The organism is Rhodoferax sp. GT1R46 (genome assembly GCF_056521285.1).
On the sequence record NZ_JBWMBC010000013.1, the window covers coordinates 1 to 56,998 of the forward strand.

55 protein-coding genes and 1 tRNA gene (1 of these 56 cut by a window edge) are annotated in these 56,998 nt (G+C 61.7%); 26 read left to right on the forward strand and 30 right to left on the reverse strand.

What is annotated here, in order from left to right; genetic code table 11:
* A partial coding sequence (locus AC097W_RS19840) for a hypothetical protein (RefSeq protein WP_479603430.1) occupies window positions 1–181 on the forward strand: 181 nt, incomplete at its 5' end.
* A gap of 93 nt (window positions 182–274) precedes the next feature.
* Here the strand turns inward: AC097W_RS19840 and AC097W_RS19845 are convergent.
* The 11 genes from AC097W_RS19845 to AC097W_RS19895 form a co-directional block, all read right to left on the reverse strand.
* The gene (locus AC097W_RS19845) at window positions 275–1,180 is read right to left on the reverse strand and encodes a YihY/virulence factor BrkB family protein (protein WP_479604368.1); all 906 of its coding nucleotides are present in this window, start codon (window positions 1,178–1,180) and stop codon (window positions 275–277) included.
* On the reverse strand, window positions 1,167–1,973 hold the full coding sequence (locus AC097W_RS19850) for a S1 family peptidase (protein WP_479604369.1): 807 nt from the start codon (window positions 1,971–1,973) through the stop codon (window positions 1,167–1,169). Before AC097W_RS19850 ends, AC097W_RS19845 begins: the two co-directional genes overlap by 14 nt.
* Before the next feature lie 69 nt (window positions 1,974–2,042).
* Window positions 2,043–3,995, reverse strand: coding sequence for a sensor histidine kinase (locus tag AC097W_RS19855; protein ID WP_479604370.1), 1,953 nt, complete (start codon window positions 3,993–3,995; stop codon window positions 2,043–2,045).
* 47 nt (window positions 3,996–4,042) lie between these two features.
* Window positions 4,043–5,974: a YhgE/Pip family protein gene (locus AC097W_RS19860; RefSeq protein ID WP_479604371.1), complete on the reverse strand. Its 1,932-nt coding sequence runs from the start codon at window positions 5,972–5,974 to the stop codon at window positions 4,043–4,045.
* A 26-nt stretch (window positions 5,975–6,000) separates the two neighbouring features.
* Window positions 6,001–6,486 (reverse strand): Mpo1 family 2-hydroxy fatty acid dioxygenase, encoded by a 486-nt coding sequence (locus AC097W_RS19865; RefSeq protein WP_479604372.1) that lies wholly within the window; start codon window positions 6,484–6,486, stop codon window positions 6,001–6,003.
* Window positions 6,487–6,526: 40 nt separating this feature from the next.
* Window positions 6,527–7,657: an FAD-dependent oxidoreductase gene (locus AC097W_RS19870; RefSeq protein ID WP_479604373.1), complete on the reverse strand. Its 1,131-nt coding sequence runs from the start codon at window positions 7,655–7,657 to the stop codon at window positions 6,527–6,529.
* 5 nt (window positions 7,658–7,662) lie between these two features.
* Complete coding sequence (locus AC097W_RS19875; protein ID WP_479604374.1) at window positions 7,663–8,358, reverse strand: DUF3047 domain-containing protein; 696 nt, start codon at window positions 8,356–8,358, stop codon at window positions 7,663–7,665.
* Window positions 8,359–8,444: 86 nt separating this feature from the next.
* Complete coding sequence (locus tag AC097W_RS19880; protein ID WP_479604375.1) at window positions 8,445–10,607, reverse strand: FAD-dependent oxidoreductase; 2,163 nt, start codon at window positions 10,605–10,607, stop codon at window positions 8,445–8,447.
* The gene (locus AC097W_RS19885; protein ID WP_479604376.1) at window positions 10,604–11,209 is read right to left on the reverse strand and encodes a CDP-alcohol phosphatidyltransferase family protein; all 606 of its coding nucleotides are present in this window, start codon (window positions 11,207–11,209) and stop codon (window positions 10,604–10,606) included. The genes AC097W_RS19880 and AC097W_RS19885 overlap by 4 nt, the downstream gene beginning before the upstream one ends.
* Before the next feature lie 6 nt (window positions 11,210–11,215).
* The gene (locus tag AC097W_RS19890; RefSeq protein WP_479604377.1) at window positions 11,216–11,737 is read right to left on the reverse strand and encodes a TlpA family protein disulfide reductase; all 522 of its coding nucleotides are present in this window, start codon (window positions 11,735–11,737) and stop codon (window positions 11,216–11,218) included.
* A 66-nt stretch (window positions 11,738–11,803) separates the two neighbouring features.
* Complete coding sequence (locus tag AC097W_RS19895; RefSeq protein ID WP_479604378.1) at window positions 11,804–12,445, reverse strand: ATP-binding cassette domain-containing protein; 642 nt, start codon at window positions 12,443–12,445, stop codon at window positions 11,804–11,806.
* A gap of 179 nt (window positions 12,446–12,624) precedes the next feature.
* Between AC097W_RS19895 and AC097W_RS19900 the strand changes: the two genes are divergently transcribed.
* The 15 genes from AC097W_RS19900 to paaZ all read left to right on the forward strand — a co-directional run bounded on the left by AC097W_RS19900 (window position 12,625) and on the right by paaZ (window position 27,910).
* The gene (locus AC097W_RS19900) at window positions 12,625–13,428 is read left to right on the forward strand and encodes an enoyl-CoA hydratase-related protein (RefSeq protein ID WP_479604379.1); all 804 of its coding nucleotides are present in this window, start codon (window positions 12,625–12,627) and stop codon (window positions 13,426–13,428) included.
* Between the two features lie 8 nt (window positions 13,429–13,436).
* A complete protein-coding gene (gene paaI, locus AC097W_RS19905; RefSeq protein WP_479604380.1) occupies window positions 13,437–13,922 on the forward strand; it encodes a hydroxyphenylacetyl-CoA thioesterase PaaI in 486 nt (161 codons plus the stop codon).
* Window positions 13,919–15,241 (forward strand): phenylacetate--CoA ligase PaaK, encoded by a 1,323-nt coding sequence (gene paaK / locus AC097W_RS19910; RefSeq protein WP_479604381.1) that lies wholly within the window; start codon window positions 13,919–13,921, stop codon window positions 15,239–15,241. The genes paaI and paaK overlap by 4 nt, the downstream gene beginning before the upstream one ends.
* Before the next feature lie 21 nt (window positions 15,242–15,262).
* On the forward strand, window positions 15,263–16,270 hold the full coding sequence (gene paaA / locus AC097W_RS19915) for a 1,2-phenylacetyl-CoA epoxidase subunit PaaA (RefSeq protein WP_479604382.1): 1,008 nt from the start codon (window positions 15,263–15,265) through the stop codon (window positions 16,268–16,270).
* Window positions 16,271–16,301: 31 nt separating this feature from the next.
* Window positions 16,302–16,592: a 1,2-phenylacetyl-CoA epoxidase subunit PaaB gene (paaB, locus tag AC097W_RS19920; protein WP_479604383.1), complete on the forward strand. Its 291-nt coding sequence runs from the start codon at window positions 16,302–16,304 to the stop codon at window positions 16,590–16,592.
* A gap of 29 nt (window positions 16,593–16,621) precedes the next feature.
* Window positions 16,622–17,407, forward strand: a complete 786-nt coding sequence (paaC, locus tag AC097W_RS19925; RefSeq protein ID WP_479604434.1) for a 1,2-phenylacetyl-CoA epoxidase subunit PaaC — start codon at window positions 16,622–16,624, stop codon at window positions 17,405–17,407.
* Complete coding sequence (paaD, locus tag AC097W_RS19930) at window positions 17,401–17,949, forward strand: 1,2-phenylacetyl-CoA epoxidase subunit PaaD (protein WP_479604435.1); 549 nt, start codon at window positions 17,401–17,403, stop codon at window positions 17,947–17,949. Before paaC ends, paaD begins: the two co-directional genes overlap by 7 nt.
* An 11-nt stretch (window positions 17,950–17,960) precedes the next feature.
* Window positions 17,961–19,055 (forward strand): 1,2-phenylacetyl-CoA epoxidase subunit PaaE, encoded by a 1,095-nt coding sequence (gene paaE, locus AC097W_RS19935; protein WP_479604384.1) that lies wholly within the window; start codon window positions 17,961–17,963, stop codon window positions 19,053–19,055.
* Between the two features lie 30 nt (window positions 19,056–19,085).
* A complete protein-coding gene (locus tag AC097W_RS19940) occupies window positions 19,086–19,721 on the forward strand; it encodes a TetR/AcrR family transcriptional regulator (protein WP_479604385.1) in 636 nt (211 codons plus the stop codon).
* Window positions 19,722–19,723: 2 nt separating this feature from the next.
* A complete protein-coding gene (gene pcaF, locus AC097W_RS19945) occupies window positions 19,724–20,938 on the forward strand; it encodes a 3-oxoadipyl-CoA thiolase (RefSeq protein ID WP_479604386.1) in 1,215 nt (404 codons plus the stop codon).
* A gap of 72 nt (window positions 20,939–21,010) precedes the next feature.
* Window positions 21,011–22,156: an ABC transporter substrate-binding protein gene (locus AC097W_RS19950; RefSeq protein WP_479604387.1), complete on the forward strand. Its 1,146-nt coding sequence runs from the start codon at window positions 21,011–21,013 to the stop codon at window positions 22,154–22,156.
* A gap of 32 nt (window positions 22,157–22,188) precedes the next feature.
* Window positions 22,189–23,214, forward strand: coding sequence for a branched-chain amino acid ABC transporter permease (locus AC097W_RS19955; protein WP_479604388.1), 1,026 nt, complete (start codon window positions 22,189–22,191; stop codon window positions 23,212–23,214).
* Window positions 23,211–25,046, forward strand: a complete 1,836-nt coding sequence (locus AC097W_RS19960) for a branched-chain amino acid ABC transporter ATP-binding protein/permease (protein WP_479604389.1) — start codon at window positions 23,211–23,213, stop codon at window positions 25,044–25,046. The genes AC097W_RS19955 and AC097W_RS19960 overlap by 4 nt, the downstream gene beginning before the upstream one ends.
* Entirely contained in the window at window positions 25,043–25,795 is a 753-nt protein-coding gene (locus AC097W_RS19965; RefSeq protein ID WP_479604390.1) for an ABC transporter ATP-binding protein, read from the forward strand. Before AC097W_RS19960 ends, AC097W_RS19965 begins: the two co-directional genes overlap by 4 nt.
* Window positions 25,796–25,864: 69 nt before the next feature.
* Complete coding sequence (paaZ, locus tag AC097W_RS19970; RefSeq protein ID WP_479604391.1) at window positions 25,865–27,910, forward strand: phenylacetic acid degradation bifunctional protein PaaZ; 2,046 nt, start codon at window positions 25,865–25,867, stop codon at window positions 27,908–27,910.
* Here the strand turns inward: paaZ and AC097W_RS19975 are convergent.
* The 8 genes from AC097W_RS19975 to ftsY all read right to left on the reverse strand — a co-directional run bounded on the left by AC097W_RS19975 (window position 27,907) and on the right by ftsY (window position 35,882).
* Complete coding sequence (locus AC097W_RS19975; RefSeq protein WP_479604392.1) at window positions 27,907–29,550, reverse strand: ABC transporter permease; 1,644 nt, start codon at window positions 29,548–29,550, stop codon at window positions 27,907–27,909. The genes paaZ and AC097W_RS19975 overlap by 4 nt on opposite strands.
* A gap of 69 nt (window positions 29,551–29,619) precedes the next feature.
* Window positions 29,620–29,955, reverse strand: coding sequence for a hypothetical protein (locus tag AC097W_RS19980; protein WP_479604393.1), 336 nt, complete (start codon window positions 29,953–29,955; stop codon window positions 29,620–29,622).
* Between the two features lie 32 nt (window positions 29,956–29,987).
* On the reverse strand, window positions 29,988–30,488 hold the full coding sequence (locus AC097W_RS19985; RefSeq protein ID WP_479604436.1) for a C40 family peptidase: 501 nt from the start codon (window positions 30,486–30,488) through the stop codon (window positions 29,988–29,990).
* A 14-nt stretch (window positions 30,489–30,502) separates the two neighbouring features.
* Window positions 30,503–31,780, reverse strand: coding sequence for an Hsp70 family protein (locus AC097W_RS19990; RefSeq protein ID WP_479604394.1), 1,278 nt, complete (start codon window positions 31,778–31,780; stop codon window positions 30,503–30,505).
* Window positions 31,770–32,456 (reverse strand): alpha/beta hydrolase, encoded by a 687-nt coding sequence (locus AC097W_RS19995; protein WP_479604395.1) that lies wholly within the window; start codon window positions 32,454–32,456, stop codon window positions 31,770–31,772. Before AC097W_RS19995 ends, AC097W_RS19990 begins: the two co-directional genes overlap by 11 nt.
* 15 nt (window positions 32,457–32,471) lie before the next feature.
* Entirely contained in the window at window positions 32,472–33,569 is a 1,098-nt protein-coding gene (locus AC097W_RS20000) for an SMP-30/gluconolactonase/LRE family protein (RefSeq protein WP_479604396.1), read from the reverse strand.
* Window positions 33,570–34,802, reverse strand: a complete 1,233-nt coding sequence (locus tag AC097W_RS20005; protein WP_479604397.1) for an ABC transporter substrate-binding protein — start codon at window positions 34,800–34,802, stop codon at window positions 33,570–33,572.
* 27 nt (window positions 34,803–34,829) lie between these two features.
* Window positions 34,830–35,882, reverse strand: a complete 1,053-nt coding sequence (ftsY, locus tag AC097W_RS20010) for a signal recognition particle-docking protein FtsY (RefSeq protein WP_479604398.1) — start codon at window positions 35,880–35,882, stop codon at window positions 34,830–34,832.
* A gap of 133 nt (window positions 35,883–36,015) precedes the next feature.
* Here ftsY and AC097W_RS20015 point away from each other — a divergent pair, with 133 nt between their 5' ends.
* From AC097W_RS20015 to AC097W_RS20040, 6 genes are all read left to right on the forward strand, one after another.
* The gene (locus AC097W_RS20015; RefSeq protein WP_479604437.1) at window positions 36,016–37,410 is read left to right on the forward strand and encodes a M16 family metallopeptidase; all 1,395 of its coding nucleotides are present in this window, start codon (window positions 36,016–36,018) and stop codon (window positions 37,408–37,410) included.
* Between the two features lie 7 nt (window positions 37,411–37,417).
* Window positions 37,418–38,770, forward strand: a complete 1,353-nt coding sequence (locus AC097W_RS20020; RefSeq protein ID WP_479604399.1) for a M16 family metallopeptidase — start codon at window positions 37,418–37,420, stop codon at window positions 38,768–38,770.
* Between the two features lie 162 nt (window positions 38,771–38,932).
* A complete protein-coding gene (locus AC097W_RS20025; RefSeq protein WP_479604400.1) occupies window positions 38,933–40,996 on the forward strand; it encodes a GumC family protein in 2,064 nt (687 codons plus the stop codon).
* A 50-nt stretch (window positions 40,997–41,046) separates the two neighbouring features.
* Window positions 41,047–41,742, forward strand: a complete 696-nt coding sequence (rsmD, locus tag AC097W_RS20030) for a 16S rRNA (guanine(966)-N(2))-methyltransferase RsmD (RefSeq protein WP_479604401.1) — start codon at window positions 41,047–41,049, stop codon at window positions 41,740–41,742.
* A gap of 39 nt (window positions 41,743–41,781) precedes the next feature.
* Window positions 41,782–42,279: a pantetheine-phosphate adenylyltransferase gene (gene coaD, locus AC097W_RS20035; RefSeq protein ID WP_479604402.1), complete on the forward strand. Its 498-nt coding sequence runs from the start codon at window positions 41,782–41,784 to the stop codon at window positions 42,277–42,279.
* 44 nt (window positions 42,280–42,323) lie between these two features.
* A complete protein-coding gene (locus AC097W_RS20040; RefSeq protein WP_479604403.1) occupies window positions 42,324–42,779 on the forward strand; it encodes a universal stress protein in 456 nt (151 codons plus the stop codon).
* A gap of 27 nt (window positions 42,780–42,806) precedes the next feature.
* Here AC097W_RS20040 and AC097W_RS20045 read toward each other — a convergent pair whose 3' ends face one another.
* Window positions 42,807–44,240: an amidase gene (locus tag AC097W_RS20045; RefSeq protein WP_479604404.1), complete on the reverse strand. Its 1,434-nt coding sequence runs from the start codon at window positions 44,238–44,240 to the stop codon at window positions 42,807–42,809.
* 110 nt (window positions 44,241–44,350) lie between these two features.
* Between AC097W_RS20045 and AC097W_RS20050 the strand changes: the two genes are divergently transcribed.
* Window positions 44,351–44,608: a YfhL family 4Fe-4S dicluster ferredoxin gene (locus tag AC097W_RS20050; RefSeq protein ID WP_479604405.1), complete on the forward strand. Its 258-nt coding sequence runs from the start codon at window positions 44,351–44,353 to the stop codon at window positions 44,606–44,608.
* Between the two features lie 8 nt (window positions 44,609–44,616).
* On the opposite strand, the gene AC097W_RS20055 is transcribed toward AC097W_RS20050, so the two are convergent.
* The 8 genes from AC097W_RS20055 to AC097W_RS20090 form a co-directional block, all read right to left on the reverse strand.
* The gene (locus tag AC097W_RS20055; protein ID WP_479604406.1) at window positions 44,617–44,850 is read right to left on the reverse strand and encodes a hypothetical protein; all 234 of its coding nucleotides are present in this window, start codon (window positions 44,848–44,850) and stop codon (window positions 44,617–44,619) included.
* Window positions 44,851–45,059: 209 nt separating this feature from the next.
* Window positions 45,060–45,755 (reverse strand): aminoacyl-tRNA hydrolase, encoded by a 696-nt coding sequence (gene pth / locus AC097W_RS20060; RefSeq protein ID WP_479604407.1) that lies wholly within the window; start codon window positions 45,753–45,755, stop codon window positions 45,060–45,062.
* A 125-nt stretch (window positions 45,756–45,880) separates the two neighbouring features.
* Window positions 45,881–46,567, reverse strand: coding sequence for a 50S ribosomal protein L25/general stress protein Ctc (locus AC097W_RS20065; protein ID WP_479604408.1), 687 nt, complete (start codon window positions 46,565–46,567; stop codon window positions 45,881–45,883).
* A gap of 100 nt (window positions 46,568–46,667) precedes the next feature.
* Entirely contained in the window at window positions 46,668–47,645 is a 978-nt protein-coding gene (locus AC097W_RS20070) for a ribose-phosphate pyrophosphokinase (protein ID WP_479604409.1), read from the reverse strand.
* Between the two features lie 77 nt (window positions 47,646–47,722).
* Window positions 47,723–47,799 (reverse strand) — tRNA-Gln (locus AC097W_RS20075).
* A 14-nt stretch (window positions 47,800–47,813) separates the two neighbouring features.
* A complete protein-coding gene (gene ispE, locus AC097W_RS20080; protein WP_479604410.1) occupies window positions 47,814–48,707 on the reverse strand; it encodes a 4-(cytidine 5'-diphospho)-2-C-methyl-D-erythritol kinase in 894 nt (297 codons plus the stop codon).
* A gap of 20 nt (window positions 48,708–48,727) precedes the next feature.
* Window positions 48,728–49,231, reverse strand: a complete 504-nt coding sequence (locus tag AC097W_RS20085; RefSeq protein WP_479604411.1) for an outer membrane lipoprotein LolB — start codon at window positions 49,229–49,231, stop codon at window positions 48,728–48,730.
* Window positions 49,228–50,970 carry a tetratricopeptide repeat protein gene (locus AC097W_RS20090; protein ID WP_479604412.1) on the reverse strand — a complete coding sequence of 581 codons (1,743 nt, stop codon included), beginning with the start codon at window positions 50,968–50,970 and terminating at the stop codon, window positions 49,228–49,230. The genes AC097W_RS20085 and AC097W_RS20090 overlap by 4 nt, the downstream gene beginning before the upstream one ends.
* 38 nt (window positions 50,971–51,008) lie before the next feature.
* Here AC097W_RS20090 and mutM point away from each other — a divergent pair, with 38 nt between their 5' ends.
* The 3 genes from mutM to mutY are packed head-to-tail and all read left to right on the forward strand — an operon-like array spanning window position 51,009 to window position 54,889.
* Window positions 51,009–51,824: a bifunctional DNA-formamidopyrimidine glycosylase/DNA-(apurinic or apyrimidinic site) lyase gene (gene mutM, locus AC097W_RS20095; RefSeq protein WP_479604413.1), complete on the forward strand. Its 816-nt coding sequence runs from the start codon at window positions 51,009–51,011 to the stop codon at window positions 51,822–51,824.
* A gap of 51 nt (window positions 51,825–51,875) precedes the next feature.
* Window positions 51,876–53,831, forward strand: coding sequence for a dynamin family protein (locus AC097W_RS20100; protein ID WP_479604414.1), 1,956 nt, complete (start codon window positions 51,876–51,878; stop codon window positions 53,829–53,831).
* Between the two features lie 5 nt (window positions 53,832–53,836).
* Window positions 53,837–54,889, forward strand: coding sequence for an A/G-specific adenine glycosylase (mutY, locus tag AC097W_RS20105; RefSeq protein WP_479604415.1), 1,053 nt, complete (start codon window positions 53,837–53,839; stop codon window positions 54,887–54,889).
* A 26-nt stretch (window positions 54,890–54,915) separates the two neighbouring features.
* On the opposite strand, the gene rapZ is transcribed toward mutY, so the two are convergent.
* The gene (rapZ, locus tag AC097W_RS20110) at window positions 54,916–55,806 is read right to left on the reverse strand and encodes an RNase adapter RapZ (protein WP_479604416.1); all 891 of its coding nucleotides are present in this window, start codon (window positions 55,804–55,806) and stop codon (window positions 54,916–54,918) included.
* A gap of 4 nt (window positions 55,807–55,810) precedes the next feature.
* Window positions 55,811–56,998, reverse strand: partial view of a DNA repair protein RecN gene (gene recN, locus AC097W_RS20115; protein WP_479604417.1) — the 3' portion only. 462 nt of this gene lie beyond the right edge of the window; only the last 1,188 of its 1,650 coding nucleotides appear in the window; its start codon lies off the right edge, out of view; it ends in the stop codon at window positions 55,811–55,813.

Consider the following 56,998-nt stretch of genomic DNA (forward strand, 5'->3'; position numbering starts at 1 on the left):
ATTGTTCCCCGCGCTCTACTCCAATAGCGCAGTGGCATCCGGCAAAACCCGCTCGCAAGTGAGCACCGAGATGGCTCAGGCACAGCGCGCTGGCAACAGCGGTGATGTGATCGAGCCTGCTACCGGCCAGAAGCTCAGCACGCTGTTCCCCGCCAAATACGCGGCAAAATCTGCGAATTAATTCCTGGGTAACTTAAAAAAAGGGCGCGGTGTCTTGGACACCGCGCCCTTTTGAATTTTGGGATCCGTACACTCCGCGCTTGGTCGTAGACGGTCAAGTCATTCGCCGCGAGCCAAACCGGTGCGCAAAGACCCATGTGAATTCGGCGCCGAGTAAAAACACCTGTGCCGACCAGTAAACCCACACCAGCAACACCACAATGGAACTGGCCGCGCCGAAACCGGACGCTACGCCGCTGCCGCTGATATACCAGCCAATGGCGCCCTTGCCCAGGGTGAACAGCGAGGCCGTCACGGCGCTGCCCAGCCAGACGTCAGTCCAGCCGATGCGCTCGCGCGGCATGTACTTGTAGATCAGGGCAAACAGCGTCGCCGTCAACACAAAACCGAAGGCATGGTTTGCCAAGACCAGCAGCGCCTCCCAGCTGCCGAACACGGGCGCCCACCAACGGCCCCATGCTGCCAGCGCAGCGCTCACGGCCAGAGAGACCATCAGCAAAAAGCCGATTCCCAGAATAAGGCCGAAGGACATCAGGCGTGTGCGCAGCAAGAGCCAGCCTCCATGGAAGTTGCTCACCATCGGGGCGGGGCCTGGTGCAGGCACCTTCCAGATGCGGTTCAGCGAATCCTGCAACTCGGCAAATACGGTTGTCGCACCCAGCAACAGCAACACAATGCCCACCGTGGTGCCAATCAAGGACTGGTCGTTGCGTTGAACACTCTTGAGCAAGCTTTCCACTGCAGCCGCCCCATCCCTGCCCAGCAAGCCGGAAAGTTGCCCCAAAATTTCGCCGCGCGCGGCATCCAGCCCGAACACCGCGCCTGCGACACTGATGGCAATGAGCAAGAGCGGCGCCATCGAGAACAGCGTGTAGTAGGCCAGTGCTGCGCCCATGGTGGGTGCGCGGTCGTCCAGCCAAGCATGCAGAGTTGCCTTCAACAGATCCGCCATTCCGCGCGGTGTCAAGGCTACGGTCAATGGGTTGTCAGTGACTTTCACGGGTCAGCATGAGGAGAATATCGGCGTACCAGACACAGTTCAGGCCGAGCGACTCGTCGAGCACCAAGTCACGGTTTCCCATGTCCATTCGGGAGGAATGCACACCCAGCAGTTTCCAGGGCAGGGCGCTTGCTTCTGGTCCCTGGGTCGGGTCGCGTAACACAACGGGCGCACCACTGATACCGCGGTGCGTGCGGGCATCTGTCAGAAAATAGCCTTGTCCCTGAAAGCGGATGCCGAAAGGCGACGCAATAACAGCGTGGCGCAGCACCGGCAGGTGGTGCACGGCATCGTGAAAACCCAGCGGAAAGCCCACGACCAGAATGGTTTCGCCAACGGGTACTTCCGCAAAGGTTTTCACCAGATGCGCTGGCGTAAAAGCGTGAATGACGGCAGAGGCTGGCAAACGGCTGCGGTCCACTTCCAGAACGGCGACGTCAATGTCACCGCCCGCGTCGCGGCCTTGCCGCCATGCCGCTTTTCCGTCCTCGTACAGCAGGATGGAAAAGCGCACGGAGCGTGTCAAATCATTGGCATCCACATGCAACTCAATTTCCAGACGGTCAGGCGCATGCTGCGTTGCCTTGTCGATCAGCACATGGCGGCTCGTGACCAAGTACAGCCGCTCATCACGTTCGAAGAAGAAACCACTGGCATTCGTCAGCCCCTGGGTGCCAAAAAAGGTGGATACGCGCGGTGTGGTCAGGAAAAGTGGGTCGGCAGAGGCGCGGGTAAGCGTCAAATCTGCTACAGCATCGGTCGGTTGGTCGACAGGAATCTGGCTTGGAATCATCCGCCTAGTGTGGTGGCTACAGCGAGCGCGGTCTGTTCGCCAAAGCACCGACTGCCATGCAATCGCGCCTCACCCCAGTTGCGGCGCATTCAACGGCAGCAGAATCCGAAAAGTTGTGCCGTTCTTTACGACGCTTTCTACTTCCAGACTTCCGCCCAATATCCCGGTGACTATGTTGTGTGAGATGCTGAGGCCCAAGCCAGAGCCGCCCTGTCCAAAGCGGGTAGTGAAGAAAGGCTCAAACACCCGTTCCAGGTATTCCGGCGGAATGCCTGCACCGGCGTCATGTATCGTCATTTCTACCAGCCCTGTTGCAAGGGTTGTAGCCCACAGGGTGACACAACCTGCCGGCCCACCACCATAGCCATGGATGATTGCGTTGTTGATAAGGTTACTGATGACCTGACCCAGCGGGCCAGGGAAGCCATCGAATTCAATGTCCGGCGGAATATCGGTCACCACTTTGCACCCCGACGCATGAATGGCGGGATGCATGGTCAGCACACTTTCTGCAACCAGGGACCGCAAAATAAATTTCCGGCGTTTGGAACTGCTGCGATCCACCGCAACCTGTTTGAAGCTGTCTATCAGCTCGACGGCCCTGGACAGATTGCGCATCAACAAGTCGGTGCCGGATCTGGAGTTCTCAATGAATTGATTCAGTTCAGACCGTCGCAAACCTGCGCTCAGCGAAAGTTCCAACGCGTTCAACTGGTGATCCATCGTCGTGCTCACCGTCAGGCAATTGCCGATGGGTGTGTTGATTTCGTGCGCGACTCCGGCCACGATCGCTCCCAGTGCCGCCAGCTTTTCGGCATTCAGCAGGTCATCACGGGTTTGTTTGAGCGTGCTCACCACGATCGACAACTCCTGATTCGCTTGTTGAAGTTTTTGGGTGCGATCATGGACGCGCTCTTCCAGTGTGGCGTTCAGTTCACGGGTCTGCTGCGCGCTCACTGCTTGCAATCGCTCCGCTTCGGTCAGGCCGTCGACCATTTCGTTAAAACCCAGAACGATCTTTTGCAGGTCCGGGTCATCAACCGGTCGCATATGCCGGTCGCTGAGACCGGGAAACGCCTTCATGTGCTCCACCATCAGGCCAATGGGCCGCGTGAAGCGCCAAACCAGAAAAAAACAGATGCCGGTCAGCCCGATGGCCATCATAGCGCCCATGGCGCTGACCACTTTGGCCGCGTGCTGGAAAGGCAGGATTGCCTCCGCTTCAGGTATTTGCCCCCCCAAAATCCACCCCGTAGTTTTTATACCTTTGACGGCTGTCAGCATGGGGACGCCAGCGCTGGTAACGGTGCTGTCGGCGCCTTCAAATCCATTCAGGGCGGCATCAACCACGCGGTTGACCCCAGGGTCTGCGCCGGGCCCCATGATTCGCTTGGGGTCTGGATGGGAAATAAGGACTCGGTCGCGGGTCAACACAAAGAAATATCCGCCTTCTCCAATCTTCCGTTTGGACAGGGCTGCGAACAGGTTATCGCCGAGCAGCTCAAAACTGCCGTGCAGCCTGCCAATCATCTTTCCCTGTGCGTCCTTGACCGGAATGACTATCGTGATTGCGGGCCGTCCCTGCGCGCGCAATGATGAAAAGGGCTTCGATATGAATCGGGTCTGGGTTTGGGTGGGCACCTTGAAAAACTCGGCATTCGCGATGCTTCTGCCCCGCAGGCCAGCCTGAAACGGGCTTTCCGCCACCACGCGGCCGTCTTCAGACGCCAGAATCACGGCGTTGTCAAAGGTGGCCTTGAGCGCTGAGCGCGAATCAAGAAAGTTCTGCCCGACATCTGGATCCGCCAACATTCGCGGGGTTACGTTTTTAGCCTCACTCTCCAACGCTCTCACCGCCAGGTTCAGCTTGGAATCCAGCTCATCTGCCATTGATTGCACCAGAATCCACTGGTCTTGTTTGAGTGCATTGACGGTTTCATTGCGTAAATAGGTCAATGCACCCCAGATGATGCTCGCCACAAAAATCGCAAATGCCAGAGCAACCGTCAAGACGATTTGCATCCGTAGGCTAGGGCGGGTCAATTGCATAGGTGCTCAGTGCCCGGAGATCAAAGGTCAATCGCCGGTCGCATGGCCGTGTGCCGCACGTACCGCCATCGCCCCACGGTGGCCGCCAGTGCGGCGGCGGCGGCACCTGCCAGGCCCACCAGCAACAGGGGCTGCTGCCACAAGCCATCGTAGGCGCCAAACATGCTCGCCTTGAGAGCCCTGACCACCCAGGTTAGCGGCAACCACGGGCTGATGTTGACGAACACGCTCCCACTGAGCTCTACCGGAATAATGCCGCCTGAGGAGGAGAGTTGCACAGCCAGGAAGATCATCGCCAGCGCTTTTCCAGCGTCGCCAAACGCCCGGGTCAGGGCGAAAACGATGCACAGAAAAGTGAGCGATGCAATCACCAGTGTCAGCGCGAATACCGCCGGCTGGAATATGTGCATGTGAAGAACATACTGCACGGTCAACAGCACCAGCAGGGCCTGCGCTACCACCACGATGGCAGGAATGCAGAACTTGCCAAGAAACTGCGCGGGTGTTGAAAAAGACTGTGCATGGCGGGGTAGCACGCGCACATTGATCAGGAAAGCTGCGATCGCAGCCCCCAGCCAGAGCGCGCCCGGAATGACATTGGGCGCAAAGCCGCTGCCGTTGTTCTGAACCATGGCATCCACTTCCACATGGGGCTCTACGGAGTTGGCCAGCCCCTGTGCGCTTCCGTCGGGCGTGGGCGCGGCCGCAGGCAAGGAGGCGGAGAGCAGGTTCAGCCCCGCCGTCAGGTGCTGTGCGCCGGCCTGGATTTTTTTTGTTCCGTCCGACACAGCGACAGTGCCCGCCATCAGGTCACCGGCGCCATCGTCCAGACTGTCGAGCTGGCCTTCGTCGGGCAGCTTGCTGATCATGGTCCGCATGCCGTTGCCCAGTGCGCGTACGCCGCTGGCGAGCGAGCCAACGCCGGCGCTGAGCCGGCCGGCCCCCTCCGTCAGTTTTTGCTGCGCGTCGCCTGCGGCCGCCAGCCCGTCGTCCAGCTGGGAGACGCTGCTGGCGAGCTGGCTGACGCCTTCGGTCACCTTATTGGTGACCAGGAAACTGCTGCTGGTTTCATCCTTGAAGGTATCCACCCCCAGTTTGATGCGTTGCGATCCCGCCTTCAGTTCTGTGAGGCCCCGGCCCAGTTCCTCATGGCCCGCAGCCAGTGCTTCTGCCCCAGTGGTGAGCCGGGTGAGGTCGGCGTCCGGCGGTCGTCGCGCCTCCATGGTGCGCAGCCCGGTGCCCAACTGCCGCACTCCGGTTGTCATCTGGCCAACGCCATCGTTGAGTCGCCCTGCACCCTTGGTGACGGCCCGCGCACCGGTGGCGGTTTGGTCGGATCCAGCGGCGAGTTCCTGGGCTCCGTTGCGCAGCTGGTCAACCCCATCACGCAGGCGTTCCACACTGCGCTGGGATCCGGTCGCATTGGAGAGCACCAGTGCCCAGCGCCGCTCGTTCAGACTTTCATTGACCTCGTGTCCCAGCTCGCGGGCGAAATGGCGTGCGAGGTTGGCGCTCTCGAAGCTGTTGCCCTCCGAGGTGTGAATAACCAGCTTCCCGCCGCCCGCTTCGGCCCCCGGAATGGCGTTGGAGCTGAAATCCCGGGGGATGATCAGGGCAAACGCGAGCTTGCCCTGGCGCACGTTCTGGCGCGCCTGTTGCTCGTCGGCGTAGTCCTTGAAGCCGAAGGTGTGACTTTTCTTGAGCCTTGAGATCACCTCGGCGCCCACATTGAAAACGTACCCCCGGTACTCCACACCTTCATCCAGATTGACCAGGGCCACGGCAAGTGCCCCGGTGTTGGCCGCGGGGTCCCACACCGCAGAGAGGTAGATAACGGCATACAAGGCCGGTATCAGCGCGACTGCCAGGGTGGCCAGCAGCATCTTGGGGTAGCGCACGAAAAACCGGGATTCAATTCTGGCAATGAAGACCACTTGGCGAAAGAAATGCATGGTGTTCTTCAGTCAATTTATTGCGACTACCAGCGCACGCCGAGTTTGCCAAAAAGCTTGCTCAGCACAAAAAGTGGTCCCACCCACAGATACTGGACGTCTTCAAAGAACGACGGCTTTTTGCCTTCCAATTTATGGCCGATGAACTGAAAAATCCACGCCACCACGAAGATGGCCAGGCATGCATGGACCAGAATCCCGCGGGCGTCCATCGCGTGAATGAGGGCCAACATGCCGAATGAGCCTGCGACCATGGTGACCAGAAAAACCGCCGACAGCCGCGCGTAATAGACCATGCTGGCCGCCACGAATGCATAGGCTGCCAGCGGATGCAATGCATATATCAGGCCAACTAGGCTGAGCATGATCAGCGGGATGGCGACAAAGTGAATCACCTCGTTGGTGGGGTGTGTGTGGCTTTCGCCGTAATGGGCCAGAAGCTGGTCCACCCTGCGCTGAGGAGGAGCACCCGGTGGCGTACCGGACGATGAGGGGGTATCAGCCGTAGTCATGCCTGTCTCCTTTTTTTTGTATCCGCTGAATTGAATCAGATTATTGTGCTGGGCGGGCGTAGCGGGCCATAAACCGCCGGTCGATTGCGTCTTTTAGCCACCACACCCAGCGGCCCTGCGCGCTATATTTACCCCAACTCCCAACGGCGTACCGGTCACCACACGCCAGCAGGTGGAGGGGGGAGGCAGATGGTTCGTAGGGCTGGAGCGCGCTGCCCGAGGTGGTGGCCGCCAGGTTGTGCAGCAAGGCCGGGCCGGCGCGCGCGGCCTCAGCGCCCGCTGCAAAGACCCGGCTGTGGTTGGTGGAGCGTTGGTACGCGTCCACGGCAATGCAACCCTGGTCGTCAAGCGTCAGGCCGCTGTTGGCCAGCCACGCCGGGGCTTGTACGCCGGTGGCTAGCAGGGGTACGTCGCATGCCAGATCGGCGCCGCAGCCCAATTGAACAGCTCCGGCTTTGAGCGCCACCGCCACATCCTGCAGCACGGTGACCTTGCGTGCTTTCAACACGGCCATCAGGCGCTGTCGAACGGGTTGGGGGTAGCGGGCGCCGGCCGATTCAAGACCGCTCAGCAGTGTGACCGAAGCGGTGGGCAGGCGGTGGCGCACGGAGAGGGCCATCTCGATCCCTGCGGCGCCTGCGCCAATCACGGTCACACGCAGAGGGCGTGCATCGCCCATTTCAGCGACGCGAGGCCAGAGCGCCGCGAAGGCTTCAATCGGGCGCGCAAAGAGCCCGTGCTCGCGCGCTCCGGGGATGGTCTGCTCCATCGCTTCGCGGTTCTGGACTGGCGCGGTGTTGACCGAAAGCCAATCGAAATGCAGCGCGCTGGCGTCATCGAGCGCGAGGGTTTGCGCTTGTGCGTCCACTGCAACGACGCTGCGCTGCAGCCATCGTATGCCGCTGCGTTTCACCAGGGGCTCCAGCGGGATGACGCAGTCTTCCAGTGGGTAGTGATTGGCTATGAAGCCGGGCACCATGCCTGAGACCATCTGGCGCGGATGGGGGGCCACCAATGTGACCTGAACCCCGGACATGGGCTGCGCAGCCAGTGTCGCCAGCACATGCAAATGCGCGTCGCCCGATCCCAGCAGAACCAGTTGGCGTGGCCGATGGGCCGGATTTTCTGGCGCGAGGGTGTCAGAGAATGCAGAAGGGGCGGCAGCGGTCATGCCGCCTATTGTTCCACGAGCGAGAGGTCGTCCAGATAGGCCAGGCTGGAGCCGCCCGTGTTGTCGGAATCAGCCCCGGCCACAATGGCCAACAGGGGCGGAACCGTGTCGGTTTCTGCGCCAAAACTGCGCAGAAAATCGGCACGCAGATCGCGGCTATGGGTCACCCACTGCTGTAAGGGGGTGTTGGCGGAGTTCAGCACGATGAAGCGCACCCGCCGGGTGTAGGCGTTGGCCAGCTCCGCGCCAACGGGCAGCTTCTGGTCCCACACGTAACACAGCGTGGCGCCGGGCAGGTACTCACCGCTGGCGGTGCGGGCCAGGCGCAGCAGGTTGCGCTCGACAAAGCCGAGCCTGTCCAAGGGCAGGTCAAACATCGCGCAGACCTTGAGGGGTGCGTCGTCGCCCTCTTTGCGCCGCAGGTCCGCGTCTGCCACCGGTTGGTCCAGCCGCCAGCGCCAGCGCAGGGTTCCAGCGGGAGTCTGCGCCGGCAGGGCGTGGCTCACGGTGCCGTAGGAGTGTTCGGTGCGAAGGCGCAGCACCTTTTGAGTGCCGAGCTGAACGATGTCCAGTTCAGCCAGCGGCGCCTTGTTGGCAGGCAGGCCCACCACGCGCCAGGGTGCCGGCGGCGGCCCCAAAGCCGCGCCGGAAAACGGCTTCAGTGTTTGAGCCTGGGCGGGGGCTGATAAAAGAAAGAACAAGCCAAATAGACCGCTAGCCCCCGTGGATAATGCGCGAGCAGCTATGGAACTAATAGCAAGAACGCTCTGCATCAGTTGTTGCATGTTCAGCCCCGTCGCCAGTCGTGGAACCTGCGCACCCACTCCAGCAACCGGTGGGGTTGATGCGCGCGCTTCCATTCCCCCGCGGCGTATTTATTGGCCTCTGACAGCGTGGGGTAGGTGTGAATCGTTCCCAGAATCTTGTTCAAGCCCAGGCCGTGGCGCATGGCCAGCACGTATTCGGCCAGCAAATCGCCCGCATGGGTTCCCACGATGGTGACGCCCAGAATGGTGTCTTTGCCTGGCACCGTGAGCACTTTGACAAAGCCGTGGGCTTCGCTGTCTGCAATGGCGCGGTCCAGGTCGTCAATCCCGTATTTCGTTACTTCGAAAGCAATGCCTTTTTCCCGCGCCTCCTGTTCGTTCAGCCCCACGCGCGCCACCTCGGGGTCGATGAACGTCGCCCAGGGAATGACGGAGTAGTCGGCCTTGAAACGCTTGAAGTCGCCAAACAGCGCGTTCACCGCCGCATACCAGGCCTGGTGCGCCGCCACGTGGGTGAACTGGAACGGCCCGGCCACGTCACCGGCTGCGTAAATATTGGGGTAGATGGTTTGCAGGTATTCGTTGGTCTGCACCGTTTTTTCGGTGGGTACGCCCAGGTCCTCCAGTCCGTAGCCCGTCAGGCGTGCGACCCGGCCCACGGCGCAGAGCAGTTGGTCAAACGCGATGCGCTTCTCGGTGCCGCCGTGCTCCACCACCAGCACTTTTTCATCGCCTGCCAGCTCGCAGCGCAGGGCTTTGTGGCCCGTGAGCACCTGGACGCCATCGGCCTGCAAGGCAGCGGCGGCCAATGCCGACACTTCTTCGTCTTCGCGCACCATGATGCGCGGGCCCATCTCGATCTGCGTCACCGCAGAGCCCAAGCGGGCAAAGGCTTGCGCCAGTTCGCAACCAATCGGGCCACCGCCCAGTACGACCAGGCGCTTCGGAACGTCGTCCAGCCGGGCGAAGGTGTCCCACAGGGTATCGCTGGTGACATAGCCGACCGCATCCAGACCGGGCAGCGGCGGGACAAAGGGCCGCGCACCCGCGGCGATCACGATGCTGCGCGTGGTCAGTATCTGTTTGCCGCCGTCGTTCAGCGCAATCTCTACCGTCCAGGGGTTGATGATTTTGGCGTAGCCCTGCAGCACCTCCACGCCCAGTCCGGTGTAGCGCGCCACGCTGTCGTGCGGCTCGATAGCCGCAATCACGTCGTGTATGCGCTGCATCACCGCCTTGAAGCGAAAGGCGGGTGTCGTATTGCTCAGGCCGTAGCGGGCACCCTGGCGCATCTGGTGGGCCAGCTTGGCGCTCTTGATGAGGGCCTTGCTGGGAACGCAGCCGTAGTTCAGGCAGTCGCCGCCCATTTTGTGGGCTTCCACCAACGTGACTTTGGCCTTGACCACGGCCGCAATGTAGGCCGATACCAGCCCGCCCGCGCCACCGCCGATCACGATCAGGTTGCGATCGAAAGTTTGGGGCCGCACGTTGTTCCAGCGCGCATACACCTTGCGTCGCTGCACCGCGTCCATTACCTTGCGAGCCACCAGCGGAAACAGGCCCAGCAGCACGAAAGAGCCCAGCAAGCCGGGGCTCACGATGTCGCGCAGGGACTGGATCTGCGCCAGCTGGGTACCGGCATTCACATACACCGCGGTGCCCGCAAGCATGCCGAGCTGACTGACCCAATAGAAGGTCCAGGTTCGCATGGTGGTCAGGCCCATCGCGAGGTTGATCACGAAGAACGGCACCACGGGAATCAGCCGCAGGCTGAACAGGTACAGGGGGCCGTCCCGTTCCACGCCGCGGTTGATCTCTGCCAGCCGGTTTCCAAAGCGGGCCTGCACGCTGGCCTGCAACACAAAGCGCGCCATCAGGAAGGACACCGTCGCACCCAGGGTGGATGCAAATGACACGAGCAGTAAGCCCCAGCCCAGTCCCAGCACGCCGCCGCCTGCCAGCGTCAGAATCGCGGCGCCGGGCAGGGAAAGCGAGGCCACCGCCACATACGCCGCAAAGTAGGCGCCGCGAACGAACCACGGCGACTGCGCGTAGAGCGCTGCAAAGCTCGCCTGGCTCTCTTTGAGGTAAGCCAGGCTGAGGAAGCGCCCCAGATCCAGCGCAAAAAACAGGACGACAGCCACGCCGATGCCAGCCAGTAATAACGCCTTGGATAGTTTCATTTCAACGCCTTCCAGCCCCAGCCGATGCGGGTGGCAATGGTGATGGCACACAGTGCCGAAAAGGAATAGGCCAGCAACGCAAAATGTTGTGGCCACAGGCACATGGCTGCAAAACAGGCCAGCGTTTCAGTGGCTTCCGTCAGCCCACCCAAAAAGTAAAACGACTTGTCGGGGTAATCCAGGCTGGTGAGCCCGCGCTTGGCAGCCAGCGTGGCAAAGGCCAGAAAGCTGCTGCTGGTGCCCACAAACGCCGCCAGCAGTGTGGCCGCAGCCAACGCGTTGGCGCCCGGGTTGGCCACCGCAAAAGCCAGCGGAATGCTGGCATAAAACAGGAAGTCCAGCGCGATGTCCAGAAACCCGCCTGCGTCTGTGCTGTGGGTCTGGCGCGCGACGGCGCCGTCGAGTGCATCGCAGATTCTTGAGATAAAAATGGCTGTAGCCCCCGTCAGATATGCGCTGTTAGCTATCAAAATTGCAGCAAACAAGCCGACTGCAAAACCCACCACGGTGATGGAGTTGGCGCCTACGCCCGCGCGCACCAGTACTTTGGCGGCCGCGGTAACCGGGGGGCGGAGCAGGGTGATGGCGAAACGGTCAAGCATGGAGCGTCAGGGAAGCAGCTCTGCCACGCCATCCCACACCTCGGGCGCAAGGCGCCCTTCAAATCGGGCAACCACCTTGCCTCGGGCATCCACCAGCAATGTCAGGGGTAGCCGGGTGGGCGCGGGAACCAGCGCATCCTGCCGCAACGCGAGCAGTCCACTGGCAGGCATCTGGGTGCGCGAGGCAATATTTTCGTAGCCGACCCAGTCATCGCGGGCCCGGTCTACATTGACAGTGACCAGCACAAATGGCTTGCCCCTCCATCCGGCGAGGTTGGCGCGCAACTCGGGCAGGCTGTCCCGGCAAACGGCACAGGTGGTTGACCAGAAAAACACCACACTGACCTTGTTCTGGATTGCTGTCGGCGTAAACCGCTTGCCCGCCAGGTCCGATGCCTGCAATTGCAGGGCTTGCCCGATGGTCGATGGATCTTTGGCCGGTTGGTCCGGTGTTGCAACTTGCGCGTGCGCAATCGTGACCCCGAGGGATAAGACCATGGCGATGCTGCGCAAGTAGGTTTTCATCATGGCGTCTAGTCTAGTGGTCAAAGCGCATTAGTCGCCCAGGGGCGCCGTTTCTTACCTGGTTGCGCTTTATGCCGTTGAGATCGTGTCGGCCAATACGGTGATGTGGTGAGGGTCTGCCACGTCAGCGGCATCATGCGTCACCAGTAGTGCAGGAATTTTCCGTTGTCGAATCATCTCGAATACCAGCGCCCGGATGCGGGTACGCAAGGCTGCGTCCAGCTTGGAGAAGGGTTCGTCCAGTAGTAACGCATGTGGCTTGGCCAAAAGCGCACGCGCCAGGGCAATACGGGCACGCTGGCCGCCCGATAGGGTAGCCGGGTTGGCTTGCGAAAAATCCGGCATTTCCACATCCACCAATGCCTGTGCAACCTGTGCTTCGCGCTGGTTTTCTGGGCCGGCCGGTACTGCAAACAGCAGGTTTTCGCGCACCGTCATATGGGCGAACAGAAGGTCATCCTGAAACAAGATTCCGACATGGCGACGCTCGGTAGGAAGGTGCTCTATGCGCAGGCCGTTCAGCGCAATGTCGCCGTCAAAGGTCAAACCTTCCGGCAGCGTGCCACAGACCGCCGCCAGCAAGCTCGATTTGCCGGATCCGCTGGCGCCCATGACCGTGTGGATCACGCCGGGTGGCACGGTCAGGGCCAGATGCTGCAGAAGCGGCACGCCTGCCGCGGCAAGCGTTCGCACCGTAAGGGTCAGGCTCATCGGGGGCGTTGTGCAGGCATCCAGTCATTGTCACTCCAATCGCCCGAACTAAGGGTTTGTCCGTAGGCTTTTGACTTGCATCAGACAAGCCAAAGATAGTAAAGTCAACCGTCCGGTCGGTCTATTATGTTTGTTGTAGATCAAAGACCGTCAAACCTGCTTCTATCCGTAAATGAAAAATGCCTGAATCCCTGATCCTGTCGTCGCAAGTGGGTGCGGTACGAACCCTGACGCTAAACCGTCCGGCTTCGCTCAACAGCTTTACCGCTGAAATGCACGGGCAGCTGCTGGCGGCGCTCAACGAAGCCGCACAGGATGCCGCTGTGCGTTGCGTGGTGCTGACGGGTGCCGGGCGTGGCTTTTGCGCTGGACAGGATCTGGCCGACCCATCGGTCGCGCCCGACACCACCCCCGGCGCAAGCCCAAAAGACCTGGGCGATGTCATTGCACGTTTTTACCGGCCGCTGGTGCTGCGCTTGCGCAGCATGCCGGTGCCGGTGGTGGCCGCCGTGAACGGCGTAGCCGCCGGGGCGGGGGCCAACCTGGCGCTCAACTGCGACTTGGTCGTGGCCGGTCGCGCAGCCAGCTTTATTCAGGCCTTCAGCAAAATCGGCCTTCTTCCCGACGCAGGCGGCACCTGGTTGCTGCCGCGTCTGGTCGGTCGCGGACAGGCCATGGGGCTGGCGCTACTGGGCGACAAGCTTCCCGCGGCCGACGCGGAACGCATCGGCTTGATCTGGAAGTGTGTGGACGACGCTGCGCTGGTGCAAGAGGTGCAGGCGCTGGCGGCACGACTGGCCGCCATGCCCACCCGGGCGTTGGTGGCTGCCCGCAAGGCCATGGACGGTGCGCAACTGTTGTCGTTGGAAGACGCACTGGATGCCGAAGCGCGGGCACAACGCGAACTGGGCAATGCATCGGACTACCAGGAAGGTCTGGCCGCATTTGCAGCCAAACGCCCAGCCCAATTCACCGACCGTTGAGCCCCGCTATGCCCCACGCCATTTCCAAGCAACCGCATTCTCCCCAAGACGTGGCCGACCAGGTGCGCGTCGGTTTGTTCCTGAACGACCACGCTTCCAAAGCGTTGGGCATGCAGGTTATAGAAGTAACGCCTGGCTGCGCCACGGTGCACATGGTGGTGCGCAAGGACATGCTCAATGGTCACCAGACCTGCCATGGCGGGTTTTTGTCCACACTGGCCGATACGGCTTTTGCCTTTGCCTGCAATTCGTATGGGGAGTTGACCGTGGCATCGGGCTTCAGCATCGATTTTCTGGCACCCGGCCGGGAAGGCGATGCGCTGATGGCGCGCTGCACCGAAGTGTCCCGCGCCGGCCGCACGGGTGTCTATGACGCCGAGATCGTGAACCAGCAGGGTATTCGTCTGGCCGTTTTTCGCGGTCGCTCGTACACCATCAAAGGCAAGCCGGCTGTACCGACGGTATCGGCTGAAATCCCAAGGACACCCACATGACCGTGAAACACCCCGCCCCCGGCGACCTGGAAGCCATAGAGACAGCCAGCCGCGACGAAATCACCGCTCTGCAACTGCAGCGTTTGCAGCAAACTCTGCAGCGCGCCTATGACAACGTGCCGCACTACCGCCAGGCCTTTGATGCCAAGGGCGTACACCCCAGCGACTTGAAACAGCTCAGCGACTTGTCGAAGTTCCCGTTCACGGTCAAGAAAGACCTGCGCGACAACTACCCGTTTGGCCTGTTTGCCGTGCCGCGCACCCAGGTGGCGCGCATCCACGCTTCATCTGGCACCACCGGCAAGCCGACGGTCGTGGGCTACACGCAAAACGATATCGACACCTGGGCGAATCTGGTAGCGCGCTCCATCCGGGCAGCCGGTGGCCGCCGGGGTGACATCTGCCATATTGCCTACGGCTATGGCCTGTTCACCGGCGGGCTGGGCGCGCACTATGGTGCCGAAAAACTGGGTTGTACGGTAATCCCCATGTCGGGTGGTCAGACCGAAAAGCAGGTGCAACTGATTCAGGACTTCAAGCCCGACATCATCATGGTCACACCCAGCTACATGCAGGTGATCATTGAAGAGTTTGCGCGCCAGGGGCTGGACCCGGCTGCCAGTTCCTTGAAGATCGGCATCTTTGGTGCCGAGCCCTGGACCGAGGCCATGCGCCGTGATCTGGAGGCCAAAGCCGGTCTGGATGCCGTCGACATTTACGGCCTCTCCGAAGTCATGGGCCCGGGTGTGGCCAGCGAGTGCATTGAAACCAAAGACGGCCCGGTGATTTGGGAAGACCATTTTTACCCCGAGATCATTGACCCGCTGACCGGCGAAGTGCTGCCCGATGGTGCCGAGGGCGAGTTGGTGTTCACCTCGCTCACCAAAGAGGCGCTGCCCATCATCCGCTACCGCACGCGCGACCTCACGCGCCTGCTGCCACCCACCGCGCGGTCCTTCCGCCGCATGGGCAAAATTGTGGGCCGAAGTGACGACATGCTCATCATCCGCGGCGTCAATGTGTTCCCCACACAAATTGAAGAAATCGTGCTACAGCACACCAAGCTCTCGGGGCAGTACCAGATTCTGGTCAGCCGAGACGGCGCGCTGGACCAGGTGGAAGTGCACTGCGAAATCCAGCCCGCCGCAGGCCAGATGGGCGAGACCGAACTGCGTGAAATCGGCGGATGGGTGGAACACCGCATCAAGACCCTGGTGGGCATCTCCACCCGCGCCGTGGTGCTGGTGCCCGACTCCATTCAACGCACGCTGACCGGCAAAGCAAGGCGCGTGGTCGATTCCCGCTCGCGCAGTAACTGACAACGCAAGGAAAGGACACCTATGTACACCCAAGCAATGGACACCATGACCCCTGAGCCCGGCAACGGCAAAAAGGCGGTGCGTTCGGCCGAAGAAATGGTGCTGGAAGAACGCTTCGAGGCCCGCATTGACGCGGGCGATTTCATCGAAGCCAAAGACTGGATGCCCGAGCACTACCGCAAGACGCTGGTGCGCCAGATCAGCCAGCACGCGCATTCGGAGATCGTCGGCATGCTGCCCGAGGGCAACTGGATTACCCGCGCGCCCACGCTCAAGCGCAAAGCCATTTTGCTGGCCAAGGTGCAAGACGAAGGCGGCCACGGGCTGTATCTGTACGCTGCAGCGGAAACCCTGGGCACTTCGCGCGACCAGCTGCTCGACGCGCTGCACACCGGCAAGGCCAAATACAGCTCCATCTTCAACTACCCCACGCTGACCTGGGCCGACATGGGCACCATCGGCTGGCTGGTGGACGGCGCGGCCATCATGAACCAGGTGCCGATTTGCCGCTGCTCGTATGCACCGTATGCCCGCGCCATGATCCGCATCTGCCGGGAAGAAAGCTTTCACCAGCGCCAAGGCTATGAAGCTTTGCTGACCATGATGAAAGGCACCGACGCGCAGCGTGCTTTGGTGCAGGAGTCGGTCAACCGCTGGTGGTGGCCGTCGATCATGATGTTCGGCCCGCCCGATGACCAGTCGCCCAACACCGCGCAGTCGATGCGCTGGGGCATCAAGCGCGTCAGCAACGACGAGCTGCGCCAGAAATTCATTGACGCCACCGTGGACCAGGCCAAGGTGCTCGGCATCACGTTGCCTGATCCAGACCTGAAATGGAACGAGGAGCGCCAGCACTACGACTACGGCGTGATTGACTGGCCTGAATTCTGGCGCGTGGTGGGTGGCGACGGCCCCTGCAATCGCGAGCGACTGGGCGCCCGCGTCAAGGCCTGGGACGACGGCGCCTGGGTGCGCGAAGCAGCGCTGGCCCACGCCGGCAAGCAGGATGTGACCCGCAAGGCCGCCTGACATGACTCAACCAACATCCGAAGGAATTGCGATGACCACTCAAAATGAATGGCCCCTGTGGGAAGTTTTTGTGCGCACCAAGGCCGGCCTGGACCACAAGCATTGCGGCAGCCTGCACGCGACCGATGCCAAGATGGCTATCCAGCTGGCACGCGATGTGTACACCCGCCGCCAGGAGGGCAGCAGCCTGTGGGTGGTGCGCTCGGACCAGATTGTGGCCAGCGATCCGGGCGACAAAGCCATGTTCTTTGATCCGATGGAAGACAAGGTATACCGCCATCCCACTTTCTACGCGCTGCCCGAATCCGTGGACCACATGTGAATGAGATGCGTGCCATGAGCCCAACCTTGATGCCAACCTCGATTCAACCCAGCCGCGATCCTGCGGTCCAATACGTGCTGCGCCTGGCCGACACCTGCCTGATTCTGGGCCAGCGTCTGGGCGAGTGGTGCGGCCACGCGCCGGTTCTGGAAGAAGACATTGCGCTCACCAACACGGCGCTTGATTTGATTGGCCAGGCCCGTGCTCTGCTGACCCGTGCCGGACAAATCGGTGCGCAAAAAGGCGCGCCCTTGCTGGACGAAGACCAGCTGGCTTTCCTGCGCGAAGAGCGCGACTATTTGAACGTGACCCTGGTCGAGTTGCCGCGTGGTGACTTCGCCTTTACCGTGGTGCGCAACGCGATGGTGGCCACGTTCCTGAAATTGATGTGGCAGCGCTTGGCAGAGTCATCCGATGCCGAGCTGGCGGCCATTGCCGGCAAGGCCGTCAAGGAGGCACGCTACCACCAGCAGCATGCGGGCGACTGGGTGGTGCGTCTGGGTGATGGCACCGCTGAATCGCGCCAGCGCGTTGAGACTGCGCTGGAAAGCCTCTGGCGCTACACCCCCGAGCTGCTGGAGGACGATGCGGTGGATGAGCAAGCCGCTGCGTCGGGCCTGGGCCCCCGCTGGTCGGAGTTGCGCGAACCCTGGCTGGCTGACATGGCCATGCTGCTGGATGAGGCGGGTTTGGTTGTGCCCAAGGACTCCGCCTTTCGCAGCACCGGCAAGCGCGGTGTGCACAGCGAGCACATGGGCCACATCCTCCCCGAGATGCAATATCTGCAGCGCGCCTACCCCGGGGGAACCTGGTGAACGCTGTGGCGCCAGACCCGCACGCAGCCCGTATCGCGCAGGTTTGGGCGGTGCTGGCCGATGTGCTTGACCCCGAAGTGCCCGCCTTGTCGGTGTGCGACCTGGGCATCGTGCGCGATGTATTGCCGCAAGGCGATGCATTGGACTGCGCGCTGGAGATTGTGCTCACGCCCACCTATTCGGGTTGCCCGGCCACCGAGCTGATTGAGCGCAACGTGCTGGAGGCTATTGAAGCGGCGGGGCTGGGCCCTGCCACCGCCCGGCTGCAACGCGCACCCGCCTGGACCACCGACTGGATCAGTGAAGACGGTCGGCGCAAGCTGCGCGAGTACGGCATTGCACCCCCATGCACGCTGGCTGCTGGTGATGCCGTGCCCATGCGCTTTATCAGCCGGCGGCTGGCGACGCAAGAAGCCATAGCCTGCCCGCGTTGCGCCAGCACCCATACCACGCAGCTGTCCGCCTATGGCTCCACTGCCTGCAAGTCTTTGTACCGTTGCCTGGCGTGCCAGGAGCCGTTTGAATATTTCAAGCCCATTTAAGCGAGTTTGATATGAGCATTATTTTTCATCCTCTGACCGTTCGTTCGGTCGAGCCCGATACCGCCGAGGCCGTGATCGTCGCGTTCGCCGTACCGCCAGAATTGCGTACGGTGTTTGGCTTCACGCAGGGCCAGTACCTCACGCTACGCACCCAGATTGACGGGCAGGACCTGCGTCGCTCGTACTCCATCTGTGCGGGAGTGGACGATGGCGAGTTGCGCGTGGGCGTGCGCAAGGTCAAGGGTGGGGTGTTTTCCAACTGGATCAACGCCAGCCTGAAAGTGGGTGACACGATTCAGGTAATGGCGCCGCAAGGGCGCTTTTTTGTACCGCTGGACCCCGCCGCGCACCGCCACCATGTGGGCATTGCCGGTGGCAGTGGCATTACCCCCATTCTGTCGATCATGAAAACCGTGTTGGCGCGCGAGCCACACAGCCAGTTCACGCTGATTTACGGCAACCGCCAGCTGCGCTCCACCATGTTCAAGGAAGAGCTGGAAGACCTGAAGAACCGCTATATGTCGCGCCTGGTGCTGCAGCATGTGTTCTCGGATGAGCACACCGATGCGCCCCTGAACAGCGGTGTGATGAACCGCGAAAAAATCGCCGAATTCTTGGGCCCACTGATGCCGGCCAGCAGCATTGACCATGTCTACATCTGCGGCCCGTTCCAGATGAACGACGAGGCCGAGACCGCGCTGCTGGCAGCGGGTGTGCCTGAGGAACGCATTCACATCGAGCGCTTTGGCGTCGCGCAGTTGCCAGCGGACCGCAAAACCGAAGTAGGGGCTGTGATTCACGAAGCCAAACCCGGTGACGCCGAAGTGGCGCGTATCGTCATCGTGCGCGATGGCCTGCGCCGCGAAATCGAGTTTCGCAAAGACCAGCCGAGCATTCTGGACTGCGCCTCGGCGGCGGGGTTGGAGGTGCCGTTCTCGTGTACCTCTGGCGTGTGCGGAACCTGCCGGGCCAAAGTGCTGGAAGGCGCCGTGCGCATGGAGCGCAACTTTGCCCTCGACAAGAATGAAGTGGCGGCTGGCTTTGTACTGACCTGCCAGGCGCACCCACTGACGGAGCGCGTGGTACTGTCGTTTGATGATCGCTAACCCCAATCCCAAACACATGAGAGCAAGCTGATGGCCCGCGGACGCGCCCCCGGATACGACGACCAGCGCGAGATGATTCTCGCCCGCGCGGCCCACCTGTTTGCGCGCCGTGGCTACCCCGCTACGTCCATGAATCAGGTGGCCGAGGCCTGTGGGCTCTCCAAGGCCACGCTGTACCACTACTACCGCGATAAATACAGTTTGCTGGTCAGTATTGCCGACAGCCATGTCTCGCGTCTGCAGGCACTGGTGGCCGATGTCACCGCCCTGACCCTGCCGCCCGAGCAGTTGATGCGCGAACTCATTCGCCGCATCGTTGAAGAGTATGCGGATGCACAAGATGCACACCACGTGCTGACCGAAGACGTGAAGTTTTTGCAGCCCGAAGACCGCGAGCGCGTCCTGGGCAAGGAGCGCGAGGTGGTGGCGGGTTTTGCACGCGCGGTAGCGGGCATTCGCCCCGAGCTCAAGCAGGCCGCGCTGACCACTCCGCTCACCATGCTGCTGTTCGGAATGATCAACTGGATGTTCACCTGGATGAAGCCGGAAGGTGAACTGGATTACGACACACTGGCACCCATCGTGGCCGACCTGTTCATGGGTGGCCTCGGAGCCATCAAGCCGCCCGAAAAACTGATTTCCCTGACAACAATGGCTGGAGTTTGAAGATGACATTTCCCCTGAATGCATGGATTGTCGATGGCATGCGCACCCCCATCGGTCGCTACGGCGGCGCACTGGCACCTATGCGCCCGGATGATCTGGGCGCCGTTCCCATTCGCGCGCTGATGGAGCGCAACCCCAGCGTGGATTGGGCGGCTATTGACGACGTGCTGTATGGCTGCGCCAACCAGGCCGGCGAAGACAACCGCAACGTGGCGCGCATGGCGGCCTTGCTGGCCGGGCTGCCGGTGGAGGTGCCCGGTGTCACACTGAACCGGCTGTGCGGCTCGGGGCTGGACGCCGTTGCCATGGCGGCCCGCACCATTGCGGCCGGTGAGGCGGACCTGGTGATCGCCGGGGGCGTAGAGAGCATGACCCGCGCACCATTTGTCATGGCCAAGGCGGATAGCGCGTTCTCCCGCTCGGTCAAGGTAGAAGACACCACCATTGGCTGGCGCTTCGTCAATCCCAAAATGAAGGCGGCTTATGGCATTGACTCCATGCCGGAGACCGCCGAGAACGTCGCCACGGAATTTGGTATTTCGCGTGCCGATCAGGATCAGCTTGCGCTGCGCTCGCAGCAGCGCTGGCAGGCGGCGCATGAGGCCGGCTTTTTTACGGGAGAAATCGTACCGGTCCGCGTGCCCAAGGGAAAGGGCGAGTCCAGCCTCTTCTCCGTGGATGAACACCCGCGTGGTTCCACTAGCCTGGCGCAGCTTGCGGCGCTCAAAGGCATTGTGCTTCCGACGGGTTCGGTGACGGCGGGCAACGCGTCGGGCGTGAACGACGGTTCGTGTGCGCTGTTGCTGGCGTCAGATGCCGCAGTCAAACGCTACGGTCTGACGCCCCGGGCCCGTGTGGTTGGTTCGGCCGTCGCCGGCGTGGCCCCGCGCATCATGGGCATCGGCCCCGCACCTGCCACCCAGAAGTTGTTGAAGCGGCTCGGCTGGTCTGTCGGCGATCTGGATGTGATTGAACTCAATGAAGCCTTTGCTGCGCAGGGTCTGGCTGTGCTGCGCCAGCTCGGCATTGCCGACGATGCTGCGCACGTCAACGCCAACGGCGGTGCCATCGCCATGGGGCACCCCCTGGGTGCATCTGGCGCGCGCCTGGCCTTGACGGCCATGCGCCAGCTTGAGAGAACTGGCGGCAAGCGGGCGCTGGCAACCATGTGCATCGGTGTCGGTCAGGGCATCGCTCTGGCGATTGAGCGGGCTTAGAAGAGGTGAGAAAGACCCATCCGGGATGTGTATTTATTTTCGATTTTCATTAACCATAAAAGGAGACAAACCATGAAATTTTTCAAACCCCTCGCGCTGGTAGCCGCACTGGTGGCCAGTTCGCTGGTTCATGCGGACATCAATGTCGGCGTCGTCGTGTCCGCCACGGGCCCTGCTGCTTCACTCGGTATTCCCGAAAAAAATACGATTGCACTGATGCCCAAGACCATCGGTGGTCAGAAGATCAACTACATCATTCTGGACGATGCGTCCGACACCACGGCCGCCGTCAGCAACACGCGCAAGCTGATCACCGAGAGCAAGGTCGACGTGATTCTGGGTTCCACCATTACACCCAACTCGCTGGCCATGATTGACGTGGTGGCCGAGGCGCAGACGCCGATGATTTCGATGGCCGCCTCTGCGCGCATTGTGGAACCGCAAGACGCCAAGAAGCGCTGGGTTTTCAAGACCCCGCAAAACGACATCATGATGTCCCTGGCCATTGCAGAGCACATGGCCAACAGTGGTATCAAGACGGTGGCTTTCATCGGCTTCTCGGATGCCTACGGCGAAGGCTGGTTTCAGGAATTCACCAAGGCTGCTGCTTTGAAGAAGCTGCAAATTGTGGGCAGCGAGCGCTTTGCACGCTCTGACACGGCGGTCACCGGGCAGGTTCTCAAGACCATAGCCGCCAAGCCCGATGCGGTACTGATTGCCGGTTCCGGCACGCCTGCCGCATTGCCCCAGAAGGCGCTCAAAGAGCGTGGTTACGCTGGCAAGGTTTACCAGACCCACGGCATCGCCAATGCCGACTTTCTGCGCGTCGGTGGCAAGGATGTGGAAGGCACCTTTTTGCCCGCAGGCCCAGTGCTCGTAGCGGACCAGTTGCCAGCCGGTCATCCATTGAAAAAATCGGCACTGGCCTATGTGGCGGCCTATGAAGCCGCGTATGGCAAGGGCACCGTGTCTACCTTTGGTGGTCATGCGTGGGATGCGGGCGCGCTGATGAGCGCGGCGGTGCCCCAGGCGCTCAAAAAAGCCAAGCCCGGTACGGTTGAATTTCGCATGGCCCTTCGCGATGCGCTGGAGCAAGTCAAGGAGATGCCCGGTGCACACGGCATTTTCAACATGAGCGCGGCTGACCACCTGGGTCTGGACCAGCGCGCACGCGTGATGGTCAAGATCGAGAACGGCGCCTGGAAATTCCAGCCTTAAACAGTCTTCATCGGACTTGAACGGACCCCACCATGGATTTGCAGATCGCAATGCTGCTCGCGCAGGACGGTATCGTCAATGGCGCGGTTTACGGGATGATGGCGCTGGCTTTGGTGCTGGTGTTCTCCGTAACCCGCGTAATCTTCATACCGCAAGGCGAGCTGGTGGCATTTGCTGCCTTGTCCATGGCAACGCTGCAGGCGGGGCGCGTGCCGCCTACCCTGTGGCTGGTGCTGGTGCTGTCGGCTATTGCATTGGCTGTAGAGGTGCTGCGCTACAAGCGCGGGGCACTGGTCGACTGGCCTTCCACTTTGGTGTGGACCGTGTTGTTTCCGGGCGCCGCCAGTGCGCTGGTGCTGCTGCACCCGGAGTCCTTGTTCAGCCAGACGGTTGCCACGCTGTTGCTGGTAACGCCGCTGGGCCCGCTGTTGTACCGCCTGGCGTATCGGCCGCTGGCGGACGCCACGGTGCTGATGCTGCTCATTGTGTCAGTGGCCTTGCACAGTGTGCTGGTGGGCTTGGGCCTGCTGTTCTTTGGGGCCGAGGGTTCGCGCACCACACCCTATTCCGACCTGCGTTTTGACGTGGGCGGTTTGACAATCACCGGCCAATCGCTGGTGGTGGTGGGGGTTGCGTTCAGCCTGGTGCTCGCCCTGTTTCTGTTTTTTGGACGCTCCATTGTGGGCAAGGCCTTGCGTGCCACGGCGATGAACCGGGTCGGCGCACGGCTGATGGGCATTCCCACGGAGCTCTCTGGCGATGTGAGTTTTGCACTGGCAGGCCTGATTGGGGCAGTGTGTGGTTTGCTGATTGCGCCCATGACCACCATGTATTACGACACCGGATTTCTCATCGGGCTGAAGGGCTTTGTGGCCGCCATTGTGGGGGGGCTGGCCAGCTATCCGCTGGCGCTGGCCGGGGCTTTGCTGGTCGGTCAGCTGGAAGCGTTTGCGTCGTTCTGGGCGAGTCCGTTTAAAGAGGTGCTGGTGTTTACCTTGATCATTCCTGTGTTGTTGTGGCGCTCGATCAACAGCCACCATGTGGAGGACGAGGAATGACGCCCCGCCGCCTTACTGTTCTTTGTGTGGCCGCGCTGGCGCTGGTCTGGGGCTGGCTGCCCGAGTACAGCATCACTCTGCTTAACTACATTGGTTTGTATGCCATGGTGGCCGCAGGGCTGGTGTTGCTCACGGGCGTGGGTGGCATGACCTCGTTTGGGCAGGCCGCCTTTGTCGGCTTGGGTGCCTACGCCACGGCGTGGGTCTGCACGTCGGCTGCGGTGGCGCACGCGCTGGATGGGTGGCTCGCGCCGTCGCTGTTGCCCTGGCTGGGCTTGCTGCTGGGTCTGGCGGTGACCGCCGTGGTGGCCTGGACGCTGGGCCGCATCACGCTCAAGTTGTCGGGTCACTATTTGCCGCTGGGCACCATTGCGTGGGGTCTCAGCCTGTATTACCTGTTTGGCAATCTGGAGTTTTTGGGTGGCCACACCGGCATTTCGGGCGTGCCACCACTCACCATCGCGGGGCTCTCGCTGGCCGAGCCGCGCTGGTTGGGTCTGGCCATCTGGGCGGTGCTGCTGTTTGCGCTGTGGGCTCTGCACAACCTGCTGGATTCGCGCGAGGGGCGAGCTATTCGCGCGCTCAAGACCAGCCGCGTCATGGCCGAATCCATGGGCGTGGACACCGCTACCTACCGGGTCAAGGTGTTTGTGCTGGCAGCCTTGCTGGCGGCGGTGTCAGGCTGGTTCTATGCGCACCTTCAGCGCTTTGTGAACCCTTCACCGTTCAGCTTGTCCATCGGTATTGAATTTCTGTTCATGGCGGTGGTGGGGGGTGCGGGCCACCTGTGGGGCGCGGTGCTGGGGGCTGCGCTCATTACCCTGCTCAAGTCCAAGTTGCAGGACATCCTGCCGCAGCTGCTGGGTGCTACGGGCAATTTTGAAGTGATTGTTTTTGGCTTGCTGATGTTGTTTGTGCTGCAACGCTTTGCCGATGGACTGTGGCCCTCGCTGGCACGCAGGGCGCAGCGCTTTATGAAGGCCGACGCACCACCATCTGAGGCTAAGGAAGTGACCGCTGCCACATTGCCCCAGCGCGCTTTACCGCCGGTGGGACAAGTGGTTCTGGAGGCGCGCACCGTCACCAAACGTTTTGGCGGTCTGGTGGCCAACAACGCGGTCAGCATGGACGTAAAAGCAGGCGAGGTGCACGCGCTGATTGGCCCTAACGGGGCTGGCAAGAGCACATTTTTCAACATGATTTCTGGCGTGGATTCGCCCACCTCGGGTGATGTGGTGCTGATGGGGCAGGCCATGAACGGCAAGCCCGCCCGCGACTTTGCATTGCTCGGGTTGGGGCGCACCTTTCAGCACGTGCGCCTGCTCGGGGCCCGCAGCGTGCTGGAGAACGTGGCCCTGGGCGCGCATCGCCGGGGGCGCAGCGGTTGGCTGTCCACCATGCTGCGCCTGGACCGCGCACAAGAGGCCGCATTGCGCAACGAGGCGCGTCGCCAGATTGAGCGCTGTGGGCTCGCTGCGTTTGCCGATGCACCAGCGTCTTCACTCGCGCTGGGGCAACAGCGCGTGATCGAAATTGCAAGGGCGTTGGCCAGCCAGCCTGCGGTCTTGTTGCTGGACGAACCTGCTGCCGGTCTGCGCCATCTCGAAAAACAGGCGCTCGCCACGCTGCTCAAACAATTGCGCGCCGAAGGCGTTGGCATTTTGGTGGTGGAACACGATATGGAGTTTGTGATGAACCTTGCCGACCGCATTACCGTGCTGGAATTTGGAGCGGTGATTGCCCAGGGCTCCCCCGCCGAGGTGCAAGCCAATCCGCGCGTGCTCGATGCGTATCTGGGCGGCAGCGACGAGTGGACAGAGGTGGCCGCATGAACCAGCCGACCGTTCAACCCGTTCTTGTCCTCAACGATTTCTGCGTCTCCTACGGTTCAGTGGAAGCGGTGCACCGCGTGAATCTGGTGGTTAACGAAGGCGAAATTGTCACCGTGATTGGCCCCAATGGCGCCGGTAAAACCACCTTGCTGTGCGCGGCCATGGGCTTGCTGCCGTCCACCGGAGCACTCACGCTGGCGGGCGAGTTGATCAAGCGCCCAACCGTTGAGGCCATGGTGGCGCGCGGTGTGGCCCTGGTGCCCGAGAAGCGCGAGCTGTTTGCCGAAATGTCGGTGGAAGACAACCTGCTGCTGGGCGGCTTCTCGCGCTGGCGCAAGGGTCAGCGTGACCAGCGTGAACGCATGCAAGAGGTGTTTTCCATCTTTCCGCGCCTGGAAGAGCGCCGCGCGCAATTCGCCGCGACGCTGTCGGGTGGCGAGCGGCAAATGCTGGCCATTGGCCGCGCCCTGATGGCACGGCCGCGCCTGCTGATGCTCGATGAGCCCTCGTTGGGCCTGGCGCCCCTCATCGTGCGCGAGGTGTTGCAGGTGGTGGCCTCACTGCGCAAGCTGGGTGTGTCGGTGCTGCTGGTGGAGCAGAACGCCCGCGCCGCACTGCAACTGGCGGATCGCGCCTATGTGCTGGAGATGGGTGCTGTGGCGCTCAGTGGCGATGCCCCGTCGCTCTTGCGTGACCGACGCATTATTGACACCTACCTGGGTATGGGCGCCAAGCGAGACGCCGCTTAACCCTTCGCAACTCCCGCCGTGTCACGGCGGTTGTCTGCCTTTTTAGTTCATTGATAACCGAGACTCACCATGACCACAACCCTTCAAAGTTTGATCGCCGGCCGCTGGATAGGCCAGGCGCCTGCGCAAGTGCTGCGCAGTGCCGTCAACGGCCGTCCGGTAGCACAGACCCACGCCGAAGCCATCGATTTTGGCGAGGCCGTCGCCTATGCGCGCACCACCGGCCTGCCCGCCCTGATGGCGATGGATTTTCAGCAGCGCGCTGAGCGCCTCAAGGCATTGGCCAAATACCTGGGCGAGCACAAGGAAGAGCTGTATGCCATCTCGGCCCACACCGGCGCCACCCGCGCTGACAGCTGGATCGACATTGAGGGCGGCGCGGGCACCCTGTTTGCCTATGCCAGCATGGCGGGTAACGAGTTGCCTTCGGGCAATCTGGTGCACGAAGGCCCGGCCATGGCGCTGGGCAAGAAAGGCGGCTTTTCTGGTACGCACATTCTGGTACCACGCGGGGGTGTGGCGGTGCACATCAACGCCTTCAATTTCCCCATTTGGGGCTTGCTCGAAAAATTTGCACCCAGCTTTCTGGCGGGCATGCCCTGCATCGGCAAACCGGCGTCTTCGACCAGCTATCTCACGGAGGCTGCAGTCCGCTTGATGCACCGTTCGGGCCTGTTGCCCGAAGGCAGTTTGCAACTGGTGATCGGCGGCACGGGTGATTTGCTGGACCGTCTGCAAGGGCAGGATGTGGTCACCTTCACCGGATCGGCCGACACTGCCGCCAAGCTGCGCGTGCACCCGAATTTGATCCGCCATTCGGTGCCGTTCAACGCCGAGGCCGACTCGCTCAACTGTGCCATTCTGGCCCCTGACGTGACGCCGGACGATGCCGAGTTTGACCTCTTCATCAAGGAAGTGGCGCGTGAGATGACGACCAAGGCGGGCCAGAAGTGCACCGCCATTCGGCGGGCCATCGTGCCGCGCCAGCATCTGGACGCTGTGGCCAGCAGGCTCAAGGATCGCTTGTCAAAAATGGTGATCGGCGACCCGTCAGTGGAGGGCGTGCGCATGGGCGCGCTGGCCTCGCATGCGCAGCAGGCCGACGTGGCCGAACGCGTGGCGCTGCTGCTGAAAAGCGCGGAATTGGTCTATGGTGCACGCGACGGGTTTGCGCCGCTGGGTGACGGCGTGGAACAGGGCGCCTTCTTCGCGCCCACCTTGCTGCTCAGCCGCGACCCGCTCCATGACGACGCCGTGCACGACATTGAAGCCTTTGGTCCGGTCAGCACGCTCATGGCGTACGACGGTATCGACGAAGCACTGGCGCTGGCGGCCCGCGGGCGCGGTAGCCTGGTGGCCACGCTGGTCACGCGCGATCCCAAAATTGCAGCCCACGCGATACCTGTGGCAGCAGCGTGGCACGGCCGCTTGCTGGTGCTCGATGCCGAAGCGGCGGTCGAGTCCACCGGCCACGGCTCACCCTTGCCCCAGCTCAAACACGGTGGCCCGGGGCGCGCCGGTGGCGGTGAAGAATTGGGCGGCATACGCGCCGTCAAGCACTACCTGCAACGCGCGGCAGTGCAGGGCTCGCCCACCATGCTGGCGGCAGTCACCGGCGAGCATGTGCGCGGCGCCAAAGTGCGCGAGTCCGACATCCATCCGTTTCGCCGTTTCTTTGAAGACCTGCAGATTGGCGATTCCTTGCTGACCCACCGCCGCACGGTGGGCGAGGCCGATCTGGTCAACTTTGGCGGCATCTCGGGTGACTATTTCTACATGCACTTTGACGACATTGCCGCAAAGGAATCTGCCTTTGGCAAGCGCATTGCGCATGGTTACTTTGTGCTGTCGGCGGCAGCAGGCTTGTTTGTGTCACCCGCACCCGGCCCGGTGCTGGCCAATTACGGGCTCGATACCCTGCGCTTCATCAAACCTGTGGGCATTGGCGACACCATTCGTGCACGCCTGACCTGCAAGCGCAAGACCGACAAGAACAAGAAGGACGCCAATGGCATCGGCCAGGGCGTGGTGGCGTGGGATGTGGAAGTGACCAACCAGCACGACGAGCTGGTGGCGTCGTACGACATCCTGACGCTGGTGCTCAAACGGACTTAAAACCGCCGCGCCCGCCCCAGGCGCGCGGCCAGCGCAAACACCAGTACCGGCAGCAACCACTGTAGCCAGGCGTAGGCGGATGTGAGCGAACGCTGTGCGCCCGCAGCCAGGTTCACCGCTTCGGTGGTGACGGTGGCAAAGCGCCCGGCGCCAACATACAGCGTGGGCAGGTACTGCGCCACGCTCACCGCAAAACCCACCGCAAAGCTGGCGGCCAGTGCGGCGCGCAACAGTGGCCATTTGATGCGCAGCAAAAACACCCAGCGCCCATGCCCCAGGCTGGCGGCAATGGCGCGCAGGCGCGGGTCAAACCCGGCATAGGCGCTGTGCAAGGCCATCAGCACATAGGGCAAGGTGGCCAATGTGTGCGCCAGCCACACGCCCCATGCTTGACCATCCAGACCCCATGCCACTGCCAGGCGGTGCAGGCCTACCACCCACAGCACGGCCGGCAGGACCAGCGGCAGGTAGAGTACCCGGCGCAAATGCGTGTTCCAGCGGGCCGGGGCCAGCTCCAGCCACGCCACGGCCCACACCAGCGCGGCCAGGCTGCTGGCAAGGCCCAGCCACACGGTGGTGACCAACGTGCTGCTGCTGCCCGCGACCGATAACCAGGCCGACCCCGTCCAGCTCTCGGGCCATAGCGACGGAAAAGGCCAGCTGCCAAACACGCTGCCCACCAGCAGCGCGAGCAGCACCGAGGCATAGACTGCCGCCAAGGCCCACAGGCTGCCAATGCCGGCAGGCGCAGGTGTGCCATGGTTCGGTGCGCCACGTACCCAGCGCTTGCGCCACCGTGGCAGTTGCGTCAGCCCCCAGGCCAATCCGGCACTGCTGGCCAGCGCAGCCACCAGCAGCCAGGCGGCGGCTGCGCCTTGTGCATTCATGGCGGAGTCGGCATCGCGCAGCCATTGCCATGCCAATACGGACAGAGTCGGCGGAGATGTGGGGCCGATGACCAGCGCCACATCCACCACCGTCAATCCATAGGCCAGCACCGCCAGCATCGGGCCAGTCAGGCGTGGCCACATTTGCGGCCACGCCACCCGCCACCACGCGGTGCGTGGACCGAATCCCAGGGTTTGCGCGACTTGCAGTTCTTGCTGCAGTCGGCGTGCCACATCGGGGCGCTGCAAATGGCCCAGTGCAGCCCACAGTAAAAAAGGCATTTCTTTCAACGCCAGCACGGCAATCAAGCCCAAGCCCCAGGGGTCTTGCGTCGTGAGCCAGGGTGGCGGCGCGTCAAAGCCCGTGGCCCAGGGCGAGAGGGCGCGCAGCAACCAGCCGCTGGGCGCAATCAAAAACACCAGCCCGATGGCAAACGCTGCATGCGGTACGGCCAGCATGGGCCCCAGCAGCCGCACCACACGCGGCCAAGCCGCCTGTCCAAAGCTGCGCGACAGCACAAAGGCAGCGCCGCCCACCGCCAAAGTGCTGGAGAGCAGGCCGGTCCACAGGCTCATGCCCAATGCCCGCAGGGTCTGTGCATCGTGGACCAGCGCCGCCCAGGCAGCATAGTCCAGTGCGGCAGTCACCGCGCCCCACAGGCTCCACAGCAGCGGTACGCCCACCAACGCCAGTAGCACAAGCGCAGCGGTGTGGTGGTGTTGGGTGTGAAGGGAGTGGGGCGGATTTACCATGCTGATTTATAGGTAAAATGTCCTCTAGCCCCCGTGGAATATGCGCAAGCAGCTATTAAAAACGTAGCATCATCCCGTTACGGCAGACAGTACGCTGACAAAGGCCACTTTCACGACAATCCAGGTTGCAATGACGATCAGCCAGGACTTCCATTTCAAGCGGACGACGTTGAACGTGTTTTCCGCCAGTGTGAAGACCACTGCGCACGTGGCACCAAACACCAGGCCCATCAGCGCCTGATACAGTTTTTGTTCCCAATAGCTGTCCGGACCGTCCACGGTGGGTTGGTAGAGCTGGACGACTTCACCGAAAAGCAGCCAGCGAACGGTATAGCCGCGCCACCGATGCCAGATGCCCGCGTCCGAAGTGGCCCAGTTCGCCTTGGCTGGCGTTGATGGTTGCATGCGATCAAATTCCTGAAGGGGTGGACGCGATTTTAGGGGCGGCGGAAAGACACTTGCTGCGATGCCCAGTATTTTGAATTCAACGAATCCAGGCGTACTTCTCCGCCCGTGGACGGCGCGTGGACAAAGCGGTCCTCGCCCACGTAGATTCCGGCGTGGGTGGCCACGTCACTTTGGGAAAAGAAGACCAGATCGCCGGTCTGTACCTGGTTTTTCGATACCGGCTGCCCCCAGCGGTTCAGGTTGGATACGGTGCGGGGTGGCGCAACCCGCGCGCTGGTCAGATAGACATGGCCGATCAGCCCGCTGCAGTCAAAGCCCGAATTTGGCGTGTTGCCTCCAAAGCGATACGGCGTTCCCACGAGCCCAAGGGCGTACAGCGTGATGTCGTCGGCTTCCCCCGGGAGCAGGCGCGAAGGCGGGCTCCAGGTTGCAAGGGCGGCTGATCCCTGCGGCGCAGGAGGTGCCGTACTGCACCCGCCGAGCAGAAGGGCGACCATCACGATCAAGGCCGTCAGTTGGATGCGGTGGATGCGTTGGAAAGGGTTCACGCCGGCAGTGTAGCCCCTGCATAGGCCAATCCCGCCGCCACACCGCCAAAACGGTTGCCTTCCACCAGCGTGGCGGTTGGCATGGCCACTCGCAACGCTTCTATCAACGGACGCAGCGCGGAGGAACCACCCGTGAGGTAGACCGCATCCACCGCAGGCAGGCCAGACTGTTGTACGCATAGCGCGGCACATTGCACGACCTGGGCCAGCGACTGGTGCAGGGCGTCGGCCATGCCGGTTGCTGTGACGGTGGCACCCAGGTGTTCTGAGGGGCCGTGGCCCAGAAAGTCCAGGTCGACCAGCGCGTCCTCGCCGCTGATGGAGCAGGCAATCTTGGCCGCCTCCACCCCGGCCAGCATGCGGTGGCCGTGCTGCTCTTCCAGCGCGTCCATCAGCCGCCGGTGCAGGGTCTGGTCGGTGTAGTCGGTCCATAGCTCCCGGGCAAAGTGCAGGGACTTGCGGGTGTAGGCCTGGTGGATCAGGTGCCAGGTGCTCAGGTCAAAAAACACACTATTGGGCACCGGGCGCCCACCCGTACCCAGGTGCTTGTAGCCCAACAGCGGCATCACGGTGGACAGGTCCAGCAGGCGGTCAAAGTCGGTACCACCAATGTGCACGCCGGTGGTGGCCAAAATGTCTGCCGTGCGGTCGCTGATCTGGCTGCGCGCCGGGTTCAGTCGGATCACGGTGAAGTCGGAGGTGCCCCCACCAATGTCCACCACCAGCGCGGTGGTCTCTACGCTCACGCGTTGTTCGTAATCCAGCGCAGCGGCAATCGGTTCGAGCTGGAAGGCAATCTGCGTAAAACCGGCCTCCAGCGCGGCGCGGCCCAGGGTTTCTTGCGCCAGCGCATCGCGTTCGGCGTCATCATCGACAAAGTGCACCGGGCGCCCGAGCATGGCGCGCGTAAGCGGCTGGCCCACATGGGCTTCGCAGCGGCGCTTGAGTTCCTTGAAGAACAGCACCACGATGTCGAAGAAACGAATGCTCTGGCCATCGACGGCGGTGTATTCGTCCATCAACCGGCTGCCCAGCAGGCTCTTGAGGGAGCGCAGCAAGCGCCCCTCGGTGCCCGCCAGGTAGGCTTGCATGGCGGCCGAACCATAGAGAACGGTGTGTGTTTCGCTGGCAAAGAAAAGCGCGGTGGGCATCTCGGCTCGCACGCCGTCCAGCGGAATGGTCTGGATTTTTCCATCGGCGCCAATCAGCGCCGCGGCGGAGTTGGAGGTGCCGAAGTCGATGCCCAGTGTGAGTTGGGTGTCCTCAGGCTGCACGGTTGGACGCGCCCAGCACCTGGGTCAAAAAGGCAGAAATATCGGCCACTTCGCGCGGGTGCACGCTGTGCGGCATAGGGTAGGTGTGCCATTGCACTGGGTGGCCCAGCGCGACCAGTGCATCGCGCGAGTCTTCGCCCCGCTTGAGTACCACCACCGGGTCTTGCGTGCCATGCGCCATGAACACGGGTGTGTGGGCGTTGGCTGCGTGGCGCTCGCTGGGAAAGCGGTCGGCCAGCGGCAAGTAGCCCGACAGCGCCATGATGCCGGCCAGCTGGTGTGGCAGGCGCAGACCGGTGTGCAACGCCATGGCGCAGCCCTGGCTGAAGCCGGCGAGCACGATGCGATCAAAAGGGATGCCCCGTGCCACCTCGTTGTTGATCAGCGCGGTGATGGCCCACTCGGATTTCTGAATGCCCCGGTCGTCCTGGCGGTCCACCAGATTCAGCCCCAGGATGTCGTACCATGCCGGCATGACATAACCGCCATTCAATGTGATGGGCATGCTGGGAGCATGGGGAAACACGAAGCGGATGGGCGGGCAACCCGCAAGGTCCAGCTGCGGAACCAGACCGGCAAAGTCATTGCCATCTGCGCCCAGGCCGTGCAGCCAGATGACCGCAGCAGTGGGGTTGGGCGCGCTTTCGATTTCGATGCGGGGTAGCAGAGTGGTCATATCAAACAGTAAAAATCATTTCGCCAGCCAGCCCAGACCCTGCGCGTGCAGGCTCTGGATGTACAGGCGGTCTTTGGTTTCGGTGACGGCGGTGGTTTCGGGGTAAGCCCCGGTGGGGTCTTGCAGATCGGCAACTATTTTCCCATCTTCGGTGAAGGCGATGACGTGACCATACGAGGGTGGCACAGGCCAGAACATGCGCGGCAGGCGCAGGGTCAGGCGACGCAGCCAGGGCTTGCCGGCCATGTTGTCCGCCACCGGGTTGCGAGGCTTGGCAAAACCGAGCCAGATTTTTCCGTCGAGCCCGCGCATCAGGTTGTCGGGGTAGCCGGGCAGGTTGTCCAGCAGCACCGTCGCCTGCGGGCTGGTCTGGGCGATGTTCAGCCCGTTGGCGGAGACAGCAATTTTCCAGACGCGGTATTTGCCCGTCTCGTTGACAAACAGGTGTTGCTCATCGGTACTGAGGGCTACGCCGTTGGCAAAGCTGAGGCCCTGCGCAACGATGCGCGTGGCCTGGGTGGCCGGGTCAAATTCCAGAATGCGGCCCGTGGAGGCCTGCTCAATGATGTCCAGCACACTGGCCTCAAAGGTGCCGCCCCAGTCCTTGGGCGCAAAGCGGGTGGAGGCGTCGCTGAAATACATCTTGCCGTTTTTGGCGACCACCACCGCATCAGCGTAGCGAATCGGGTCCCCGCCCACATTGTCGGTCAACCCCGTGACGGTGCGGTCGGGGGCAATCGACAGCAAACCTTTGACAGCATCGGCTGCAATCAGGTTACCTTTGGCATCAAAGTCAAAGCCCAGGACGCGCCCGCCGGTGTTGGCAAATACCTCTTGCGCTGTGCCGTCGGCATGCATCCGCAAGATGTTGCCGCTGGCCACTGTGGTGTAGAGCTTGCCGTCCGGCCCAAAGAGAATGTGCTCGGGCCCCACCTCGCCATGCAAGTCGATGATCTGCAAGTGGGCCAGTTTGGTGTTGACGGCATGCACGCCCACATAACCGGGTGCCGCAGGCGTCACCAGAAATACCGGATCAATGGGTACGGGCCACAACAACAGGTAGGCCGCCAGCGCCAGCACGCAGGCCGCACCCCAGGATAGAAATTTTTTCATCTACTGTCCGTAACGTTTAAGCCATTCTTTTTCCAGCGGGCCCACCCAGCTTCCATGGGGCTCGGGGATCGCGGGCGCGCTCACCTCTACCTGGCCGGGCAGCGGTTTGGCGGCAAAGCGGGCGCGCTCGGCGGCGGGGAGTTGGTCCACCGCAAGCACCGTGGGATCGCCCCAGACGGCAATATCCGCCTTGCGGGCCTGTGCCTCGGCACCCAGCAGGAAATTGGCGAACACTTGCGCACCGGCTGCGGCTCCGCTATTGAACGGGATAGCCAGAAAGTGCGTGTTGCCGATCGTGCCGCTACGAAATTGGTAGCTGTTGACGCTCGGTGGCAGGCGTTTGGCAGCGATTTCATTCGCCGCTTCATTGGGGTTGAAGGTGAATGCCAGCAGCAACTCGCCATCGGCCATCATTTGGCGAACCGCGGCCGCGTTTTGCGGGAACTGTTTGCCTGTGCGCCACAGGTGGGGGTGCAGTGCGTCCAGATATGCCCACAACGGTGCCGCGGCTTGGGCCAGAGCCTCGGGTGTCACGGGCTTGTACAGCGCGCTGCGGTTGGAGTTGAGTTCAGTCAGCGCCTGCTTGATGAAGGTGGCGCCATGAAAGTCCGGCAGGCGGGGATAGGTGACGCGCCCGGGGTGCGCTTTGGCAAACGCCAGCAGTTCGGCCATGCTGCGCGGAGGCGCACTCACGCGTTTGCTGTCAACAAAGAAGGTGAGCTGGGCCATGCCCCAGGGTGCTTCCATGCCGTCCACCGGCTCGGAAAAGTCGACGCGGGTTGTGGGCTTGCCTTGCACGTCCACAAAGGCGTACGACGGCAGCTTTTCCGCAAATGGCCCGAACAGCAGGCCTTCGCGTTTCATGGCGAGAAAGTTTTCGCCGTTGATCCAGACCATGTCCACCGAGCCGCCACTCAGCTTGCCTGCCGCTTTTTCATTGCGCACCCGTTTGACCACGTCGGCGGTATCTGTCACCTTGACGTGCTCCACCGTGACGCCATAGCGCTTGCGCACTTCGGCGCCCGCCCACTGGATGTAGGCGTTGATGTTGTCCCCACCCCCCCAGGCGTTGAAATACACGGTTTGCCCACGCGCTTTGCTCTGGATGTCGTTCCAGGCGGGGGTATTTTGGGCCAGCGCAGGCCATGCCAGGCTGCCCAGGGCCAAAGCCAGGGCGTGGCGACGGGATAGCGTTAGTGGCGTGTCTGTGTGCGTGAAGAAAGCGTGGTTCATGGCAAAAAAATTAGGGGTTGCACCGGGTCAGGCCAGCAGGGCCTGCGCAAACTCGCGGGCGTTGAAGGTTTCCAGCTCTTCGAGCTTTTCACCCACACCGATGAAGTACACGGGAATGGGCCGCTCGCGGGCAATGGCCGCCAGCACGCCCCCTTTGGCCGTGCCGTCCAGCTTGGTGACGATCAGCCCGGTCAGGCCCAGCGCATCGTCAAAGGCGCGCACCTGGGTCAGGGCGTTTTGCCCGGTGTTGCCATCAATGACCAGCAGGATTTCGTGGGGCGCCGTCGCATCGGCCTTCTGGATCACGCGCTTGATTTTTTTCAGCTCTTCCATCAGGTGAAGCTGGGTTGGCAGGCGCCCGGCGGTATCGATCAGCACGACATCCTTGTTGCGGGCCTTGCCGGCGCTGACGGCGTCAAAGCTCACGGCGGCGGGGTCGCCCCCTTCCTGGCTGATGATGTCCACCGTATTGCGGTCGGCCCAGATGCTCAGCTGCTCGCGCGCTGCCGCGCGAAACGTGTCGGCGGCTGCCAGCAGCACGCTGGCACCATGCTCGGCCAAATGCCGTGTGAGCTTGCCAATCGACGTAGTTTTGCCTGCACCGTTGACGCCTGCCACCATGATGACGGTGGGGCGGTGCTGGCCAATCACCAGCGGTTTTTCCAGCGGCTGCAGTAGGTCGGTCAGTGTGGCAATCAGGATGTTTTTCAGGGCCACCGGATGGGTCACGCCGCTTTCCTTGACCTTGCGGCGCAACTCGGCCAGCAAATACTGCGTGGCGGGTACGCCGGTGTCGGCCATGAGCAGGGCGTCTTCGAGGCTTTCGTACAGCGCCTCGTCGATCTGCGAACCACCAAACACCGTCGAGATGCCGGACGCCGTTTTGCCCAGACTGAGCTTGAGCTTGTCCAGCCACTTTTGGCGTTCGGGCGGCGTGGCACTGGGTACCGGGATGTCAATGGGTGCGACCAGCGCGCTGCCAATCAGCGAGCCGCCCCGCGCTGCCGGGGGGTAATCAGGCGGTGAAACGGGCGCAACAACGGGCGGAGGAGGGGATTTCTTTTTGAAAAAACTGAACATGTGGGGCGTTCTTAGAATCAGACATTCTATGAAACACCCACAGCCCCCGTTCAAGCCGCGCTTGTTGACCCCATCCCCTCATTTTTTCAACCGGTTTACCGCACGGCCCCGCGCGATAGCGTGGACGGTGGCGATGAGTTTTGGCCTGGGCTTTTCAGCGCACGGCCATGCCGCGCAGGCTGCACCGGCTGTGCAGCAATTCACCCTGGCGAACGGCATGGCGCTCATTGTCAAACCCGACCACCGCGCCCCGACGGCTGTCAATATGGTGTGGGTGCGGGTGGGCTCCATGGACGAGGTGGACGGTACCTCGGGCGTGGCCCACGTCCTGGAGCACATGATGTTCAAGGGCACGCCCACCGTGGCAGCGGGCGATTTTTCGCGCCGCGTGGCCGCACTGGGGGGCCGCGAGAACGCCTTCACCAGCAAGGACTACACCGGCTACTACCAGCAAATACCCACCGCCCGTCTGGAAGACGTGATGAAGCTCGAAGCCGACCGCTTCGCCAACAACCAGTGGAGCGACGCGGTGTTTGCCAAAGAGCTCGAAGTGGTCAAGGAGGAGCGCCGCCTGCGCACCGACGACAACCCCCACGCCCGCCTCTATGAGGCGCTGAGCGCAGCGGTTTATGTAGCCTCGCCCTACCGAAGGCCCATTGTGGGATGGATGAGCGACCTGGACGCCATGACGGCAGACGATGCCCGCGCGTTCTTCCAGCGCTGGTACACCCCTGCCAACGCCGCTGTCGTGGTGGCAGGCGACGTGGACGTGGCCCAGGTACGCACTTGGGCTGAAAAATACTATGGCAGCATTCCGGCGCGTGCGGTGCCGGTACGCAAACCGCGCGAGGAGCCCCCGCAGGCGGGCGTGCGCCGCCTTGATTTCAAGGCCCCGGCTGAGCAGGCCTATGTGGCACTGGCATTCAAGGTGCCGGGTCTGGCCCCAGATGGCCTGGACGCCACGAGTGCGGATGCCACGGGTAACGCGGACAACGCCGATGCCCTGGCCCTGACCGTGTTATCGGCGGTGCTGGATGGCTACGACGGGGCCCGTCTGGACCGCGCCCTTACCCAACCCAAGGACCATGTGGCCGACAACGCCGGCTCGCACTATGGCCTGAGCGCCCGGGGCCCGCAGCTGTTCATGCTCTCGGGCGTGCCCGCCAGTGGCAAGACCGCTGCCCAGGTAGAGCAGGCGCTGCGTGCGCAGGTGGCGCGCATTGCCAGCGAGGGGGTTACCGAGTCCGAGTTGCAGCGCGTCAAAACCCAATGGGTGGCGGGCGAGGTCTACAAACTCGACAGCGTCTTCAACCAGGCCCGTTCGCTGGGCGTCAACTGGATCACCGGTTTCCCGCTGGACAGCGACGAGCGCCTGATCGCCCGCCTGCGCACCGTCACCGCAGCCCAAGTGCAGGCGGTGGCCGCAAAGTATTTTGGCGATGACGCCCTGACGGTGGCCACCCTCTTGCCCCAGCCTCCGGACAAAAACCGCAAACCCCGCGTGCCCATGGCCGGCGCCCGCCACTGAAGCCCCTATGATTACTATCAAAATGAGAGCTGCTCGCGCAGTATTGGCGGGGGCTACAGGCCTTTTTCTTATAAATTTTGCGTGGGCGGGCATTCCTGTCATCCAGTGGACGCAGCCCTCGGGCGTCCAGGTTTTTCTGGTAGAAAGCCCGGCCATCCCCATGGTGGACGTGCGCATTGAACTGGACGCCGGCGGCCGCCGGGATCCGGCCGACAAACCCGGCCTCGCCAACCTGATGGCGGCCGCCACCGCCAATGGTGTGCGGGCCACGGCCCACGGCCCTGCGCTGGACGAGAACGGCCTGAGTGAAGCCTGGGCGGACCTGGGCGCATCGTTCGGCGGTGGCGCGGGGGTGGATCGCCTGAGCTTTTCGCTGCGCTCGCTCACCTACCCGGACCTGCTGCAAAAGGCCGTGGCGCTCGCGGCACGCCAGTTGGCGGAGCCCGCCTTTCCGCAGTCCAACTGGCTGCGCGACCGCCCCAAGCTGATTGCTTCCTTGAAAGAAGCCGACACCCGACCCGCCACCCAGGCAGCGCGCGCCTTCTCGAAAGCGGTCTATGGCACGCACCCCTATGGCGCGGAGATGACAGAGGCGACCTTGCTGCGCATCGACGTGCCGGACATGGCCGCGCTGCATGCCCGCGTGGTGCGCCCCTGCTACGCCAAAGTCAGCATCGTCGGTGCGCTCGACAAGGCGCAGGCCGACGCGTTGGTGACGCAGCTGTTTGCACACCTGCCAGCAGGCGATTGCCCGGCCTTGCCGCCGGTGCCCGAAGTGCCGCCGTTGCAGCAGGCCCAGGAAAAAGACATCACCTTTGCCTCGGCCCAGGCCCATGTGCTGGTGGGTCAGCCGGGCTACAAGCGCAACGACCCCGATCACTTTGCCCTGATGGTGGGCAACCACATTCTGGGCGGTGGCGGCTTCACCTCGCGGCTGACCGAAGAGGTACGGGAAAAGCGCGGCCTGAGTTACAGCGTCTACAGCTATTTTGCCCCGGGTCTGCACGCGGGCGCTTTCACGATAGGCCTGCAAACCCGCCCCGACCAGGCGCAGCAGGCATTGGCACTCGTGCGCGAAGTACTGACGAAGTTTGTGGCCGATGGTCCGACCGACAAGGAGTTGCAAGCCGCCAAAGACAACCTGATTGGCGGCTTTGCGCTCTTGATCGACAGCAACCGCAAGTTGCTCGACAACGTAGCCAACATCGCCTGGAACGGCCTGCCGCTGGATTATCTCGACACCTGGACGCAGCACGTGGAGCGGCTCACCGCGGCCGACATTCGCGCAGCTTTTGCGCGCAAACTGCAGCCGCAAAAGATGGTGACGGTGGTGCTGGGGGCTCAGCCCGCAGGAAAGTGACGGCGGCGGGGTTTCGGCGTGGTGGGCCGCCCCCAAGCAAACATCGGGAGACATTGATAGTTGTCAAGACGCCCCTTCGTTAATGTCCATCTAATCAGCGTCCTAGGCGGGGTGGCGCTCACGTAGCTCACCCAGGCAAGCACTTAAACGGGAGTTCACACCGTGTACGAACAAACATTCCCACCGCAGCGCTCCTTTAACGATCGGTTGAGCTATGCGCAAGCACCGTACGCTGACCTGCCTGCCGGTGCGCTGCCACGCAGCCCGGCGATGCGCCTGCGTATTCGCGTTTTTTTCGGCGTGTTCCTGCTGTGCTTGCTGATCAGCTTGGGCACCAACTTTTCACGGCAGCCTGTCTACCAGGCCACTGCCCGGGTGCAAATCACGCCGATGGGCCATCTGGCCTTGAGCGGCGTGCCAACAGCGGCGCAGTCGCCCGAGGATAAACAGGCGTTTCTGGCTGCCCTGGAGGTTCTCAGAAGCCGACCCCTGATCGAGCAGGTGATCCGGCAGCCGCAAATGCAAGGTTTTTGGAAAGCCACGGACAACGATCCCGTGCAGACTGTGCAGAACATGCTGTCGGTGACGCCCCTGGATGGCGCGCCGATCGCGCAATTGCAGGCGCAGGCCACCGAACAGGCCCTGGTCGCGCCCTTGATCAACACCCTGATTGAGGTGTACCGAGCTGAGCAGGCGAGCGCAGGCAGTGCGGCCGCCCAAACCCAGCTGATCGAAACACGAGACGAGGTCAAGGTAATCGAGGCCCAGGTGGCTGAGAAAAAAAGCAGCCTGGACGCGCTGAAGCTGCGCTCCCACATCGTGTCGGGTGAGCGCGACGAGAACCAGACCCTGTCACGGCTCAAGGGCTTGGGCGCCTCGCTGAACACAGCCACTGAGCGCGAGGCCAAGGCTTCCGGGCGCCTGCGCTCCGTAGAGTCCGCTCTTGCACAGGGTCAACGTGCGCCGCAAGCCAGGGACAATCCGACCCTCGCGGGTGTCGAGTCGCGGCTGTCGCAACTGCGGGAGGAATGGCGCGCACAGGAACGCAGGTTCACACCCGACTTTATGAATATGGACCCCAATGCGGTTGCGCTCAAGGCGCGCATCGCGGACCTGGAGCAGCAACTCGTAGAGGAGCGGCAAAAGGCCCAGCAAACGGCGCTGGCTGATGCCCGGGAAGAACTGGCGGCGGCGCAGGCTGCGTCCCGAAGCCTGCAGCAACAAATCTCGGGCGACCGGCAGGAAGTGCAAAGCTTCACCCGCCAGTTTGGCGAATTCCAGACCCTGCAGGATGAGTTGCAGGGGCTGGAGAAAATGCGGCAAAGTGCCCGACAAAAATTGCTGGTACTCGAATCCAGTGAAACAGCGCGCAGGCCGCGTCTGCTCGTTGTGGATCCGCCCGCAACACCCGATTCGGCCTCGCGCCCACTGTATGGGCGCGACGCCGCCATCGGGCTAGTGGCCTCTGCGCTGCTGGGGTTTTTGGCGGTCTGGTTCGTGGAGTTTTTTAGCCGGGTCGAGCGTCCGCCGCAAGGTCCGTCGGCAGTGGTGGTCCCGCAACCCTGGATGGCTTTTTCTCCCCGGCAGGATCCTCGCCTGGGTGCCGCCGCCACGCCCGATTCCTTGTTGGAAGACAACCCCCGGCCGATGCTGGAGAACGCCCTGCCGCGGGAACTGCGCGCGGATGAGGTGAGTGCCCTGCTGGCGGCTGCGACTCCGGATAATCTGCCGATCCTGGTGTGTCTGCTGAGCGGTTTGACACCGGAAGAGGCGGTGGCTTTGCGGTGCGGGCATGTCAACCTAGCATCGGGGTCGCTGCAGGTGCCTGGCGAGCCGGGTCGGATCGTGCCGCTGGCCGCAGCGCTGCGTGACACTGTCGTACAGAGGTCGGCCGATGGAGACCAACCGTTGCTGTCTGTCAAGGGCACAGACCGGCGGCTGGATCAGGAAGACATCAAGGCCGTGGTCACGTCGAGCGCGTACGACGCCTCTCTGGAGCAGCCCCAGACCATCACGGCCGCCACGCTGCGCCATACCTACATTGCTTTTCTGGTTCGCCAGGGCCTTCGGTTCAGTGAACTCAGCCACTTGGCGGGGCGCCTGAGCGCCGAGGCGTTCAACAGTCTGGCCTCATTGGCACCTGATTCACCGCGGGTTTCGGTCGACGCTGTGCAGAAGGTGCTGCCGGCTCTGAAAGTTTCCCGGGTTAGCGAAAAACCGGTTTAGGTACCGTCAGCGTGGTGCGGGCGCACGGTGCCTTGGGTTAAGCTGTGCCCATGAAAGCAAAGAAATCCACCCTCAAGCGCGGCACCCCCGGCGCACCCAAACGCCCCATCCGCGTCAAATTGGTTCAAACCCACGAAATCCGCATCATCGGCGGACACTGGAAGCGCATCAAACTCAAAGTGGCCGACAAGCCCGGCCTGCGCCCCACGCCCGACCGCGTGCGCGAAACCCTGTTCAACTGGCTGGGCCAGGACATGACGGGCATGCGCTGTGTGGACGCCTTTGCCGGCACCGGCGCACTGGGCTTTGAAGCGGCTTCGCGCGGTGCCAGTGACGTGCTGCTGGTGGAGAAAGACGGCACGCTGGTGGAGCAACTGCAGCGCGTGCACACCCAGCTGTTGAGTCTTGATATTCCCAAGCCCGCAGTGCCGCAAAAGTTGCAACTGCAGCGCGGCGAGGGCGTGGCGGCATTGCGCCAGTTGGCCCCGGGTACCCAGAATGTGATCTTTCTGGATCCCCCGTTTGACGCCGATGTTTACGAAGCCGCATTGACCGCTGCAGCGCGCGCCCTGGCACCCGGCGGTTTTGTGTACCTGGAAGCGCCCAAGGCCTGGACGGACGAAGCACTGGCACCTCTGGGGCTGGCCGTGCACCGCCACCTCAAAGCCGGCGCTGTGCATGCGCACCTGCTGCAGGCCGTCGACGTCGTTGCCGCGACGGTGGAACCCACCCCAGGCGCTGAATAATTTCTGGCACAACAGGGCCTGTGGGCCCCGGAGCACTCCATGTCAAACCCCGTGATTGCCGTGTATCCCGGCACCTTTGATCCCATCACCCTGGGCCACCAGGACCTGATTCGCCGTGCGGCGGGTCTGTTTGGCACCGTCATCGTGGCGGTGGCGGAAGCCCACCACAAGAAGACGATGTTCAGTCTGGAGGAGCGCCTGGAGTCGGTGCGCGAAGTCCTCAAGCCCTATGCCAATGTGCAGGTGGAAGCTTTTTCCGGTCTGGTGCGCGACTTTGCGGTGGACCATGGTGCCCGGGCCATGCTGCGGGGTGTGCGTTCGGTGACGGATTTTGATTTTGAGAACCAGCTTGCGGGTATGAACCGTGCTCTGGCGCCTGACGTGGAGACAGTGTTTCTGACCCCTGATTCCCGCTACCAGCATATTTCGAGCACCCTGGTGCGCGAAATTGCTACGCTGAAGGGCGATGTGGCGCAGTTCGTGGCGCCCAGCGTGCGCGCTCGCCTGTTGCAAAAATTGCAGACACCCAAGGCCTAGGCGCTGCATACTGTGCACGGGCCGTCGCCCAACAGGAGTGCACCATGAAAATCTTGCTACCCGTGGATGGTTCGGAGTTGTCTCTGGAGGCGGTGCGTTTTGCCATACGCATGGTGCTGGCGGGCCTGCGGGCCGACGCGGTGCTAGCCAACGTGCAGGAATCTGCCAACCTCTACGAGCTCCTGCTGGCGCAGGATCCGGAACTGATCGACAGGGCCAGTGCCGAAGCGGGCTTGCACGCGCTGGTGGGCGCGCAAGCCCTGCTGGACGCCGCAGGTGTGGAATACGAGTGCGAAGTGGCCAAGGGTGACCCGGCACACATCATCATTGAAATATCCGAGCGTTTTGGCTGCGACCTGATTGTGATGGGCGCCCGCGGAACGAGCACCTTGCGCCTTGCCATACTAGGCTCGGTTTCCAATGAAGTTCTGCACGCCAGTGCGGTGCCGGTCATGATCGTCAAGCCGGACGAGTTTTCGGAGGCGTTGGCCGAGCCTTAACTGAGCCTTGAGCGACTGACGATCGCCTCAGGCCACGGGCACTGGTGGCCAGGCCCGCAGTGGGTCGCGCAATAGCTCGAATGCGCGGCTGAGCTGCAGCACCCCTAAATCATCAAACCGCCGACCGGCAATCTGCAGACCAATCGGCAGACCACTGGCCGTGTAGCCGCACTGAATGGATGCGGCGGGCTGCTCCGACATGTTGTAGGGCACGGTGAACGCAATGTGCTCCAGCGGGCGCAGCGGATCGTTGGTGGGCGAGGGCAGCTCGGCCGCAAAGGCCGGCATGGGCGCCGTGGGTGAAATGACGTAATCAAAGGCATTGCAGGCTTGCACCGTGGCCACGCGCGTGGCATGGAACTGGCTGAACGCGACAAAGGCCGCAGTGCCCGGCATGTCTTTCACGCTATCGGCCCATTGGCGGATGTAGGGCAGAACGGTGTCCCTTTTCCCGACAGGCAGCGCCGCCAGATCCAGGTGCGAGCGCATGCGCCAGGCGTGGTCCATGCCGTCGAGCATCTGGCGGGTGAGAAAGGGCGCCATGGGCTCGACGATGGCACCCGCTTGTGAGAACAGTTGCGCGGCGCGCAGCACCGCATCGCGCACCTCGGGGTCCACCGGCAGGCCACAGCCCGCGTCCATGAGCAGCCCGATGCGCAGGTCGGATACGAAGCGGACGGGAGCGTCCCAGTCATCCCAGGCAATGGTGTGGGGCGGCAGGCTCATGCTGTCGCGGTCATCGCTCTGGCTCAGCACCTGCATCAACAGCGCAGAGTCGGCTACGGTGCGTGTCATGGGACCTGCCGCGCGCCCTGTGTAGGCCGGGTCGATGGGAATGCGCCCGAGGCTGGGTTTGAGGCTGTAGATGCCGCACCAGCCCGCTGGCAGGCGCAAGGAGCCACCAATGTCGGTGCCAATGTGCAGCGGTCCGTAGCCCGCAGCCGCGGCGGCGGCACCTCCGGCGCTGCTGCCGCCCGGCGTCTTTTCCAGGTTCCAGGGGTTGCGCGTGAGCTTGTGGAAGGTGGACACGCCCGAGGACAGCATGCCGTAGTCGGGCATGGTGGTTTTGCACACCATGACCGCGCCCGCCTCACGCAGCCGTGCGGCGGGCGGGGCGTCGGCGCGGGCGGGCCGCGCATCGGTGGCCAGGGTACCCAGGGGAATAGGGTCGCCCCGGGTGGCAATGTTTTCCTTGATGGTGACGGGCACACCATCCAGCGTACCGCACGGTTCACCGCGCTGCCAGCGTGCCTCGGACTGGCGCGCCTGCTCCAATGCGCGCTCGGGGCGCAGCAGGTAGGCGGCGCAGAGATGGGGCTCCCAGCGGGCGATGTGGTCAAGTACCGATTGGGTCACCGCCACGGGTGAGAGTTCACGGGCCCGGTAGGCGTGCAACAGGTCCGTAGCGCTCCACGCGTGCAAGGGGCGCGACGCGTTCGATGACAGGGTGTTTTCAGACATGGCAGTAGGGTGTTGCAGCCTTGGGAGGAAACCATTATGGGCCAAGCAACGATAATGGGCCCCATGCAAAACGTCTCATTTGTCGCAAGGTTATCGATGGAGGGCTCGCCGTGGCGCTGATCATTACCGACGAGTGCATCAACTGCGATGTGTGCGAGCCTGAATGCCCCAACGAGGCGATCTACATGGGCTCAGAAATCTATGAGATTGACCCCAGCAAATGCACCGAGTGCGTGGGCCATTTCGATGAACCCCAGTGCGTGCAGGTGTGCCCGGTGTCCTGTATTCCGGTCAACCCGGCGTTTGTGGAAGACCACGAGACCTTGTGGCAAAAATACCGCCGGCTCCAGTTGGTCTCCAAGGTTTAGCGCAAGACTCAGTCCGCGGCTTTCTGCTTTTTTTCACCAGCTACGTGGGCGGTGAAAAACTCCGGCTCTTTTTTCTTCCGGGCTTTGTTCTTCTTTTGGGCACCGGTCTTTGTGGCTTGGGTCGCTTCCATCTGGGCCTGCTCTTTACTTGACTTGGCAGCCTTTGCTGCAGCCTCTTTTTTGTCTGCTGCTTTGTTGTCGGCCAGTATCTGCGCCTCCGCTTTCAAACGGGTTTTTTCCATGCTGTTGGCCGCAGTCATTTCGCTTCGGGTGGCTGCATCGGCCTCGGTTTTTTGGGCTTTGCTGCGCGGGTCATCGGCGATGACTGTGACAGCACCGTCGCAGGGTGTCTGGCTGTATGACGCACCACATTTGTAGATTTTTTGGCCCCAGGCCCCCGTAGATAGTGCGCAAGCAGCTATCAAAGTAATAGCGGTCAACAATAGGTTTTTCACGCAATAGTTCCTGGGTTGGTTGGTATGGGGGCGAGGCCAGTGGGTGAATCCTGGTTCACCGGCTCAGCTGCCTGGCTTGGCTTGAGGGGACGCGGTTGCTGGGGCGCATGGGGTCTTGGGGGCTTGCTGGTATGCACCAGCAAGGTGGCCTTGTTCATGTCGCCCGCCATAAAAGCGGGCACGGCCTTGAGGGATCGGTCAACGCATTGTTCGATGGCAATACGATCATCCAAGATGGGTTTTTTCAGTACCCAGCTGACCACTTCGGCTTTGTTGCCCGGGTGGCCTACACCCAGGCGCAGACGCCAGTAGTCGTCGGTGCCCAATTGGGCGTGGATGTCACGCAAGCCGTTATGCCCGGCGTGGCTGCCGCCGAGTTTGAGTTTGGCCTGGCCCGGCGGGATGTCGAGTTCGTCGTGGATGACCATGATTTCCTGCGGCGCGATCTTGAAAAATCGCGCGAGCGCGGCTACTGATTTGCCCGACAGGTTCATGAAGGTCTGCGGTTCCAGCAACCAGACTGTTTGTCCATGCACGGTGGTACGCGCCACCAAGCCGTGGTAACCCTTGTCCATCACCAGTGACACTTTGAGCTCGCGGGCCAGTGCGTCCAGCCACCAGAATCCGGCATTGTGGCGTGTGGCTTCGTATTCAGGGCCCGGGTTTCCGAGTCCAACAAACAGTTTGATCATGACGGGTAGTCAGGGTGGTGTCTAAGGTGTCGTGAATGGTAGGGCAAAAATGCAGGTCCCCAACGACAACGGCCCACCGAAGTGGGCCGTTGAGCGATATCGCCTAAAACCTTGCGGCTAAGGGATTATTTTTTTGCAGCGGGCTTTGCGGCCGGTGCCTTGGCAGCAGCGGGTGCCTTGCCAGCTGGAGCGCCCTTGCCGCCCTTGCCTGCAGGTGCAGCCGTTTCAGCGGCTTCCGCGGAAATTTCAGCAGCTGGCGTCACTACGGACACGAGGACCGGGTTTTCACGGCCCTTGATGACTGCAGACACGCCCTTGGGCAGCTTGACGTCGCTCACGTGGAACGAGGTACCCTTCTTCAGGCCACCGAGGTCTACCGCGATGAACTCTGGCAGATCGGCTGGCAGGCAGGAGATGTCCATTTCGGTCAACACGTGGTTGATCAGGCAGTGGTCAACTTTGACTGCAGAAGACTCTTCCTGGCCGCTGAAGTGCAATGGCACCTTCATGTGCAGCTTGGTCGTGGCATCCACGCGCTGGAAATCGGTGTGCAAAATCAATTGCTTGAACGGGTGCATCTGCACGTTGCGCAGCAGAACCTTGCTCTCAACGCCGTTGATTTCCATGTCGAGAATGGAGGCGTGGAACGCTTCCTTCTTGATGGCATGCCACAGGGCGTTGTGGTCGAGCTCGATCGACAGGGGCTCGCCGTTGGCACCACCGTAAACGATACCAGGTGTGCGACCCGAATTGCGGAGACGGCGGCTCGCACCCGTACCCTGCATAGCGCGCTCAAAAGCGACAAATTTCATAACTTACTCCTGAAAGAGTCCACCGCGACCAGTGCGACTCCGATTGATAAAAACGCTGATCAGCCTGCGTTCAGGCTGGGCGTCTACTTTTTTGTTTCGATCAGAAAAGATTTTCCTGATCCGAGAACAAACTCATGACCGACTCACCCTTGGCGATGCGCTGAATGGTTTCAGCAATCAGCGGTGCCACGGTGAGCTGGCGAATTTTCTTGCAACCCGCGGCCGCAGCGCTCAGCGGAATGGTGTTGGTGACCACGACCTCATCCAGTGCGCTGCCATTGGCAATGCGTTCAATGGCGGGACCCGAGAAGATGGGGTGCGTGCAATAGGCATAGACTTTTTTGGCGCCACGCTCTTTCAGAACTTCAGCCGCCTTGACCAGCGTGCCTGCCGTATCAATCATGTCGTCCATGATGACGCAATTGCGGCCATCAATCTCACCGATCACGTGCATCACTTCACTGACGTTGGCCCTGGGGCGGCGCTTGTCAATAATAGCCAGATCACAGCCGAGCTGCTTGGCGAGCGCACGTGCGCGCACCACGCCGCCGACATCGGGCGACACCACAATCAGGTCTTCGTAGTTTTTCTGACGCAAGTCACCCAGCAGCACCGGGGATGCATAGATGTTGTCGACGGGAATATCAAAAAACCCCTGGATCTGGTCAGCATGCAAATCCATGGTCAGGACCCGTGCTACACCCACGGCCTGCAGCATGTTGGCAACTACCTTTGCTGTAATCGGCACCCGCGAGGAACGCGGGCGGCGGTCTTGCCGGGCGTAACCAAAGTAAGGAATCACGGCACTGATGCGCTCAGCGGATGCGCGTTTCAACGCGTCCACCATGATGAGCAATTCCATCAGGTTTTCATTGGTGGGAGCGCAGGTGCTTTGGACCACAAAGACGTCGCGAGCGCGCACGTTCTGGTTGATTTCGACCGTGACTTCGCCGTCCGAAAAGCGACCAACGGTGGCTGCTCCGAGCGAGATGTTCAAGTGCCGGGCAATGTCTGCCGCCATGCCGGGATTGGCATTGCCGGTGAAAACCATGAAATCAGGGGGAAGGGGTGCCTGCATGCGGGTTCCAGCGAAGAGATTAGGTTTATGTCTGTACGTTGCGCGTGCCGTGGTCCGGATATCCGGAACAACAGATTTGGCAGGGGAAGAAGGATTCGAACCTTCGCATGCTGGAATCAAAATCCAGTGCCTTAACCAACTTGGCGACTCCCCTACACGGGTTGACAGCTAAACGCTGCCCACCGATAAACCATCGCTGGTTGCCCAACCCAACAAAGGGTGAACATCCAAGCCGCTGCAAAGCCTAACCTGAAAACCGCTAGGCGCTGACTCAAAGCCACCCAAACGATTCAGATCCGCGTCTTGCCGCACTTGCGCAAATACTGCACTTCCAGAGCCAGTCATTCGACCGCTCAAACCTTGCGACTCAAGCCACTCAAGGGCTTGATTCACACCGGGGCACAGCTTTTGGGCAACGGCTTGCAAATCGTTTCGTCCGTAATTAAATATGGTTCCGAATGTATCTGCAGCGAAGCCTGAAATTATAGCAGGCTCTGAGTCCCGTTTTAACGAGGGGTCAGAGAAAATAAGTTGGGTTTCCAGTCCGGCATCGGGTTTGACGACGACAAAGCGGGCCGAGGGCAGTTGCAACGGGGTTATTCTTTCGCCAATGCCTTCGACCCAGGCATGGTGGCCGCAAAGGAAGAAAGGGACGTCGGCACCGAGTGCCAGGCCCAGTTGCGACAGCTTTTCCAGAGGCAAGTTCAATTGCCAGAGCCGGTTGAGCGCCAGCAGGGTCGAGGCCGCGTCCGACGATCCGCCGCCCATGCCGGCTTGCGCAGGCACCGATTTGGAGACGCCGATGTGTACGCCCAGCGGGCAATGCGTTGCTTGCTGCAAGGCGCGGGCTGCGCGCACCACCAGATCGTCTGCGGGCAACTTCCATGTGAGGTCTTCGCGGCTGATTTGGCCGTCACGGCGCAGCTCGAAATTCAGGGTGTCGCACCAATCGATCAACATGAAGACGGATTGCAAGAGGTGGTAGCCATCATCGCGTTGGCCGGTTATGTGCAGAAACAGGTTGAGCTTGGCGGGGGCGGGAATGTCGTAGAGCGACTGCATGGGTCAATTATCGGATGGGCTCAACGGTCCAGAATGATCTTGAGTTCAGCGGGCGTGCCGGGTGGCAGTCGCCTGGCGCTCAGCCGACCGGTCGGCAGGTCCTGCAAGTCGGCTTGCCATTCGGGTGTATCCGATGCGATACCCTGCAGCCATGAAAACAGGTTGGCTACGGGCAGATCAGTTCCCGTTGCATGCCACACCAGGGCATCCAGCGATGCGAAGTGTTGGGCCTCTCCGCTGGTCTGCAATGTGGCGGCGTCGGCATCCCATTGCAGGCGCGCGAGCGTGCTACCCAGCGGGGAGGTAAATGTCATGCTGCCGGCTTGCGCGCTCCCCTGAAGATCGAAGTCTGCCGAGAAAGCTTGCACCGGTGTGCTTTCCACGCGAACCGCGAGGCGGCCTTGCCAATGCGGGCCCTGCGCATCAAATGGCCCTCTAGCCCCCGTATTACTTGCGCATCCAGCTATCAAAACAATAGCAGATGTGCTAATCCATTTGGCCCACCAGTGAAAGGTCACTTTCACGGTTTGCCGCGCAGACGCTTGATGGTGTCCTGCAATGTCTCGTTTTCAGCATTGAGCTCCAGACCCTTTGTCCAGATGGCGTTGGCCTGGTCACGTTGTCCCAAGGACCACAGCACCTCACCCAGGTGGGCTGCGATTTCCGCATCGGGCCGGACCTGAAAGGCTCCCTGGAGCAGACGCACCGCCTCGGCAGGATTGCCAGACCGAAACTCCACCCACGCCAGGCTGTCAACGATGAAGGGGTCGTTGGGTGCAAATTCCAGTGCCTTGGCGACCAGCTGGCGGGCTTCCGGCAAGCGCACGTTGCGGTCTGCCAGCGAATAACCCAGCGCGTTGTAGGCGTGGTGGTAATCGGGTTTGGCGGCAATTACCCGGCGCAGCAGTTGTTCCATTTCATCCTGCTTGCCGACTTTTTCCGCCAGCATCGCTTGGTCATAGGCTAGATCGGCGTCTTCCGGAAAGCGAACCACGGCCTCTCCCAGCAGTTGGTATGCTGCAAGGAATTGTTTGTTGTCCCGCAACAGTTGCACTTCTGCGCTGATCTTGGCACGTGCATCGCCGGGTTGCGACTCGGGGGTGTTACGGATCACGGCGCGCGCTTCATCCAGCTTGCCTTGACGCGCAAGAATCGTGGCGCGGTGACTTTGCACCCGTAGTGCATCCTGCGGGCCGGTAATGCGCGCCAGATAGCTCTGTGCTTCATCCAGCCTCTTGTCCTGTTCTGCAATTTGTGCCAGCAGCAAGTAGGCCTGAACCAGGCCGCGATCCATGGCTGCGGGCTGATCGGTGTCAGCGCCGGGTGCAGGTGGATTAAGGGCAACAAAGCTTTTCAGCGACGTCTCTGCAAGCGCCATTTTCTTGTCCTGATATTCCAGTGAGCCACGGACCAGCCACGCTTCCCGGTAATCGGGTTTTTCGGCTGTCAGCAATTCCATCTGCGCGTAGGCCTCGGCGAATCGCTGCGTGCTCAGGAGGTGGCGTGCGTAGGCCATTCGCACATCAGGGCGCGGTTTGTTCGCCACATATTTACGGACCAGAACCTCTGCTTCCGGTATTTTGTATTCCATCAGAGCAAGCGCCAGCATCATCGGTACTTCGGATTGGGGGTCCAGTGCCGCACCGCGCCGTGCTGCTTCCAGTGCGCCGCTAGGGTCCGCAGCCTGCAAACGAAGGATGCCCAAGGCAGACCATGCCGTGGGGCCGGTGGTGTGGTTGACCAAATCCGGTTTCAGTGCCTGATCGACGATAGTCGCTACCAGTTTTCTTTCGGTTGCACGGGCGTAGTAGCGCGGCAGTAGGCCGATAGCCGCTGAACGCTCAGCTGGGCGCAAACCAGCCAGTTCGCGCTTGAGGGGCTCCAGCGTATCGGCAATCCGGTTCAATCCGATCAGGATCTGAAGCACGTAACGATTGGCCTCGCGGGAGGCCGGGAACGCACGTGCCCACGCTTGCGCCGCATCGAGCGCAGAAGTGCCGCTGCGGGAAAGCAGCGCCAATTCCACAGCGCGTTCGTACAAGCGAGGCGAATTGGCTTTGCGGGCGGCGTCCAGCATCAAGGAGTATGCCGATCCGGTGTCACCCGATTGGGCGCTCAGCTCGCCTACCAGTAACTGATAGAACAGTTCGCTGCCCAGATTGGAATTATTGGGGCTGGTGGTCGCGGGTGATGCTGCATGAACGCCGTTGAATGCGGCGGTAATCAACAGGGCAAGGGCGATTAGTCGATGGTGTCTTCTCATCGGACCATAATAATCCAACCCCGTAAACCTGTTGCCCCATGCCTGAATTGCCCGAAGTTGAAGTGACCCGCCTGAGTTTTGCCGACCGCATTGCGGGAGCGCAGATCCAGTCGGTCCGTATGGGCAAGCCCCTGCGCTGGCCCCTGGGATGTGATCCGGACAGCTTGGTGGGCCGGCGGGTGACCGGCGTTCGCCGGCGTGGAAAATACCTGCTACTGGACATGGACGAGGGGCTTTTGCTCCTGCATCTCGGTATGTCAGGTAGTCTGACCTTTGACCGTCAATTGCCCACCGCGGGTGTACATGATCATTTTGAGTTGCGTACTACCCACGGCATATTGCGGCTCCATGATCCGCGCCGGTTTGGCGCGGTAGTGCATGCGCAGAGTGAACATGACCCGGTTGCCCAAAAGCTTCTTGGAAAGTTGGGCACAGAACCGCTGGGTGCGGATTTTGACGCGCGACTGTTTCACGCGGGGTTGGCGCTGCGCAAAGCACCCATCAAGCAGGTTCTTTTGGCTGGTGATGTCGTGGTGGGGGTGGGCAATATTTACGCCTCAGAAGCACTCTTTCTTGCCGGTATCCGGCCCACAACCCGGGCTTTTCGTCTCAGTCGCCCACGGGTTGCCAGGTTGCATCAGGCCATCCGCCACGTACTGGCAAGAGCCGTGGAAAAGGGGGGCAGTACTTTGCGCGACTTTTCCAACGCGCAAGGCGAATCGGGGCATTTTCAGCTGGAAGCCATGGTGTATGCGCGGGAAGGCCAGCCCTGCAAGGTCTGCGGCGCGCCCGTCAAGGCCATCCGGCAAGGGCAGCGATCGACGTTTTTCTGCGGCACGTGCCAAAAACCTTGAGCGCTACCGGCGATCGCGGTGCTATATTGAAAGATTCCATCGGGGGGACTCTTGGCAACTTCATTTAACGAACAGTTTGATCAGCACGGCTCTTGGAGGCGTGAGTTTGCATTGCGCCTGAAATTGCTGGCCGAGTGGATGAAGGACAACGAGTTGCTTGACGCCGCGGTCGAAGAGCGCCTGCGCAGGCTGGAAGCCCAGGTTCGCAATGACAAGGTGATGGTGGCTTTTGTTGCCGAATTCTCCCGTGGCAAATCGGAAATGATCAATGCCATATTTTTTGCAGGATATGGCCGTCGGATCATGCCGGCAAGCGCCGGGCGTACGACGATGTGCCCTACCGAGATGGGCTACGACTCGGACGTGCCACCCTGTCTGCGGCTGCTCCCGATCGAGACCCGCCTGCAGCCGCAGGCGCTTATGGAATGGCGGATGGCGCCAGAAAAATGGACCCGAATTGACCTGGATGTGAACAATCCGCAACAGTTGGCCAAGGCTTTGGAAAAGGTTGCCGAGACGCTGAAGGTCACCCAGGATCAAGCGCGCGCTTTGGGTTTTTGGGACAACCGGTCGCAGGAAGACAATCCCCTGCTCGACGCGCAAGGCATGGTCGAAGTGCCCCGCTGGCGGCATGCGTTGATCAACATTGCACACCCGTTGCTCAAGCAGGGTCTGGTGATTCTGGATACGCCGGGCCTGAATGCGATTGGCGCCGAACCCGAATTGACTGTCAGCCTGATTCCGCAGGCACATGCGGTGGTGTTCATTTTAGGTGCGGATACCGGGGTCACCAAGTCGGACCTCTCCATCTGGCGCGAGCACCTGATTACCGAGTCCGGTAACACCGATTCACGGCTGGTTGTGCTGAACAAGATCGATACCCTCTGGGACGAATTGAGCACACCTGCGCAGATTCAGGCACAGATTGATCGTCAAAAAGCCAGTACTGCCGAGATTCTGGGCATTCCACGCGATCGCGTGATTGCCGTGTCGGCCCAAAAAGGCTTGGTGGCCAAGGTGACCAATGATGAAGAACTGCTCAGGCAGAGTTGCCTGCCGGTTCTGGAAGATGCGCTGGGTCGGGGAATGATGGGCAAGCGCCAGAAGATCCTCGCGGACGCCATGGTGTCGGGTATTTCAGACTTGCGCGCAGAGACCGGTCGTGTGATCAATATTCGCAAGCGTGACCTGACTGAGCAAATGATGGAGCTCAAGGGCCTTCAGGGCAAGAATGCCTCGGTGATCAAACACATGCGCTCACGCATTTCACAGGAGCAGGCCGAGTTTGATCTGGGCGGGGCCAAGATACACGCCGTTCGGTCCGTGCATCTGAAATTACTGCGTGAAGTATTTGGTATTTTGGGGTCGACAGCCCTGAAGAAGGAGATGGCCCAATTGAATGGCGCCCTGATGCAAAAAGGCCTCAAGCTGGGTGTCAAGCGGGCGTATGGCGAGACGTTCGACCGGCTTCGGGCCAATCTGCAAAAGGTTCAGTCCCTGTGCGGAGAAATCCAGTCGATGCTGGCGGCAACCTTCCGCCAGCTCAACGGGGAACATGGGTTTTCGTTGCAGGCGCCTACCGAGCCCCAAATGGCGCAATACCTTAACGACCTCGATCTGGTCGAGCGGAGCCACCTGCAATACTTGGGCATTGGCAACGCGTTCAAGCTGGCCCAGCCTGAGTTTGCTGACCGTCTGGTCCGTGCGCTATCGACCCGCCTTCGCAACATCCATGAAACGGCATTGGCAGACGTGGAGTTGTGGAGCAAGTCGGCCGCAGCCCAGCTGGACGCGCAGTTGCGAGAGCGCCGTCGAAACTTCAGTCGCCGCATTGAAGCCATCGACCGCATTCAGCAAGCCGCTGGCGGTCTCGAAGAGCGCATTCGGGATATTGAATCGCAGGGGGCTTCATTGAATCAGGTCGACGTCAAATTGTCGGAACTGACCACCTACCTCATTGAGTCCAACCAGCCAGCCAAAGCCGTTCTGGACTTGGAGTTCGCCTGACCACAATGGGAGTCGCAGGCGCATTTGCTGCGCGGGTGGTGGGCTGGCAAAAAAGCCATGGTCGAAATGACCTGCCCTGGCAGAACACGCAAGACCCTTATCGCGTCTGGTTGTCAGAGATCATGCTGCAGCAGACGCAGGTGGCGACTGTTCGGGACTACTTCACACGATTTGTTGAGCGATTTCCGGATGTGAAGTCGCTGGCAGAAGCCAGTCAGGACGACGTCATGGGTTTGTGGAGCGGGCTGGGCTATTACAGCCGTGCCCGCAACTTGCACCGATGTGCGCAGCAGGTCATGGCGCTGCACCAGGGCGCTTTTCCGGGGAATTCAGACGTCCTGGAGACGCTACCAGGCATTGGGCGCTCCACGGCAGCGGCTATTGCGTCCTTGTGCTTTGGCGAACGCGTGGCCATACTGGACGCCAACGTCAAGCGGGTGGTGACACGGGTGACGGGATTTGACGCCGACTTGGCGCTGGCGGCCAACACGCGGGCTTTGTGGGAAGCCGCAACCTCCCTGTTGCCCGAGCCGGAAGACGCTGACAAGGCCATGCCGCGCTATACCCAAGGCATGATGGATCTGGGAGCGACCGTATGCCTGCCCAGAAAGCCCGCTTGCAGCACCTGTCCAGTGCAATCCTTTTGCGTATCCGCAGCAGCAGGTAACCCAGAAAAATATCCAGTACGTACCCGAAAGCTCAAGCGGAGCAGTCAGTCCATCTGGCTGCTGTGGGCGCAATCGGCAGACGGAGCGGTATGGCTCGACAAACGCCCGACTCCCGGCGTCTGGGCTGGCTTGTATTGCCTGCCCCTGTTTGACAGCGAAAGTGACTTGCTCGGCACTGTGCCTGCGCACCTTGGCGCCGAACTGGAGGCGCAACCCGTGTTCACCCATGTGCTCACGCACAAAGATTTGCATCTGCATCCGTGGCGTTTATCGTTGCCAAGTGAAGCGATTTCCTGGAATGATGGGCAGTGGATCAGCGCCCGGGACTGGCCAGGTTTGGGTTTGCCTGCACCGATTCGCAAGCTTTTACAGCGGAACCTCGCTGACTGACGCGCGGCACTCGCTCCGTAGCGATCTCAAATGGCGTCAATTTCCCGGTGGCGTTTGAGCGTGACCCACTTGACCGCGAAGTGCTGCGCCAGACGTTCAACCAGGTAGACCGAGCGGTGCTGACCTCCGGTGCAGCCAATGGCGACGGTGACATAACTGCGGTGATCACGTGCCAATGCGTCCAGCCAGCATTCCAGGAAGTAGGTGATGTGGTGCAGCATCAAATCCACTTCGGCCTGGCCCAGTAAAAAATCAATGACCGGCTGGTCGCGCCCGGTAAGGTGCTTCAGACCGGGCTCGTAATGGGGGTTGGGTAGCATGCGCACGTCAAAAATGTAGTCGGCATCGGTGGGGACGCCGCGCTTGAACGCAAAAGACTCAAACACCAGTGTTAATTGCTTGCTGGGGGTGGAAATCAGCGTCTTGACATAGCCCTGCAATTGCGAAGGCCGGATGATGCTGGAATCAATCACGTGCGACTGCTCCCGCAGCTCGGCCAGCAAATTGCGCTCCAGCTCAATGGCATCCACCAGCGCGTGCCGCGCGTCCTGTTCGCCGTGGCCTGAATCCAGTTGGGACAGTGGGTGCTTGCGCCGGGTTTCCGAGTAACGGCGCACCAGTGTCTCCGTGTTGGCATCCAGAAAAAGTGATTTGACGGAAATACCCTGTTGGCGCAAGTCTTCCAGTTGCTGTGGCACCAGTGGTAGCGAGGTGGCACTGCGTATGTCGATCGCGATGGCCACCCGTTTGGCCTCGTGCTTTTGTTCCAGTTCAATAAAGGGCAGAAGCAGCTCGGGCGGCAGGTTGTCCACGCAGTAGAAACCCGCGTCTTCCAGCGCGTGTAGAGCCACGGACTTGCCAGAGCCAGACATGCCCGTGATGAGCACAATTTGCATGGATCGTCGGTCTTCAGACATGGCTTCAGGCTCCTGATTGCAGCATTTCCCGCGCATGGGCCAGGGTGGTTGTTGACATTCTCTCGCCGCCCAGCATACGGGCAATTTCGCCAACGCGTTGCTCACCCTGTACGGGCGCTACTGTACTGAGCGTGACCTTGCCGCTTGACTGCTTGGCCACCACGAGGTGGTGGTTGGCGCAAGCCGCCACCTGCGGCAAATGGGTTACAGCCAGCACCTGCCGGTCGACGCCGAGTTGCTGCATAAGGCGACCCACGGTCTCGGCCACGGCGCCTCCGACGCCCGAATCCACCTCATCAAATATCAGGGTCTGCGCAGTCCCCAGTTGGCTTGTAGTCACCGCAATGGCCAGTGCCATCCGTGACAACTCGCCTCCCGAGGCCACCTTGCCAACCGGGCGCGGCGTGCTGCCGGCATGGCCTGCCACCAGAAATGCCACATCTTCCAGCCCGCTTTGCATCGGCTGCGCACTGGGTTCCAATTGCACGAGAAATTGACCACCTTGCATGCCCAGGTCCTGCATGGCTTGGGTGATGGACTGTGCCAGCAGTGGAGCGGCTTTGGCGCGTGCCTTCGACATGGCTTTGGCCTCTGCCAAATAAGCCGCATGCGCTTTCTTTTCTGCGTTTTGCAGTCCTTCAAGATCGGACGCCGCATCCAATTGAACAAGCTCGGCTTTCCAGGAAGCCAGTAAGGCAGGTAGCTCTGAAGGCGGGCGCTTATAACGCCGCGCAAGCGAGATCCACATTGACAGCCGTTCGTCGAGTTCGGCCAGACGTTCCGGGTCGAGTTCGGTTCGGCGCAAGTACGCGCGCAGGGTATGCACGGTATCTTCGACCTGCGCCAGGCTCGATGCCAATACATCAGCCGGGTCCTTGAAGTCGGCTTCCAGGTGGGACTGGTGTTGTAGCAGTTGCATCGCGCTGTGCAGCAGTTTGACTACGTTACTGTCGTCATCTTCCAATAGCTGGAGTGCGCCTTGCGCGGCATCCAGCAGGGCCTGGCCATTGGACAGGCGGCTGTGGCTGCTTTGCAGTTCATCCCATTCTTCGGGCTGGGGGTTGAGTTTTTCGACTTCGGCGATTTGCCAGGCCAGTCGCTCACTTTCGCGATGCAGTGAATCCTGCGCCGTCACGGCTTGAGCCAATGCATTCTGCGTTTGGCGCCAAGAGAGCCACAGTGCGCCCAGTGC

Coding starts and splice junctions, on each gene's coding strand:
- AC097W_RS19850 (WP_479604369.1), bottom strand. CDS start 1,973: ATGATTCCAAGCCAGATTCCTGTCGACCAACCGACCGATGCTGTAGCA.
- AC097W_RS19855 (WP_479604370.1), bottom strand. CDS start 3,995: ATGCAAATCGTCTTGACGGTTGCTCTGGCATTTGCGATTTTTGTGGCG.
- AC097W_RS19860 (WP_479604371.1), bottom strand. CDS start 5,974: ATGCATTTCTTTCGCCAAGTGGTCTTCATTGCCAGAATTGAATCCCGG.
- AC097W_RS19865 (WP_479604372.1), bottom strand. CDS start 6,486: ATGACTACGGCTGATACCCCCTCATCGTCCGGTACGCCACCGGGTGCT.
- AC097W_RS19870 (WP_479604373.1), bottom strand. CDS start 7,657: ATGACCGCTGCCGCCCCTTCTGCATTCTCTGACACCCTCGCGCCAGAA.
- AC097W_RS19880 (WP_479604375.1), bottom strand. CDS start 10,607: ATGAAACTATCCAAGGCGTTATTACTGGCTGGCATCGGCGTGGCTGTC.
- AC097W_RS19885 (WP_479604376.1), bottom strand. CDS start 11,209: ATGCTTGACCGTTTCGCCATCACCCTGCTCCGCCCCCCGGTTACCGCG.
- AC097W_RS19890 (WP_479604377.1), bottom strand. CDS start 11,737: ATGATGAAAACCTACTTGCGCAGCATCGCCATGGTCTTATCCCTCGGG.
- AC097W_RS19895 (WP_479604378.1), bottom strand. CDS start 12,445: ATGAGCCTGACCCTTACGGTGCGAACGCTTGCCGCGGCAGGCGTGCCG.
- AC097W_RS19900 (WP_479604379.1), top strand. CDS start 12,625: ATGCCTGAATCCCTGATCCTGTCGTCGCAAGTGGGTGCGGTACGAACC.
- paaI (WP_479604380.1), top strand. CDS start 13,437: ATGCCCCACGCCATTTCCAAGCAACCGCATTCTCCCCAAGACGTGGCC.
- paaK (WP_479604381.1), top strand. CDS start 13,919: ATGACCGTGAAACACCCCGCCCCCGGCGACCTGGAAGCCATAGAGACA.
- paaA (WP_479604382.1), top strand. CDS start 15,263: ATGTACACCCAAGCAATGGACACCATGACCCCTGAGCCCGGCAACGGC.
- paaB (WP_479604383.1), top strand. CDS start 16,302: ATGACCACTCAAAATGAATGGCCCCTGTGGGAAGTTTTTGTGCGCACC.
- paaC (WP_479604434.1), top strand. CDS start 16,622: ATGCCAACCTCGATTCAACCCAGCCGCGATCCTGCGGTCCAATACGTG.
- paaE (WP_479604384.1), top strand. CDS start 17,961: ATGAGCATTATTTTTCATCCTCTGACCGTTCGTTCGGTCGAGCCCGAT.
- AC097W_RS19940 (WP_479604385.1), top strand. CDS start 19,086: ATGGCCCGCGGACGCGCCCCCGGATACGACGACCAGCGCGAGATGATT.
- pcaF (WP_479604386.1), top strand. CDS start 19,724: ATGACATTTCCCCTGAATGCATGGATTGTCGATGGCATGCGCACCCCC.
- AC097W_RS19950 (WP_479604387.1), top strand. CDS start 21,011: ATGAAATTTTTCAAACCCCTCGCGCTGGTAGCCGCACTGGTGGCCAGT.
- AC097W_RS19955 (WP_479604388.1), top strand. CDS start 22,189: ATGGATTTGCAGATCGCAATGCTGCTCGCGCAGGACGGTATCGTCAAT.
- AC097W_RS19960 (WP_479604389.1), top strand. CDS start 23,211: ATGACGCCCCGCCGCCTTACTGTTCTTTGTGTGGCCGCGCTGGCGCTG.
- AC097W_RS19965 (WP_479604390.1), top strand. CDS start 25,043: ATGAACCAGCCGACCGTTCAACCCGTTCTTGTCCTCAACGATTTCTGC.
- paaZ (WP_479604391.1), top strand. CDS start 25,865: ATGACCACAACCCTTCAAAGTTTGATCGCCGGCCGCTGGATAGGCCAG.
- AC097W_RS19975 (WP_479604392.1), bottom strand. CDS start 29,550: ATGGTAAATCCGCCCCACTCCCTTCACACCCAACACCACCACACCGCT.
- AC097W_RS19980 (WP_479604393.1), bottom strand. CDS start 29,955: ATGCAACCATCAACGCCAGCCAAGGCGAACTGGGCCACTTCGGACGCG.
- AC097W_RS19995 (WP_479604395.1), bottom strand. CDS start 32,456: ATGACCACTCTGCTACCCCGCATCGAAATCGAAAGCGCGCCCAACCCC.
- AC097W_RS20000 (WP_479604396.1), bottom strand. CDS start 33,569: ATGAAAAAATTTCTATCCTGGGGTGCGGCCTGCGTGCTGGCGCTGGCG.
- AC097W_RS20005 (WP_479604397.1), bottom strand. CDS start 34,802: ATGAACCACGCTTTCTTCACGCACACAGACACGCCACTAACGCTATCC.
- ftsY (WP_479604398.1), bottom strand. CDS start 35,882: ATGTTCAGTTTTTTCAAAAAGAAATCCCCTCCTCCGCCCGTTGTTGCG.
- AC097W_RS20015 (WP_479604437.1), top strand. CDS start 36,016: ATGAGTTTTGGCCTGGGCTTTTCAGCGCACGGCCATGCCGCGCAGGCT.
- AC097W_RS20020 (WP_479604399.1), top strand. CDS start 37,418: ATGATTACTATCAAAATGAGAGCTGCTCGCGCAGTATTGGCGGGGGCT.
- rsmD (WP_479604401.1), top strand. CDS start 41,047: ATGAAAGCAAAGAAATCCACCCTCAAGCGCGGCACCCCCGGCGCACCC.
- coaD (WP_479604402.1), top strand. CDS start 41,782: ATGTCAAACCCCGTGATTGCCGTGTATCCCGGCACCTTTGATCCCATC.
- AC097W_RS20040 (WP_479604403.1), top strand. CDS start 42,324: ATGAAAATCTTGCTACCCGTGGATGGTTCGGAGTTGTCTCTGGAGGCG.
- AC097W_RS20045 (WP_479604404.1), bottom strand. CDS start 44,240: ATGTCTGAAAACACCCTGTCATCGAACGCGTCGCGCCCCTTGCACGCG.
- AC097W_RS20055 (WP_479604406.1), bottom strand. CDS start 44,850: ATGGAAAAAACCCGTTTGAAAGCGGAGGCGCAGATACTGGCCGACAAC.
- pth (WP_479604407.1), bottom strand. CDS start 45,755: ATGATCAAACTGTTTGTTGGACTCGGAAACCCGGGCCCTGAATACGAA.
- AC097W_RS20065 (WP_479604408.1), bottom strand. CDS start 46,567: ATGAAATTTGTCGCTTTTGAGCGCGCTATGCAGGGTACGGGTGCGAGC.
- AC097W_RS20070 (WP_479604409.1), bottom strand. CDS start 47,645: ATGCAGGCACCCCTTCCCCCTGATTTCATGGTTTTCACCGGCAATGCC.
- ispE (WP_479604410.1), bottom strand. CDS start 48,707: ATGCAGTCGCTCTACGACATTCCCGCCCCCGCCAAGCTCAACCTGTTT.
- AC097W_RS20090 (WP_479604412.1), bottom strand. CDS start 50,970: ATGAGAAGACACCATCGACTAATCGCCCTTGCCCTGTTGATTACCGCC.
- mutM (WP_479604413.1), top strand. CDS start 51,009: ATGCCTGAATTGCCCGAAGTTGAAGTGACCCGCCTGAGTTTTGCCGAC.
- mutY (WP_479604415.1), top strand. CDS start 53,837: ATGGGAGTCGCAGGCGCATTTGCTGCGCGGGTGGTGGGCTGGCAAAAA.
- rapZ (WP_479604416.1), bottom strand. CDS start 55,806: ATGTCTGAAGACCGACGATCCATGCAAATTGTGCTCATCACGGGCATG.